Source organism: Flavobacterium psychrolimnae (assembly GCF_003312425.1).
Classification (GTDB): domain Bacteria; phylum Bacteroidota; class Bacteroidia; order Flavobacteriales; family Flavobacteriaceae; genus Flavobacterium; species Flavobacterium psychrolimnae.
Genome location: NZ_QNUX01000017.1, coordinates 1 through 57671 on the forward strand (window position 1 = coordinate 1; position 57671 = coordinate 57671).

Below are 57671 nucleotides of genomic sequence, written 5' to 3' on the forward strand. Positions count from 1 at the left end.
TTGTTTTTCTCTTCGTTTGAGCCACATAATGTCTCTCTGGAAGCGGGTGCAAAAGTACAACTTTCTTTTTAACTGGCAAGAAAAATTTGAAGTTTTTTTAAGATAAATTTTATCTCGTTTGCTTCTCTTTTCTTATCAATCTATCAAGGAACTTTGCGCGTTTTGCGGGGTGCAAATGTAACATCCGTTTTCTAATCTCACAAGCTTTTTGAAATCTTTTTTAGAAAATATTTTTTCTGTTTTGATTAACTTTACTTGCCAGTATTTGAAAGAACGTCTGCGTCATTGCGGGTGCAAAACTAGCACCTTTATTGCGTTATTCAAGCTTTTTTAAACCTTTTTTTTGATGTTTTCTTAACTTAAACTTTAAATCGCTGAAACAGTGAATTTTGAAAGTAAATTATTTTACTCTCCCCGACCCTCTCCGAAGGAAAAGATGAATTTGTGTGTAAAAATGGCAGTTTCTATAATCTTAAGCAGTTTAATAGCGACTTGATTTACCCATACAATCTTGTTCAATTTATAATTTGTTGCCTATTTCTTGGTTCGTCTCTTCGGATCTTCTCCTATAAAAAGCTTGCCTTGCCTATTTTCTATGGAGAAAAAACTGTTGAATCAATAAAATGACTTTATCCCGTCCTATATATAAGAACATAGCTTTTCTAATTTCTGCTATATATATCTGGTTACTGGATTTTTGTTGGTATCAGTTCTTATGCTCTTGATTAAACTGAATATTTTAATTATTCGAGGATCGCGTTAGGGATAGCAGTGAAAAGCCCGCAGCCCCGTTGAGTCTCAAACTCAACGGGACGAGGACTTGTAGCGGATAGCCCGACTTATTAATACAAAAAGGCGATTATCTTTTTTTGATAATCGCCTTTTTGTATTAATAAGGAACGCTCGAAAGATAAACTAATCGAAACGGATGGCTTTGACCGGTGAAATTTTGGTTATGATATAGGAAGGAATTAGTAATATCAAGAAACAAACGGTCACCGTGAGCATATTCAACAACAGTATATAGCCCCAATTTAGATAAACTGGCGCTTGATTGACGTAATAGTTCTCAGGAGGAAGTTGAATAATACCGAATTGTTGTTGGATTAACAATAACGAGATACCTATTAGATTCCCCCAAAACAGCCCTCTAACTATAAGATAAAAGGCGTTATAAAGAAATATTTTTCGCACTGACCAATTATTAGCTCCCAACGCTTTTAGAATCCCAATCATTTGTGTTCGCTCCAGGATAAGTACCAATAGCGCTACTACCATATTGATAGTGGCAACTAGAATCATTACTACTAATATAACAATGATATTGAAATCGAATAATTGCAACCACTCGAATATATAACTGTATTTTTCTATTATAGTTTTGGAATCTAATGTTGATGCTGTTTGCGCATAAACCTGTTCTCCTGTAGATTCTATAGTATTAAAATCATCTACAAATACTTCGAAAGCTCCGATTTGGTCTGGAGCCCATTTATTGATGCGCTGCATGTGGCGAATGTCTCCTATTATATAAGTAGCGTCAAATTCTTGAAAGCCTGAATTGAAAATTCCAACAACATCAAAATTCCTCAAGTTATACCCTTTCTCTTTCATGAAGAAAGTATTGAATGCATCACCCACTTTTAAATTCAGTCTGTTTGCAATAAACTGAGAAATCACAACTTCTTCGTTTAAATCTCCTTTGCCATTTGGAATTCTTCCTTGAACAATGTACTCCTTTATATTATCCCACTTATAATCATTTCCCACTCCTTTGAAAATAATTCCTTCAAAAGCGGTTTCGGTTCTAATAATTCCAGCTTTACTGGCGATTGCTTGTATATGTTCCACTCCGGGAACCGATGCAAACTTTGGATAAAAATCCTGTTTCTTAGAAATTGGAACCAACGTGACCTCGGATTGATTGTTGTCGTAATTGGAAATAATAATGTGTCCGTTGAAAGCCGAGACTTTTTCTCGAATTTTTTGCTGTAGTCCAATTCCTGTCGCCACTGAAACAATCATCATAATCATACCAATGGCAATTGCCGAGATTGCAATTTTTATAATTGGAGCAGATATGCTACTTTTATAATCTTTAGCAGTAATGAGTCGTTTGGCTATGAAATATTCTAAATTCAATTTGATTACTTTTCTAATTTGGATTTGCTTCGCCAGTTTGCGTTGCTAAAGCCAAAAATACAGCTAAAACACGAATTACACTAATTGGCCTTAATTTTATTTGAACCTATATATGAATCCAATTTTCAAAATAACGCTTCGTTTTATTTTTCTAACAATCATTTCGACTTCCTGCTCTGCCAGAAAAACAGATTCAGAAAGAAATACAACAAACGATTTAGAACAAATTACTAAAAATCCAAAAACAGAAATCATAACAGGAGCAGATAATTACGCCAATTATTTACATTTATTAAAGAATCAAAAAATTGGAATTGTGACCAATCAGACTGGAATTCTCTCCAATAAAACACATTTAGTAGATTTTCTAATAGAAAAAAATATTGATATCCAAAAAATATTTGCTCCCGAACATGGTTTTCGCGGAACTGCTGATGCGGGCGAACATGTTGTTGATGGAAAGGATTCCAAAACAGGACTGCGCATCATTTCACTTTATGGTGACAACAAAAAACCGAAACCGGAACAATTAGCTGGAATTGACATCATGGTATTTGATTTGCAAGATGTGGGTGCGAGATTTTACACTTATATTTCTTCGCTACATTATATAATGGAAGCCTGTGCCGAAAATAAGATTCCGCTTTTAATTCTTGACCGACCAAATCCGAACGGAAGTATTGTAGACGGTCCAATTCTTGAGCGAGAGTTTAGCAGTTTTGTAGGTATGCATCCAATTCCTTTGCTTCACGGAATGACAATTGGCGAATATGCACAAATGATAAATGGCGAGAAATGGCTAAAGAATAAAATTCAATGCAAATTGATCGTTATTCCCTGTGTAAATTACAATCGAAAAATGGATTATAGTTTACCTGCAAAGCCTTCACCGAATCTTCCGAATGATCAAGCCGTGAATCTTTATGCGAGTTTATGCCTTTTTGAAGGTACGAATGTAAGTGTGGGGCGAGGAACTGAGAAGCAATTTCAGATTTATGGCTCTCCTTATTTACCTAAAAGTGATTTTAGTTTTATTCCAAAACCAAATTTTGGTGCACAAAATCCTGTTTATAATGGAGTACTTTGTTATGGCGAAGATTTGTCAACACATTCAAGACTGAATCAACTCGAATTGAAATGGATAATTAAGGCTTATCAAACCACAATGGACAAATCAAAATTCTTCAATCCTTTTTTCACCAAACTTGCAGGAACCAAAAAATTACAACAGCAAATAGAAGCGGGAACTTCAGAAGATAAAATCAGAGAAAGTTGGAAGAAAGAATTAATTGAGTTCCAGGAAATGAGATCGCAATATTTGATATACTAAAAAAGAATAAAGAAACAAGAAGCAAAGCTTGCCATAAATTATTTATAAAGGTAACTTCTTCTTCATTTCCTCAACAATATTAAAAGCTGCAGGACAAATAGCAACATTTTTTAGCGTTAAGTCCGTAATTTGTTGAAACTTTTTTCTATCCGTATGTGGAAATTCTCTGCATGCTTTTGGACGAACATCATAAATCATACACGCATTTTCATTATCCAGAAATGTACACGGTACACTTTGCAAAACATAATCTCTGTCTTCATCAATGCGAAGATATTGTTCAATAAACTGTTGTGATTTTTGTCTAAGATATTTTGAAACACGTTCAATATCTGCATCCGTAAATAAAGGACCTGTTGTTTTACAACAATTAGCACATTTTAAACAATCTGTTTTCTTAAATTCAGCATCATGTAAATCTTGCATCACATAATCTAGATTCTTTGGTGTATTCTTTTTCAGCTTATTGAAATACTTTTTATTTTCGATATGCTTATCTTTGGCTTCTTTAGGAAGATTGTTTAAAATATGTTTCAAGTTTAAAATTTAAAGTTGGAACGACAAAAGTAGCAAACTTGAATCCTGAAACCTTAAACTTTAAACAAAAAAGATGAAAGACCTTTTTGGCAAAGCCATACTTGATTTTCAAACTAATAATTTACCAGAAGATTTAATCACGGAAACCTCGATTTCTGAAGAAGATGAAATGAGCGTTGAATATTTATTTCGTTCGTATGCCGAAATGCCAAAACTAGAGCAAAAAGCTTTACAACTTGCAAATGGAAAAGTTCTGGATGTAGGATGTGGCGCAGGAAGCCATAGTTTGTATTTACAAAACGAAAGAAATCTTGATGTTCATTCGATTGATATTTCTAAAAATGCAATTGAAACCTGTCATCTCCGAGGGTTAAAAAATGCTCAAGTTAAAAACATTCTTGAAATGGACTCTGACAATCCTGAAAATAGATTTGATACTATTTTAATATTAATGAATGGAACAGGTATTTTTGGAACTTTAAAAGACACCACTAAGTTTTTACAGAAACTAAGAAGCTTGCTAAATCCAAAAGGACAAATTCTTATTGATTCTTCGGATATCATTTATATGTTTGATAATGATGAAGATGGTGGAAAATGGATTCCAAGTAACGGATATTACGGTGAATTGACTTTTACAATACGTTATAAAAATGAAAAAGAAGACGAATTCCCTTGGCTGTATTTAGATTATAACACCTTACAAAATGCGGCTTTCGCCAATGGATTACAAAGCGAGTTAATTCTTGAAGGAGAACATTATGATTATTTGGCGAAGCTTTCAATTTAAAAGAATACATTTTAGCATGGAAAATACAGCATCAGAAAAATTACGTTATCCTATTGGAAAATTTATCGCCCCAGAAATCTATTCAAATGATTATCTCAATACTAAAATAACAGAAATCGCCAGTTTCTCAGAACGATTAAAAAAGGAAGTGGTTTCGCTAAACGAAGAACAACTCAACACGCCATACCGAGAAAACGGCTGGACTGTTCGCCAAGTTATTCATCATTGCGCCGATAGTCACATGAATTGTTTCATCAGAATCAAATGGGCACTGACTGAAGATAAACCAACAATAAAATTCTATCACGAAGAACTTTGGTCAGAATTACATGATAACTTAACAATGCCCATTCAACCTAGTCTTTCTTTCCTGGAAGGATTACACTTTCGTTTAGTATATTTAATGAATAGTTTATCTCAAGCAGACTTGGAAAAAACCTTTATTCATCCTGAAAATAACAAAGAATATAAAATTAAAGAGGTAATAGGAACTTATGCTTGGCATGGAAACCATCACTTAGCACATATCACAGAATTGAAAAAACTAAAAGGTTGGTAATTGAGCACTTAAACAATCTTTTCTAAATGTAGAAAATGCCAAATACAGTTCGTATTTGGCATTTTTTTTAAGGAATATTCAAATATTTATGGGTTTGTAAAGAAACACGCCATTTTGGATTGTTCATGACATAATCTACAATTAGCGGTGTCATTTCTTCTTTTTTACTCCATTCTGGCTGAAGGAATAAAATAGCATTTGGATTTACTTTTTCAGCCTGTTCTTCGGCAAAAATAAAATCATGCTTATTATAAATGATTACTTTCAACTCGTGCGCATTATCATAAACTGTTTCTGTTGGAAGTTTATTTTTCTTTGGAGACAGACAAATCCAATCCCAAATTCCCGTCAACGGATATGCTCCAGAAGTTTCAATATGAACTTTTCTATTATTCTGTTTTAGCTTTTGCGTCAGCAAAGTCATATCCCACATCAATGGCTCACCACCAGTAACAACAACTGTTTCTGAATATTGACTAGCATTAGAAACAATTTGTTCAACACTAGTTGGCGGGTGCAATTCTGCATTCCAACTTTCTTTAACATCGCACCAATGGCAACCTACATCACATCCACCAATTCTAATAAAATATGCGGCTGTCCCTGTATGAAAACCTTCGCCTTGGATGGTATAGAATTCCTCCATCAATGGTAGCATAGCGCCTTTATTAACTTCTAACTGTATTTCTTTTGATAGCATTCTTTAATTTTGAAGTGCAAAGATAGTTAATTTGAAAAGGAGTCAATTTGAAAACAGTTACTAATGTGATAAACTTTGAAATCGGAATAAAGACTCTTAAACTAATAAACAAATTCAAAATAAATTTATCTGCTTATAAGGTATAAAAAAACCGATAGCCTTTAGACTATCGGTTTTAAATACTAAGAAATTTAAAAATAAATTACTTTAAAATTTTTAACGACTCATTAGCATAGCTATTAGCTGGATCAAGTGCTAATGTTTTTTTGAAATACTCAATAGCTTTTGCCTTATCTGTATTTGCAAAACTTGCCGCCATATTGTTATACGATTCGATGAATTTAGTTTTAACTGCAGGTTTAGCTAATTCTTCAGCTCCTAACGCAGTAGTTTTTGAAACATAATCTTCATAGTTCTTAACCATTACATCATCTTTTTCAAGTAATCTATTAGTTCTTGCTTTGTATAAGTATGCCTCTAAATATGTAGGAGATGCAACTAATACTTTGTCAAACGCAGCATCAGCTTTTTGTAAAGCTACAGCGTCAACCTTTGCCCCTTTTTCTTTATTAATATTAGCATAATAATTTGCTAAACCATAATATACATTATCATCAAGAAAACTTGTAGAATCTGGTGTATTTGCACCAAATTCAAATATAGCAGCGGATTCGATGTATAATTTTTGAGTGAACAATTGTTTACCAACTTCACTTAATTCCTGAACTGCCAAAGGCTCCATCTCGATTGCCTTTTTTATATCAACAAGACCTGAACTGAAAGCTGTTGGATCAATCGACAAACCATCAGCACTTGTTCCTTTTTTAATTTTAGTTAGACCAAGATATAAATAATCTAATGCTATTGCTTTGTTTCCTGGAGAAGTAATAAAAGTTTCTAATGACTTAATAGCAACATCTACATTACCATTTTTGTAAGCAGCGTAACCTAAGTAACGGTAGATTCGAGGATTAACTTTATCCAATTCAATCATTTTATTAGCTTCTGCTTCTAGAGCAACATAATCCTCAATCAAAATAAGAAAATCAGCACGACGCATTCTTGAATTTATAGAATAATCCGTCAATGACATGTATTTATCATAGTGACCTAATGCAATTTTATAATTAGCTGCAGCTTGAGATGGCTTGTTACGTGCTATTTTATAGTAGGTTTCAGCTAATTCTCTATATACTGGACCATAATTAGGATTGATAGCAATTACTTCATTGTAAGCTTTTGAAGCTTCATCATACGATTTAGCACCTTTCAACAAAACACCTAGTTGCATTTTAGCTCTAAGTAAAGTACTATCTAATTGAAAAGCACTTCTGTAAGCGATATACGCCTCATTTTGTTTTCCATCACCATAATAAGCGTCTCCCAATGCAAGTTGTAATTGTGCATCCTGAGAATTATTAATTGCTGCTCGAGTTAGTATTGCAATAGCGCTTTTATAATCCGGCTTATTTGCATTCATATATGCTCTAGCGATGTAAACAAATTCTTGTACATCTTTCTTTTTCATGTCTTTTGATGCCAATGCAAACTTAGCTTGAGCGCCAGTAATATCATTTTTATCTAAGTCCATTTGGCCTAAACCAATATAATTTAGTTTTGCTCCATCAGAAGCGTTTAATCCTTCTTGGAAATAAATCTTAGCAGAATCTTCTACACTTTGAGTAAGATAAACATTTCCTAGAGTAAAATAAGCAGTACCATTTGAAGGTTTTGCTTTTATAATTGATTTTAAAATTGTTTTTGCACTTTCAAATTGTTCTGCATCAATTGCTTTTTTTGCTTGATTTATATCTTGTGCTTGTGTCGTAAAAGCTGAAGCCAATAAGGCTACACTAAAAGTTGTAAATTTATTCATTTTCATTGTAGTTAATTTATTTTTCATCATTTTTTGCCCCGGTAATAATAAATTTCCTTCCAGGAATACGTACGGGTAAAAGTCCCGATTTTAATATTATTCTTTGTCCAATATCTCCAGCAACAAATGAAGCAAACCCCATTCCTAATCCAGAGTATCCTTGACAATTTATTATATACAAATCGCGTGCCAAAGGGTATTTCTTTTCAGCAATATCATTTTGAGAAGGGAGATAATAAGAATCGTCCTTTAGTCCTTTGACATGCAAAACATTTAGCTCTTTAACATATTTTTGCATATTTGGTGAAGCCTGAGATAGCCAATTAACCCCTACAACGCCTATCAGCCCATCATTTTGAGAAATATGTTTTATAACTTCCTCATTTGTTTTAAACGAAAAAATACCTTTATTGCGAACTTCTTTAATGTCTGCCAAATCATTCAAATAACGTAATGTACTGGAATTTAAATTGTCAAAAACAAGACCTTTTATTGGTGGAACATCCTTGCCTTGCATGAAATCAACAACATCTTTCAAAGCTATCAACGTATCATTGTTTCTTTTATTAGATACAAAAGCTATAGCGTCAATTGCGAAAGGAGTTATCTTAGGTGTAATCTTTCTTTGCTTAAAAACATTAAGTTCTTCTTCGGTCAAATTTCTAGATAATATGGCTACTCCTCCTTTATCATTAAACAATGAATTAATAGTCTCCGACTCTGATTTTGATATCAGCGTAATTTTTGCATCATATTTACTTTCAAAAACCGCCACTTGGTCATCAATGATTGGTTTTAAAGTTTCATCTACATAAATAGAAATTGCTCCTTTTAAAATAGTTTCTTCTTCTTTATCACTGTTCTTTTCATTACATGAAAAAACTAGTAGTGCTGAAATTAATAGTAGCAAAGCTGGTAGTTTAGAGGTAATTTTCATAATTTAATAGTAGTTATCATTAATAATTCTAAAGAATCGAAAGGATGCATATAAAATCAAAATGATCCCAAAAACTACTCTATAGACCTGTCCCATTTCTAAAGGGAAATTCTTCATAAATATTATAAAAAGACCTAGAACAAAATATAGTAAAAAAAAGAAAATTCCTAAAACAAGAAGAAATCGCTCTCTAAGCGATTTCTTCTTAATATTGTTAAGTAATTTCTTCAACATTATTCAGCTGATTGAATAGTAATTGGTAAAGAATAAAGAACCCTTACCGGTTTACCATTTTGAATACCTGGAGACCATTTAGGTGATTTTTTCAAAACTCGTATCGCTTCTTTTCCAGTTCCATATCCAATATCTCTAATAACTTTGATATCAGTTAATGAACCATCTTTTTCAACAACAAAAGTAACATAAACTTTACCTTTTAATCCATCTTCTTCTGGAGTTTGATAATTATCTCCAACAAATTTATAAAACTTATTGATACCACCCGGAAAATCAGGTTTAACCTCAATACCAGCGGTGTTGTAGATTTGGTTATCAGGAGCTTCTTCGACTACTGCTGCCTTTCCAGTACCTACAGGTTCTACAGTCAAAATAGCATCCGGATCACCTTTTATAGTTTCAGCTCCAACCTTCTTGTCTTTAATTTCGACAATTTTTGGTGGCTCCTCAGTAACTTCCTCCGCTTTGGCTACAACCGGTTTCACAAACTTCACTTGATCTACTTTAGGTGGCGGCGGTGGCGGTGGTGGAACGTTCAATTTAGGCTTTTCTTCTTTTGGGGGCAATTTAATAGCAGTGATTTTAATATCTCTATCAATTTCCTGCTCTTCACCTTCAGGCAATAAGTTTATGATAAGCGGAGCGGCCACAGCAATACTAAAAAATATTGCACCAATTATAAGTGCTTTAATAGTAGTTTTTCTGTTTGACTGTCTTAATTGATAAGCTCCATAAACCTTATTACGCCCTTCGAATACGATATCAAGCCATTGGTTTTTTAATATGTCTAATTTCATTTTTCTTAATTATTAGGTTATTAGGAAACAAGATTATTACTGCTTTCCTTCTAACAATTTTTGTTCTTCAGGAGAATATTCAGGAACTATGGCGTAATTACCAAAATCTCCTACCCCAACAATTGCCATTTCATCAAGTATGTCAACTAAATTCTTGTAATTAGATTTTTTACTAGGCTTGATGATTACAATTAACCCATTCTTAGGTTTTCCTAATGCTGCAGAATAAGCTAAAACTGATCTTTGTCTAGACAAAAGTTCTTTACGTATACCATCTTTTCCAAAAGCAATATCTTTCGGACCTGCAATTGGCGCATTTAACAATCCGACATAATAAACCAACTTATCATCTTTACCTAACAAAATTGTCATAGTACGATTCTCGTCAACTTTCATGTCAACATTGTCCTTGTTTGGATCTTTATCTGGCAACGCCAAACTCATCGATTGAGGTTTAGACAAAGTGGTAGTCAACATAAAAAATGTAATCAATAAAAAAGCTAAATCAACCATAGCAGTTAAATCTACCTTAGCATTTGATTTTTTACTTCTTACTTTCCCACCTTTTTTGCCTCCACCGTCACCGGTATTTAATTCAGCCATTTTAGTGTATTTTTTTTATTAAAAATCTTTTCCTCTCAAACCAGTAACCAAACTAAAGCTATTGATTTTTTGCTCTTGTAAAATATCCATAACTTTTCTAATAGCTGGATACTCTTCTTTTGCATCTCCTTTAATAGCGACTTGCAATTCCTTGTCATTTATTTCTATATTCGCTATACGCGCATTATAGATCCACTCTTTTAATTGATTGTCAAGCGAATCAATTGGAATACCAGGCTGACCTGCTTTACTCCTATCGGCTGCTTTCATATCAATAATTTGTTTCAAATTAAGAAGTGGCACACCAAAATCATCCATCATTGAAAAAGTTGCCTTATCACTATCTGAAAAATTCACATTGTATTTCTCACCCATTAACTCTAACGTTCTCATACGAACTTCTCTGCCTTTCAAATCAAAAAACACTTTTCCTTTACCTACAGTTAAAGTAGCTAAATCCGTTTCAGGCAATTTAGTCTGAACTGTTGATGTAGGTGTATCTACAGGAAGTGCTTCTGGTATCTTGGCTGTTGAAGTCATTACAAAGAAAGTAAGCAAAAGGAATGCGACATCACACATAGCGGTCATATCTGTAGAGCCCGGATTTTTATTTATTTTTATTTTAGCCATTCTTTTTGTTTTTTATTTGATATAACATCAACAAGATTATTGCTTTAAACTCCCTCTAAATCTTCTGTAAGAGTTCACAATTGAAACCGCAGCCTCATCGATTGAGTAAGTCAAATCATCTATTTTAGAAGTAAAGAAATTATAAGAGATAATTGCTACAGCTGAAGTTCCAATACCAGTTGCAGTATTAATCAATGCTTCAGAAATACCAGCTGCAAGTGCCGCTTGATCAGGAGTACCAGCCGCTGCTAATGCACCAAACGCTTTAATCATACCCGCTACTGTTCCTAACAATCCAACAAGAGTTCCTAAAGAAACTAATGAAGAGATAATAGTCATATTTTTTTGCAACATTGGCATTTCAAGTGAAGTTGCCTCTTCAATTTCTTTGTGAATAGTCTCTGCTGCTTCCTCACTATTAAATCCTTCTTTTTTCACTGCTTGATATTTTACCAATGCAGATTTAATTGCGTTAGCAACAGATCCTTGCTGTTTGTCACACGAAACTATAGCTTCATCAATCTCTCCTGCTTTAATACTCGCTTGTATTTTTGCCATAAAAACATCTAATTTAGTCTTACCAGCTGCTTTTGAAATCACAAAAAATCTTTCTATAGAAAAAACAAGAACCATTAATAACATTCCAAGTAACACTGGAACTACTGCACCTCCATGATAAACCTGCCCTAAAGTATTCAATGGAGTCCCTGTTTCTATGTTACCTCCCTCAAAGTTCGCAGGATTCCCCATCACGAATTTCCAAATCACCACACCAACACCAATACAGGCAGCAATAATCAATCCTGAAACCATTCCTCCTCCGTTTGCTGTTTTTTCTTTTTTAACGTTTGCCATTTTTTTTTTAATTTTAATAGTTTTAAATAAATTATCTTAGTTATATTAAACTTGTAGTGGAGCAAATTTATATTTTTAGTTCAAATAAAAAAACTTTTTTTTATTTTATTATAATTAAATTTATTTCAAAAACATATTTACCGTTTGTTAGTTTCCATTTATATCAATAAACGCAAACAAATAGGTTATATTATACAAAATACCATATTTTTTTAAGAAAAATTAACACAATATTTCAAAAACAAGCTATTTAGCAGGAAAACTATTATTTTGTGATATTAACAATAAAAAAGCAGGAAAACTGCGGTATGCACTAAAATTGTTGATTTTATAAAAATATAATATCTTGCATGTGATTTAAATCTAAAATTATTATGAGCAAAAAAGAAGATTTTACTAAGCATATCTCTGAAGGATACAGTTCTAAAGGAGAAAGCATTATTCTGGGTGGCGCAATATTAGACGGCGAGGCTTTGCCAGATGCATTTATAAAAGTGCCTTTGAAAACCTTAAACCGACATGGCTTGATAGCTGGAGCTACCGGAACTGGAAAAACAAAAACCATTCAAGTCCTTTCTGAACAGTTATCAAGTTTTGGTATTCCAGTTTTAATGATGGATATCAAAGGTGATTTTAGCGGTATCGCAAAAGAAGGCGAAGAAAAACCATTTATAACGGAACGTCACGCTAAAATCAACATTCCTTACTCCACAGCCAGTTTTCCGGTTGAAATCTTAACTTTGTCTGAACAAAACGGAGTCCGTCTTCGTGCAACAATATCAGAGTTTGGACCTGTATTATTTTCCAGAATTCTAAATTTGAACGATACTCAATCCGGTGTAGTTTCTGTTATTTTTAAATATTGTGATGACAATAAAATGCCTTTATTGGATTTAAAGGACATCAAAAAAGTAATCAATTACATTACTGAAGAAGGGAAAGGCGAAATTGAAGAACATTATGGGAAAATTTCAACTTCTACTACTGGAACTATTCTCAGAAAAATAATTGAACTCGAACAACAAGGAGCTGATTTGTTTTTTGGAGAAATGTCCTTTGACGTTGAGGATTTAATGCGAATTGATGAAAATGGAAAAGGCTATATCAACATTCTTCGACTGACTGACATTCAAGACAAACCTAAGTTATTCTCGACTTTTATGTTGAGTTTATTGGCTGAAATCTACCAGCAAATGCCTGAAAAAGGAGATTCAGATCAACCAGAATTAGTGATTTTTATTGATGAAGCGCATTTGATATTCAACGAAGCCAGCAAAACTTTATTAGAACAAATAGAAACTATCGTAAAGTTGATTCGCTCTAAAGGGATTGGAATTTACTTTATCACACAAAACCCGATGGACATCCCAAGTGGCGTATTGGCCCAATTAGGTTTAAAAATCCAACATGCTTTAAGAGCTTTTACAGCCAATGACCGAAAAGCCATTAAGCAAACTGCTGACAATTACCCTACATCTGATTATTACAAAACCGATGAAATCCTGACCAGCCTTGGAATTGGAGAAGCTCTCGTTACTGCATTAAACGAAAAAGGAATTCCTACGCCACTTGCAGCAACAATGATGCGTGCCCCAATGAGCCGAATGGATATATTGACCGAAAGCGAAATTCAGGAAATCAACAACAAATCTAAATTAGTAAAAAAATACAGCGAACTGATTGATCGCGAAAGTGCCTATGAGATGTTAAATAAAAAAATTGCCGTTGTCGAAGAGAAAATAAACGAACAAGAGCAAAAACAGGAACCTCAAAAGCAACAAAACCAAGGACCAAGTACTGCGAGTGTAGTAGGGAAATCTGTTTTGAAAGTGCTGACAAGCGCCACTTTTATAAGAGGTGCTTTTGGTGTATTAACTAAAATGTTTAAAAAATAAAATCAGTTATGAAAAAATATTTTGTTCAAACCACTCCTTTCGTTGTTCCCACTACCGATGGAAAACTAATCGAGGAACACCACGGTATGGCGTCTACAAATAATGCAGAAATTTCCATAGCACACATGATAGCTCCTCCTGAATGGAGTGAACCATTTCAAACTCCTGAATTTGATGAGTACACCTATATTATTAAAGGTAAAAAACAATTTATAATTGACGATGAAATTATCGTACTGGAAGCGGGGCAATCCATACAAATCGAGAAGAATACACGGGTTCAATATTCCAATCCTTTTGACGAACCTTGTGAATATATTGCGATTTGCAAACCAGCTTTCGATTTTACTAAAGTACATCGCGAGGAATAAGCAATAATACACGGAAAACGTTATTGATCTATAAAACTAGCAACTTCTGAATATTTATCCCAAAAGCTCTAGGATTTTATTTTCAACAGCTTCTGAATCCCATATTTCAGTAATGTTTTCCATTTTCAAGACTTCTTCCATAATTGCATTTTGATAATCTCCTATCGCTAAAGCTTCTGCATACGGACGGTCACTAAAAGTAACGCGACTGTATAATGGAATCCATTTTTCAGGATGCTTATCTGAAAATGACTTTTCAATTTTCTTTTGCAAAAGGAAATTTTCATCAGCTGTCTTGGAACTCATTTCTAAAAAATTACGATACGAAAGTTCCGCAATCGCATCCGCATTTGGTTTGCGTGATTTTTGATATTCCGAGAAAATCGATTTCCAGTTGTCACCGTATTTCTCCATCATTTCATAAAGCACTGAAATATCTTCAAAACCCGCATTCATTCCCTGACCATAAAAAGGTACAATTGCGTGGCTGGCATCGCCAATAAGCGCGATTTTATCTTCATAAGTCCATGGATAACATTTCATTGTTACTAATGTACTTGTAGGATTCTTAAAGAAATCTTCCGCAAGTTTTGGAATTACATCAATAGTATCTGGTAAGTTTTTTTCGAAAAAAGCCTCCACTAATTTTATATCATTTAATGATGCAAAAGAATTTTCTCCTTCAAACGGCATAAACAAAGTACAAGTAAAACTTCCATCTAAATTGGGTAACGCAATCAACATATATTCGCCACGAGGCCAAATGTGAAATGAATTTTTATCTAATTTATGTGTTCCGTCAGCATTTGCAGGAATATTTAATTCCTTGTAACCAATAGGCAAGAATTCCTGCGAATAATCAAACATACTTTGGCGTTGCATGCGGTGACGAATTCTCGAAAAAGCACCGTCAGCGCCAAAAACCATATCGTATTTTTTATCTTCCCAAGCACCACGTTCTGTTTCACCAATATGAAGGGTTGCGTCATCAAGTGAAACATCCCATATTTTTTGTTCAAAAAAGAATTCTGCTCCGGCAGCTTCCGCCAAATCAATCATTTTCCTATTCAAAATTCCTCTTGAAATAGAATAAATCGATTCCCCTTCCTGACCGTAATTTTGAAAATTGAGTTTATCAACCAAATGGATCGCTCGTTTTTCCATAGGAATAGCAATTTTACGAACCTCGTTTCCTATTCCTACTCCATCCAAAGCTTTCCATCCGCGATTGGACATCGCTAAATTAATAGAACGACCAGAAAATTGTATTTTTCGGATATCAGGACTTCTATCGTAAACATGAACCGTATGACCCGCTTTACGAAGATAAATAGCCAATAAAGATCCAACTAATCCTGAACCTACAACCGCTATTTTTATGGGAGTTTGCATTATTTTTTTATAAAAAGTTAAGCAAAATTACTGATTTATTATTTTAGGCTCTTTAAAAAGAATCATTTTTTACGGGGAATAAAAACCAATTTTGTTGAAGTTCTAACAATTTCCTCTTTATTGAGCATCATTCGCCTGAATTTACCGGCATTATACAACTCTGCCTGATCGCTATAATGTGCACTCAACGGATTCCCGGATTGTCCCGTTGGCAATATACTCCAGCTGTTTTCTATATCTGAAAAATCAATAATTCTTCTTGTGGACGGACCTCCTTTTACGATATAATTACCATCATCAGTAAAATCAAAAAACAGATTATTAATTACTTCGGTAGAACCAGAAACTTCAAAAGGACCAACATTAAAAATACTTCTTAAAGCTGCCACTTTCCCCAACGGATGCTCGTGTTCTACCGTATGCACCTTATTCCAAGTCCAATCCGAAACGGTATTTCCTAATTGTTTTTCTAAAGCTACAATCGATTCTTTAAATGATTTTGAGACGATCTGGCTTCTTGTTTCTTTTTCCTTTTTGGTATTGATGTTATCCCACCAAAGCGATTTTTCATTCGTGATTTGTCTTGCAATAATTTGCTTCATGATGTGCGTTCCTAAAAACATCTTGAAATTTTCAGCACCAAGTTCATCTTCAAATGTGTTTTTTAAGTAATTAAAAATCCATTTGTTATAAATTGTTGGAGCCACATCGCTCAGATTATTAGTTCCTTTCCAATTTTTTAAAACACTAAGAGCTTGTTTTTCGTTTTCAGTAAGGGATTCCTGATCTACATTTGAGATTAAATCTTTCACAACTTTTGGAGCCACAGAAGAAGTATTATCAAAAATCATCTTCCCAACCGCAACCATATCCCAATCTGATTTTGGATTCAATAATTGCGTGATTCTTTTGGCACGATCTTCTGGAAGATAATACCCCGGATACAAAAATCCATCAATTGCTTCTGGCTGATTATTAGCGGAATATACATAATTCCATCTAGGATTCACCGCCGAAGGATTTTTGGAGAAATCCAGATATTGGTCAATATCATCCTTTCCACTGGCACCATCGAGAATAAAATTAGGATTAACTCCTTCCTTATGCTTGTATAATTTTCCAGTTGCCCACCAAGCGACATTTCCTTTGGCATCACCATACATTACATTCAATCCTGGCGCTGCAATTAGTGAAACTCCTTTCTGAAAATCTGATTTATTTTTAGCGTGTGAAAGCGCATATACCGCATCAAGAATTTGAATGGGTTGTTGCGTATAAATCCAAGACATCGCAACAGGTTTGTCTTGCTGTAAACCATCTATCAAATCGTTCATAACAGGTCCATGTCGAGTAGTTTTCACTTTCAAAACCACGTTAGATGAATCTTTTACTTTAATTATTTTCTCCCGAATTTCATACGCACTAAAACCAGTTGGGGTCTTATATTCATTGGCATTAGCCGGATTATTCTGCTCTTGGTACAAATCAATATCATCATTTTCAAACATGGTCAAACCATACGCATAATCTCTGTTGTGTCCCAATAACGGATACGGAGTCCCTGCTAAATAACACCCGTACAATTCGAAATCCGGAGTAACAATATGCGCTTCGTACCAAGTTCCCGGTTGCGAAAACCCAATATGTGGATCATTTGCAAAAATAACTTTTCCGTTTTTCGTTTTCTTTGGAGCAATAACCCAACTGTTACTTCCGATAAAAGGCGATACTGGCGACTGATCTAAAAGCGACGCTACTGATTTTGAAATAGCAGCATATTCCTGTGGCCTGTCTTTGGCATTTTTAATTTTCGTAGTATTGAAGGAACCATCAATTCCAAAATCCTTCAAATATTCCATTCCATATTTGTTTCGAACATCGGTCAACAACGGATCTGATTTTTGAGCCATTGCAAAACTAAAAGACATGTATCCAAAAATATTATAAACATCTTTAACGGTAAACTTCTCTTTTTTGACGCCGACTAAACTGAACTCTATTGGTCTAGTTCCTTCATCCATGTATTGATTGATTCCATCCAAGTAAGCCATAGTCAATTGATAACTTGGACTGTTTTTATCTAAACTTGCAATCGCTTTAGCGGAAGCTTCTTCGATTCCCAATCCAGCAAAGAATTTATCATTTTTCAATGCCACTGAACCAAAAATTTCCGATAATCTACCTGGAGCAATACGACGCATCAATTCCATTTGCCACAATCTGTCTTGTGCATGCACATAACCCAAGGCTACCATGGCATCTTTTGAAGTAGTCGCATAAATATGAGGAACACCAAATTCATCGAAATAAACTGTAGTTTCTTTTTGAATGTTTTTCAAGCGCAACTTGCCTTCGTATTTTGGTTTTAAGTAATAACCATAAACAAGCATTGCTACCGCTAAAACGATTACTAACGAAAGTAAAACGAGAAGGACTTTTCTAAATATTTTCATCATTGGATAAATTGAAAAACAAATATATAGGATTTGTAAGTTATTTAAAAACTATTTGTTCCAATGTGTTTATTTCAAACTAAATAGAATAAATCATTGCTTAATTTAAAATATTTTGTTTAATTAATTTTATATTTAATTAAACAAAAGTATATTTGTTTCAAATATGACTAAATATGAAACACATTTCAAGAGACGATATTTCTCAAATGGAAAAAATCGAAAGATTAAATTTAATCAATTCCTGCACTGGTTATAAATCAGCTAATTTGCTTGCTACAAAATCCTTGAAAGGAAAATCTAATGTTGCTATTTTTAGCAGCGTAACGCATCTTGGAAGCAATCCTGCCATGATTGGATTCATAATGCGTCCTACAACTGTTCCAAGAGATACATATAAAAACATCAAAGACACCGGATATTTTACAGTAAATCACATTACGGTTGACATGATTGAAGATGCGCACCACACCTCTGCAAATTATGAACTGGGGATTTCCGAATTTGATAAAACTAATCTGGAAGAAGAATATAAAAATGACATAGAAATTCCATTTGTAAAAGGAAGTCCGGTACAGTTGTATTGCAAATACGTAAACGAATATTACATCAAGGAAAATGATACGATTCATGTAATTGCGTCAATCGAAAATTTATTTTTTGAGGAAGAATTAGAACATAAAGATGGCTGGTTACAAATTGACCGAGGCAATGTTGTGGCATTAAATGGTCTTGATGGGTATTGTTTACCCAAATTAGTGGATCGTTTTCAATATGCCCGAAAGGAAATTCCAACCACTTCCTTTTTTAAAAAATAATAAATGAAAAAACTGCGCTTAATCCTTGGCGATCAATTGAATTCAGAACATTCTTGGTTTCGTGAATGTGATAAAGATACTATTTATCTTCTGGCAGAAATGCGTCAGGAAACGGATTATGTAAAGCACCACATCCAAAAAGTAGTGGCATTTTTCATCTCAATCCGGAATTTTTACACAGCAATAAAAGAAAATGGACATCAAGCAGTCTATTTTCAAATTACCAATGTTGAGAATCCACAAGATTTAGAAAAAATCATTTCCATTTGTATCGAAAAATATAACATAGAAAAATTTGAATATCAATTACCCGACGAATACCGACTGGACCAACAACTAAAAATGATTTGTTCCAATTTAAAAATTGCATCTGAAGCTTTTGACTCCGAACATTTTTACACCAAACGTCACGAACTTTCTGATTTTTTTGAAGGAAAGAAGTTATTGCTGATGGAGAATTTTTACAGGAACATGCGAAAAAAACATCATGTTTTGATGGATGGAAGCACTCCGTTGGGCAACCAATGGAATTTTGATGCTGATAATCGCAAAAAATATAAAGGTGAAGTTCCGGTTCCGTCAGAAAAGAATTTTCATACCAATGTTTCAGAAGTTGTTGCACAAATAGTAGAAGCAGGAATCGTGACTTTTGGGAACATCGATCCAGATAATTTCAGTTGGCCTACTTCGCGTGAACAATCGTTGGAGGTTTTAGATTATTTCTGTAAAAATCTGTTGAAACATTTTGGTGATTATGAAGATGCGATGCACACCGATGAAAAATTCCTTTTTCATTCTCGTTTGTCATTTGCCATGAATAGTAAAATGCTTTCGCCAAAAGAAGTAATCGAGACCGTTATTTCTTTTTATCATGCCAATGAAATGGATATAACTATCTCACAAGTCGAAGGATTCGTAAGACAAATTTTAGGTTGGCGCGAATACATTCGGGGAATATATTGGAAAGAGATGCCCAATTATGCCCAAATGAATGTCTTGGAAAATACAAATAAATTACCAGATTTTTTTTGGACTGGTAAAACCAAAATGAATTGCATGAGCCACGCTATCAATCAAAGTTTAGACGAAGCTTATGCGCATCATATTCAGCGACTGATGGTAATTGGAAATTTTACATTACTAACGCAGATTCATCCTGACGAAGTAGACGCATGGTATTTAGGGGTATATATTGATGCCATTGAATGGGTCGAAATGCCCAACACCCGCGGAATGTCACAATATGCAGATGGCGGAATAATTGCCACCAAACCGTATGTTTCCTCCGGAAGTTATATCAATAAAATGAGTAATAATTGTGCCAAATGCCATTATAAAGTGAAAGAAAAATTTGGTGATAACGCCTGTCCCTTTAATACTTTATATTGGAATTTCCTGGATGAGAAAAAAGAATATTTCAAAGGAAACCAACGAATGGGAATGATGCTGAATTTATTAAAGAAAATAAATCCAGAAGAATTATATCAAATCAAAGTTAAGGCAAATGAAATCATCACCAATATGGATTCGTATTAAACCCAAAATTTTCCATAAAAAAAGAGTGTTTAAATTCTATTATGAACTTAAACACTCTTGTTTATTTACTGGTAAATCTAATTCTTTTTGCTTCCGTCTATAATTGCTCCGGTCCCGGCTCCAATTCCTGCACCTGCAACACCACCAATAATAGCACCTTGTACTTTTTTCTTACTGATAATTGCTCCTGTTGCAGCACCTACACCAGCTCCAATGACAGCACCTTTTGCAGTACTACTCCAGCCTTTTCTTTGCGTGGTAGTATTTGTTGTAGTCGTTGTAGTCGAAGGTGATTGCTTGTTTACAACAACAACTTCTTTTTGCGTTTCAATTCTAGCAGCTTCAATTTTGACCATTTCTTGTTTCATAGAGTCAATTACTCTTTGCTTTTCCATTTCAACTTTCATGGAATCTACCGTTGCTACTTTAGCGTTTTCAATTTCCATTTTTCCTTGGTTCTGACAAGAAACAATAAGTATAGCTACTAATATAAAATATAATGCTTTCATAATTTGAATGTTTTCAATTTCTAATACTACAAAGAAACGCTTAAACTTGTAAATTGCACTTATGTAATTCAATTAATAATTTATATAATTTAAAGATTCGCTTTGTCCAAAATTCCTGCTTTCAGAATCTGACCAAACTCGTACATATCCTCATACGATGTGTATAAAGGAACTGGTGCTAAACGGATAACATTGGGTTCACGCCAATCCGTTATAACGCCATTTTTCATCAAATAATCAAACAAACTGCGTCCTTCCCCATGGAGTAAGACTGATAATTGAGACGCTCTTTCCGATGGATTTGACGGTGTAATAATTTCGAAACTACTAGCGACTTCTTTGTCTATTTCGTGCAGAATAAATTCTAAATACGAGGTGATAGTATCTCTTTTTTGGAGTAATGCATCCATCCCTATTTCGTCAAACATGTCTACTGATGCTAAATATGGCGCCAGAGAAAGTACGGGCAGATTACTGATTTGCCAACCATCGGCTCCATGAATAGGATCAAAAGTTGGTTCCATCTTGAAACGACGTTCTTTATTGTGTCCCCACCAACCCGCGAATCTAGGCAACTCCGCATTGTTGTGGTGTTTTTCATGAATAAAACATCCCGAAGCATTTCCCGGACCTGAATTCATGTATTTATAACTGCACCATGCTGCAAAATCCACATTCCAATCGTGCAATTCCAACTTCACATTTCCAGCAGCATGCGCTAAATCCCAACCTACATAAGCTCCCGCTTTATGACCTGCGGCGGTTATGGTTTTCATATCAAATACTTGTCCGGTGTAATAATTGACACCACCAATTAAAACTAAAGCCAACTCGTTACCGACTTCTTCAATTTTTGCCAAAACATCTTCTAAGCGAATGTTGTGTTCGCCTTCGCGACGTTTGATTTCGACAATCGCATCTTCTGGTTTTATCCCGATGCTTCGGGAATGAAAATGAACCTGACTTTGAAACATATATTGATCCGAAGGAAAAGCTTTTTCTTCACAAATAATTTTATATCTGGTCTTTGTTGGTCGGTAAAAAGACACCATCAACAAATGAAGATTCACTGTCAAGGTATTCATTACCGTGACTTCACTTGGAAGTGCACCAACAATTTTACTCAACGGATTTGCAAATCGTTCGTGATAATCCCACCAAGGTTTTTCACTGTAAAAATGTCCTTCAACGGCGAGATTTGCCCAATCATTCATCACCTCATCTACATATGCTTTAGTTCGTTTGGGTTGTAATCCCAATGAATTTCCAGTAAAATAAATCACCTTTTTTCCATTTACCTGCGGAAAGATAAATTCGTCTTGGTATTTATGTAATTGATCTTGTGAATCCAATTTTTTTGCAAATTCAAGGGTATTTTCGAAAGTCATAATATGTATTTTGTTTTGTAAAAGTAGTAAAAAAGGAGCGATAGATAAAAGAGTTTTCACTGATTGGCAACCCATAAAAGAGTTAAATTTTAGAATGCGAAAAAATAGTTCCCAATTCCTGTACGGAATTAAGAAACTACTCGTTATTTACTTATATTTGATTGAATTTAAAATTCTTAGCTATGCTTAAAAACAGTTTAAACGTTATTATTATTGCCATCGCTGTGGTAATTTCCTCGTATTTATTTTCGAATGCTTTTCAGAATCGAAATAAAAGTAACGATACCATAAGTGTGACCGGTTCCGGAAAGAAGGATTTTGTATCGGATTTGATTGTTTGGAGCGGTTCGTTTTCTAAAAAAAGCATGACTTTGAAAGATGCTTATGCCGCATTAGATGCTGATAGAGAAAAAATAAAAAGCTATTTATCCGGCAAAGGAATTGCGCCGAATGAAATGGTTTTCTCAGCGGTGAATTTCAATAAAGATTTTGAAACTACCTTCAATGAAAACGGAACTACAAGGCAGCAAATTTTTACTGGATTTACTTTAACCCAAAGTGTAAGTATCCAATCTAAGGAAGTAAATAAAATTGAGGAATTATCCAGACAATCCAGTGAATTGATCAACTCAGGCGTAGAATTTTATTCGTCTCCACCGGAATACTATTACACCAAACTAGCTGAGTTAAAAATAAAAATGATTGCCGAAGCCACAAAAGACGCGAGTATCAGAGCGAAAAGTATTGCTGAAAATGCTGATGCGAGTTTAGGGAATTTAAAGAAATCAGATATGGGCGTTTTTCAAATTACAGGTCAAAACTCATCGGAAGATTTTTCTTATGGCGGTTCCTTTAATACGCAATCCAAAAACAAAACGGCTAATATCACGGTACGATTGGTGTATCAAGTGAATTAGGAATACAAACCACTTTTATACATACAACGTCGTGTGAGGGATGGAAGCGGCATCCTTTATTTTCTTTCTTTAAGAAAATAAAGATACAGCGTAGAGCCCGACCCGCTTTTTCAGCGGGACACACACTATTATAAAACAAAAAATCTCGCCATTACTGACGAGATTTTTTTATTTAGAATCTAATTTTAGATTAGATAATCATCATTGCATCACCGTAAGAATAGAATTTATATTCTTTTTCGATAGCTTCTGCGTATGCTTTTTTCATTAAATCATGACCACAAAATGCAGATACCATCATTAATAAAGTTGATTTTGGCGTATGAAAATTAGTAATCATACACGTTGGAATCGTGAAATCATGAGGAGGAAAAACAAATTTGTTTGTCCATCCGTCAAACGGATTCAAGGTATTTTGCGAAGAAACTGAGCTTTCAACGGCACGCATAGAAGTAGTTCCTACGGTACAAATACGTTTCTTTTTAGCTTTGGCTTCATTCACAATATCACATGCTTCCTGAGTAATTTTTAATTCCTCAGAATCCATTTTGTGTTTTGATAAATCTTCAACCTCAACTGGATTGAAAGTCCCCAAACCTACGTGAAGCGTAACTTCGGCAAATTTAATTCCTTTGATTTCCAGTTTTTTCAATAAATGTTTCGAGAAGTGCAATCCTGCAGTTGGCGCTGCAACAGCTCCTTCTTCTTTAGCATAAATAGTTTGGTAACGTTCCGCATCTTCCGGAGTTACATCTCTAGAAATATATTTTGGGATTGGAGTTTCTCCAAGTTCTGTCAATTTATTTCTGAATTCTTCATACGAACCATCGTAAAGGAAACGCAATGTTCTTCCGCGAGAAGTTGTATTGTCGATAACCTCAGCCACTAATGAATCGTCATCTCCAAAATATAGTTTGTTACCAATTCTAATTTTACGTGCCGGATCAACTAAAACATCCCAAAGTCTTTGCTCAGAGTTTAATTCTCTAAGTAAAAAAACTTCGATTCTAGCTCCCGTTTTTTCTTTATTTCCGTACAAACGAGCTGGAAAAACTTTCGTGTTATTCAGAATTAAAACATCACCTTCGTCAAAATAATCGATAACATCTTTGAACATTTTGTGCTCTATAGTTCCTTTCTTGCGATCAATAACCATTAGACGAGATTCGTCTCTGTTTTCAGCTGGATATTCGGCAAGAAGTTCTTTTGGCAAATCGAATTGAAAATGTGATAATTTCATTTGATAAATTTATGAGTTATGAATTATAAGTTACGAGTTAAGCCTCAATAAATTATAATAGTTTGCAAATATACGATTGTGAGATAGGCGTTGTCAAGTGTTTTGCTGTTTATTTTCAAAAGTCCACTGCCACAAAGGCGCGAAGGCACTACATAAAATTTAATTTATAAAATTTCAGACACGTTAAATCCTAACTTCTTCATGTCTTCCCAAAAATCAGGGTATGATTTTGAAACGACTTCCGCGTTTTCGATGATAATTGGCACTTTTATAGCTAATGGTGCAAATGCCATCGCCATACGGTGATCATTATAAGTACCGATTTTAATATCAGGATTGATTTGGTTTGAAGCCAGAAGCGTCAAACTATCATTGGTCACCGATATATTCGCTCCCAATTTTGTTAACTCAATTCTAAGTGCTTCGAGTCGGTCCGTTTCTTTAATTTTCAAGGTATGCAAACCTGTCAGATGGCAACCAATTCCTAATCCAAGACAAGTAACAACTATGGTTTGGGCGATATCTGGTGTATTATTCAATTCTAAGGTTAAATTTTCAGGTTTAAAATCAGACTGTTTTACCAGAGTCATTTTGTTTCCTTCAAAATGCGTTTCAACACCCATTTGTTTGTAGATTTCAACCAAAGCTGAATCACCTTGCAAACTAGTTTTTTTATAACTGTTTAATGAAATCGTAGCATTTTCAGCCAAGGCAGCCAGACTAAAAAAGTACGATGCAGAACTCCAATCGGATTCAACGGTCATTACTTTCGACGCTACTTCTTGTTTTGGATATACCGTAATTACATTTCCTTCGAAACTGGTTTTGATGTCTAAATCATTCAACAAAGCCAATGTCATTTTGATGTAAGGAACAGAAGTGATTTCACCGACTAAAGTGATTTCGATTCCGTTTTCCAGTTTTGGCGCCACTAATAACAACGCCGATATGTATTGACTGCTTACATTGGCAGGAATATTCACTTTAGAAGCAGTAATTTTTTGTCCTTTGATTCGAATTGGCGGATATCCTGCTTCTTTCTCGTAGGAGATTTTAGCACCCAATTGTTCCAAGGCTTCCACCAAAACTTTTATGGGACGCTCCGTCATTCTTTGAGAGCCGGTCAACACAACTTCGCGACCTTCGTTTACAGCAAAATAAGCCGTTAAAAAACGCATTGCCGTTCCCGCATGATGAATATCAACTATTTCCTCGTTTCCTTTCAACGCTTTTTGCATGACTTCGCTGTCATCAGAATTGGAAGTATTAGCCAAAGTAATATTTGGAAATAAGGCTTGTAACAGTAATAATCGGTTAGTCTCACTTTTTGAACCAGTAATATTTAATTTTGAATTATCAATTGTGAATTGTGAATTCGTACTTAATTTTAAATTCATGTAGCTAATTATGAGTTATGAATTATGAATTATGAGTGGTATAATTCAAGTTCGCAATTTACCACTCCGCATTTATAATTCATAATTTATACTTCACAAATTATTTGAGTTTTTCGTTGTTTTTGTGACGGTCTTTGTCTCTAACGGATTTCAAATCCATCTTTTTATCAAAAGCGGCTTGTAAATCGATTCCGGTTTGGTTTGCCAAACACAATACCACAAAAACCACATCGGCTAATTCTTCGCCAAGGTCTTTATTTTTATCGCTTTCTTTTTCGGATTGCTCTCCATAACGGCGGGCAATGATTCGGGCTACTTCGCCTACTTCTTCGGTAAGTTGTGCCATATTAGTTAGTTCGTTAAAGTAACGAACGCCGTGTTCTTTGATCCAAGTATCTACGTCGAGTTGGGAATTTTTTAGGTTCATCTTATTCTTTATTTTTACTGTCAATTACTATTGTTACAGGACCATCATTTAATAAAAGCACTTTCATATCAGCACCAAATATGCCGGTTTGTACTTTTTTACCCAATTCTTTTTCTAACTGAAGTACAAAATTTTCGTACAACGGAATGGCTACTTCTGGTTTTGAAGCTTTTATATAGGAAGGACGATTTCCTTTTTTGGTAGCGGCGTGCAGTGTAAATTGACTTACCACAATGATATCGCCATCTATATCTTTGACGGATAAATTCATTATATCATTTTCATCCCCAAAAATGCGGATGTTAGTAATCTTATTAACCAGCCAATCTATATCTTCCTGGTTATCTGCATCTTCAATACCAACTAAAACCAATAATCCTTTCTGAATATCGGCTACGATTTCAGCATCTATTGTTACGGAGGCTGAGGAAACTCTTTGAATTACAACTTTCATTATTAAAATTGAAATTGATATTATTATTCCCTTGTTTTATCACTGATTATTCTATCCTCGTTATGAATATCAGTACGGTAATTTTCATCATCTCCTTCCAGAATTTTAAGGTAACTTCTATAACGGGACCAAGCGATTTCGTCTTTTTCTAAAGCAACTTTAATAGCACAATGCGGCTCGTCTTTATGCAAGCAATTATTGAATTTACATTGCTCTTTCAATTTGAAAAATTCAGGGAAATACCCACTAATTTCTTCTTTTTCCATGTCGACAATTCCAAAACCTTTGATACCTGGCGTGTCAATAATTTTAGCATCAAAAGACAAATCGTACATCTCAGCAAATGTTGTGGTATGTTGTCCTTGCTTACTTGCTTCAGAAATTGTTTTTGTTTTTAAATGCAAAGAAGGCTCCATTGCATTTACCAATGTTGATTTTCCAACACCAGAATGTCCGGAGAACATACTCACTTTGCCAATCATCATTGCTTTCAACTCCTCGATTCCTTTCATTTCAGTCGAAGAAACGCGAAGACATTTGTACCCTATTTCTTGATACACATGCTGCATATACAATTGCTCATCAAGTGAGGCGTCATCAAAAGTGTCTATTTTATTAAAAACTAATATCGTTTCAATTCCATATGCTTCTGCTGTAACCAAAAAACGATCAATAAAATTAAAAGTCGTTGGCGGATTATTAATCGTAACTAACAAGAAAACTCGATCAATATTAGACGCAATAATATGCACCTGATGCGATAAATTGACAGATTTCCGAACAATATAATTCTTTCTGTCGTGAATTTTATGAATGGTCCCCGTAACGGTATCAGATGATTCTTCTAGTTCATAATCCACAACATCGCCTACAGCAATAGGATTGGTACTTTTGATTCCCTTAATTCGGAATTTCCCTTTCATACGGCATTCAATAAAATCACCTTGTTCGGATTTTACGGTGTACCAACTTCCTGTAGATTTGTATACGAGTCCTGTCATTGAGGATTTTTGATTGAAGATTAACGATTTTAGATTTCTAATTTAAAATCTAAGACTTTGCAAAGATAATTCTTTGTTTGAGGTTTAAAGTTTAAAGTTTAAAGTTTTTATCAATCTGTAAAAACAAAAAATCCCGACGACTTAAAAAAGCTGTAGGGATTTCTTGTTGAAAAAAATACGGACTAAGAATTCAATACTTTTTCTTGGTGACCAATACTTTCCTGGTGAATCGCTTTGAACATTTTTAGTACAAATTCTTCAGTCAATCCTTTTTTCTCACCATCCAAAATCATTTTTCCAAGGATTTCATTCCAACGATTATTTTGCAATACAGCAACGTTCGCGTCTTTTTTTACTTGACCTATTTCATCCGCTACTTTCATTCTTTTACCCAAAAGCTCTAACAACGTAGCATCCAAAACATCAATATTAGCTCTTAATTTAGCCATTTTTTGAGTAAATGCATCCGATACATCGTTTACTTTTCTTACTTTCAAATCAATAAAAATTTGTTTTAAAGCATCTGGCGTAACTTGTTGTGCAGCATCACTCCATGCATTGTCTGGATCGTAATGTGTTTCGATAATCATCCCATCATAATTCAAATCCAAAGCTTGTTGAGTCACTTCAAGAATCATTTTGCGGTCTCCTGTAATATGAGACGGGTCAATGATTAAAGGCAAATCAGGGAATTTATTTTGCAATTCGATAGCAATCTGCCATTCTGGAATATTTCTGTATTTTGTTTTTTCATAAGTTGAAAAACCTCTGTGAATCACCCCTAATTTCTCAATTCCAGCATTGTACAAGCGCTCAACACCACCCAACCATAAAGACAAATCTGGATTTACCGGATTCTTAACCAATACGATTTTTTTAGTTCCTGCTAAAGCATCTGCAATTTCTTGCATTGCAAATGGATTTACGGTAGTTCTGGCACCAATCCACAATACATCAATATCATATTCCAAAGCCAATTTTACGTGAGCCGCATTTGCCACTTCCGTTCCCATTAGCAATCCGGTTTGTTCTTTAGCTTTTTTTAACCATTTCAATCCAATTTCACCAACACCTTCAAATCCTCCCGGACGTGTTCTTGGTTTCCAAATTCCTGCTCTAAAAACGCTTACATCTGAATCTTTCAATTCATGTGCAATTTTCAATACTTGTTCTTCTGTTTCAGCACTACAAGGTCCTGCGATCACAAATGGATGAGTCAAATTGAATTCATTCAACCAATTTCTCATTTCTTTCTTGTTTTCCATCTTTTCTAATTTTATTTTAATATTTTATTGTGTGTTGTTCTTTTTGACTGTAACCTGCTCCCGAAGCTTCGGGATGAATGCTGATTACTTTTTAACATTCATTCCGTTTAATATTTCTTTTATTTTATTGACGCTTTGCATTTCATTGTAAATCGCATCGTAATCTTCCTTTTCTAATAATTCTTTAAATTTCGATAAATTCGAAATGTATTCCTCCAATGTTTTCACAACCTGTTTCCTGTTTTGTTTAAAAATTGGCGTCCACATTGCTGGGGAACTTTTGGCCAAACGAACCGTACTTTCAAAACCGGAACCTGCCATATCAAAAATATCCTGTTCGTCTTTCTCTTTATTAATTACCGTTTTTCCCAGCATAAAGGCACTTATATGTGATAAATGAGACACATAAGCAATATGTTTATCATGTGATTTTGGATCCATATAACGGATTCTCATTCCCATTGCTTTAAACAAATCCAGCGCTTTCTCCTGTAATTTGAAAGTCGTTTTCTCTACCTCACAAATGATATTTGTCTTCCCTTGAAACAATCCCTTTATCGCCGCCGAAGGTCCCGAAAACTCCGTTCCTGCAATAGGATGTGTGGCTATAAAATTCCTTCTTTTAGGATGATTGGCTACTGCTTCGCAAATAGGCATTTTAGTAGAACCCACTTCAAAAACAATCGTATTATCCCCAATAACATCCAAAACTTTCGGCAAAACTATCAATGCAACATCAACAGGAACTGAAACAATTACAAAGTCTGCATCCACTAAATCATCAAATGTTGCAGCTGCATCCACAACTCCTAAAGCTATGGCTTCCGCCAAATGACTTTCGTTGTTATCAATTCCATAAATTTTGGCTTCCGGATGCAACGTTTTAATGTCCAATGCCATTGAACCACCGATTAATCCTATTCCTATTACGTATATTTTCATGGTTTTATTTATATACCTACAAGGTTTTGAAAGTCTTGTAGGAAAATCTGAAATCGTTAATCAACAATCTAGAATCTATTTATCGCTTCCTGTACTTTTTTTTCTTTTACACAAAGTGCAAATCGGATGTAACCTTCGCCATTAGAACCAAAAATTGTTCCCGGTGTAATGAAAATAGATTTGTCATATAAAATTTCATCAATGAATTTCTCTGCCGATGTAATTCCGTCCGGCAATTTTGCCCAAACAAATAATCCAACTCCTTCCTTATACACTTTGCACCCTAATTTCTCCGCCAGTTGTTCCGTAAGAATTCTGCGTTTTTTATAAATCGCATTCATCGATTCAAACCAAGTTTTGTCACTTTTCAAAGCTTCAATTGCTCCCTTTTGAATCCCGTAAAACATTCCGCTATCCATGTTACTTTTTACTTTTAAAACTGCATCGATACAAGCTGCATTTCCTAGAAGCATTCCAACTCTCCAGCCCGCCATGTTGAAAGTCTTGCTCAAAGAATTCAATTCTAAAACCACGTCTTTTGCTCCTTCCACTTGCAATAAACTCATCGGATTGTCATTTAAAACAAAACTGTACGGATTGTCATTAACTAACAAAATATTATGTTTTTTGGCGAAAGCCACCAACTTTTCAAACAATTCCAAACTTCCTCTTGCTCCTGTTGGCATGTGCGGGTAACCAATCCACATGATTTTCACTTTCGATAAATCTAATTTCTCTAAAGCTTCAAAATCCGGTTCCCAGTTATTATTTTCTTTTAAGTCATAATAAACTGGAACTGCTCCAACTAAATTCGTCACCGAAGTGTATGTTGGATATCCTGGATTTGGAATCAACACCTGATCGCCTTCATTCAAAAAAGCCAGTGAAATATGCATAATTCCCTCTTTGGAACCCATCAAAGGCAAGATTTCGTTAGCCGGATTCAACGCAACTCTGTAATTATTTTTGTAAAAATCAGCCATGCCTTGACGCAATTCCGGTAATCCTTGATAACTTTGGTATTGATGCGCATTTTCATCTTGCATTGCCAGAACTACTGCGTCAATTACCGCTTGTGACGGCTGCAAATCCGGACTTCCAATTCCCATATTGATAATAGGTTTCCCTTCAGAAGCCAGTTGTCTTACTTCTCTCAATTTTGACGAGAAATAGTATTCTTCAATTATATCGAGACGTTTCGCTGTAGTAATCATGTGTAAGTTTTAATATTTTTTGACTTTGTAACTTTCGATTAATTATAATTTTGTGTTTTTATATTCGCCTAACACTTTGAAATACTCCGCCATGATGATCAATAATGACTTTGCTTTAGCATAATCTTCGTATTTTTCGAAAGTAACATCCACAAAAAACGAATATTTCCAAGGTGTTTCTATTTTTGGTAACGACTGAATTTTGGTTAAATTCAATTTGCAATCGCTCATTACATTCAAAACTGCCGCCAAACTGCCACGTTTGTGGTCCAATTCAAATTTGATGGACGCTCTGTTGATTTTGTTTTCCGGAACAAATGAATTGTCCTTTTTGATAATCACAAAACGTGTCATATTATTTTTAATCGTTTGGATTTCCGGAGCCAAAATTTCTAAATCATACATTTCAGAAGCGATTTTACTGGCAATTGCGGCAATTCCTTTCAACTGTTTTTCCTGAATTCTACGCGCCGTTTCAGCAGTATCTTTGTCTTCAACTAATTTTATGTTTGGATATTTTTTCAGGAATTCCATACATTGTAAAATAGCCATTGGATGCGAATGCACTTCCTGAATATCTTCCATTTTTTGACCTTTTAACGCCATTAAATTTTGATGAATTCTCAAATAATGTTCTCCTATTATGTGCAAATTATTTTTGTCAATCAATGCGTAATTTGGAATAATTGGACCCGCAATAGAATTTTCTATCGCCATAACTGCCTGATCTGATTTGCCTGAAAGCAGGTTATCTACTAATTCTTCAAAGGACAAACATTCATCAACAATAACTGCCTGATTGAAATATTCCTGTGCCACCTGATGGTGAAAAGAACCCGTTATCCCTTGTATTCCAATTATTTCATTCATTTTACACATTTTTAAGCAAAAAAAAATCCCGATTTTCATCGGGATTGTATATTTATAGTATCAATTTAATTTTATAATCAAATAACCATACAACAATCCCTTTCTACTTTCCAGAAGAAATAATAAGAATTGCTAAAATAAAATCGGTTACTCAACATGTTGTTGCTTTTTTGTATTAATTACTGTGCGAATGTATACATAATTTCCAGCTAACCAAAAAAAAAAGCTGATTTTGTTGAACAAAAAAAGGATTCGCTAAAAAACTGGTTATTAATTATATAATGTTTAAAAAAAAGACTTTTAAAATCCTTTTTAGTTATTACACATTTAAGATTTCAGTCAACTAAAATATTCTCACCCTCCATTCCACCTTTGAAACATTCAGAAATCAAGTCACTAATTTTTCCGAAATCCATTTTTTACCTTCCGAAATTCGAGTTACCATCATAGCCGAAACCAAATCGCCATTGGCATTCAGCAATGTCGCCATTGGATCTACCAAAGTTCCCACAATCATTGCTGCCGGAAGCGCTTGTTCCATTGGAAATCCATAAACGGTAATCGCCAATATTTCTCCTATGTAACCTCCGTTTGGAATTCCGCCTTCAACTACTGAAACAATTACTGTAATTCCCAATGCCATTAGTAACGTATTCGGATCCGTTAAATCTTTTCCAAACATGGCGAAAATTACTGCAATTTTTATAATCGACGACATACTAGAACCATCTTTGTGCAAAGGTGCTCCCAGTGGAATAACTACATTCCTGATGTGAGCCGGAATATTCATTTTTTCGGCACCTTCCAGATTAGCAGGAATTGTCGCAATGCTGCTGCAGGTTCCCAATGCTGTTAAGGAAGGCGTAATATTATTTTTCCAAAACACTTTAAATCCTAATTTTCCTCCGGCGATAAATGCGTACAAACTAAAAAATACGACAAAGTAAAAAGCGCAAACTGCATAATAAAGTCCCAAAGGTTTTGCATAAGCGCCAAATAATTGCGGTCCAAATATCCCAACTTGATACGCAAAATAAGCACCCAACCCTATTGGAGCAGTTTTCATAATCATGTGTAACAATTGTTTCATCACTTCATTGCCTGAATTCAAGAACCTACTGAAATCTTTCCCTTTTTCACCCGATTGCAAACTGGCAAATCCTATTAAAAACGAAAATATGATGAGCGCTAACATGCTTTTTCGAGAAAGTAGCTCATAAAAATCCCCCGCTGTGAGCAATTGAGTAATTTGTGAACCTGTATTTGCACTTTGTACACTTTCCAAAGGTATTTTTGAAAGAATAATATCTTGCTGAATGGGAAATAACAAAACAGCAACGAGCATCAAAATAGCCGAAATCAATACTGTACTTAAAAATACGCCAATGACAATTACAAACAATTTACCGAGTTTCTCTGATTTTTCTAAATTAGCAATCGAAGAAGCGATCGTAAAAAAAATCAACGGGATAATTGCTGTAAACAATAAATTCAGAAATATATCGCCCAAAGGCTTAATCACCTCTACGCCTTTTCCAAAAACTAAACCCAAAATGCTACCTGCCAGAATTCCGCCAAGTAGCAATAAAATACTTTTGTAATTTTTCAAGAAACTGCCCGACTGTGTATTTTTCAAATTCATATTTATATAGTTTAGGGTAAATATATAAATCTAAAATAGAATATCATCCCGCTTTGTAAAACTTTGACTTAGGTCTTTTTAGCTATTGAGCTACAAAAAACAATAAATCAATGTTTTTTCTGTTTACTTTTGCAACAAATAAAATTCCATGTCAATAGAAGTAAATAACATATCAAAAAGTTACGGTGCCCAAAAAGCATTGGATAACATTTCATTTTCTATAAAAAAAGGAGAAATCGTTGGTTTTTTAGGTCCAAATGGAGCCGGAAAATCAACTTTAATGAAAATATTGACAACCTACATCAATGCCGATGAAGGCACTGCAATCGTAAATGGAAATGATGTAAACACTCAACAGAAAGCAGTGCAACTTTCTATTGGTTACCTTCCGGAACACAATCCGTTGTATTTGGATTTGTATGTGAGAGAATATTTGGCTTTTAATGCTGATGTTTATAAAGTAGCCAAATCCAGAATCGAAGAAGTAATTCAATTGACTGGTTTAAGTACTGAAAGTCATAAAAAAATTGGACAATTATCTAAAGGATATCGCCAGCGTGTAGGTCTTGCCAATGCTTTATTGCACAATCCTGATGTTTTGATTTTGGACGAACCAACTACCGGTTTAGACCCGAATCAATTAATGGAAATTCGTAATGTGATTAAAAACGTGGGGAAAGACAAAACGGTTTTCCTTTCCACACACATTATGCAGGAAGTCGAGGCCATTTGTGACCGCGTGATTATCATCAATAACGGTAAAATTGTTACCGATAAAAAACTGGACAATTTAATTTCTGAAGACAAGGAACAAGTTATCGAAGTAGAATTTGATTATAAAATAGAGGAACAATTAATTGCTAAAATTGAAAATCTTGTTTCTTATAAAAATACGCATGATATGATTTGGGAATTAACTTTCAAAGCGGATAAAGACATGCGTCCTGCTGTTTTTGATTTTGCGAATGCCAATGGTTTGAAAACCTTGCAGCTGAATCAGAAAAATAAAAATCTAGAAGCTGTATTTAGAGAGATTACGAAATAGTTGGCAATGTTCAGACTTATTTTGAGTAGTTAGCGTGGATTTACAATCCATGAATTAATTATTTCATTATAGATCATGTCGTATGAATTTAATCCTACAGAATTTGAAGCTTTTAAATAGAGATTTAACTTAATTTGTTCTGGATTATGATTTAATACTTTACTATCAAAACTCTTGTCACTTGTCAAGTAAAAGTCATCATCCACTGTAATAGTTTCTCCAGCTTTCCATTCTTGGCCACAACAATAAAGTGTTTTCCTGAATAATAAATAAGATTTCTCACCATACTTAAAATTCACATTCAGTTCAGGCGTTAATTCTGCATCCTCTATATTATCACCTGTTATATTTCTAATTTTAGCCTTAATATGAATATAAGGAACATTATAACTAATTTTACGCGGTTTATTATTGATAGCAGCAATGATACTACCACTCTCAACTCGATCAATTATCCCAAAAGACGTATTCAAATCAGTTATTTCAAATTTTTCATTCTTTTGCTCACCAAACACAGTTTTTAATTCTTCTTTAAACCAATAAACTTTCGCTGTATAAAATAAAGCGATTAATACTATAATAATTATTCCAAATTGCAGTCCCCCTTTTTTTGTTGACATATTATTTATTTTATAAAAAATTTACTTTCATAATCATTAGACTTTCTATCAATTGCAATATAACCAAATCAAAAATTCACATTAACTGTTAACCCTAAAACGCCTAATAATATTTTGAAATTAGAGAATAAATCTACTATTTCTTGAAAAGAAATCTACCACTCTGTTGTACTCATCATTTTAATACCATCTCTAAATCCTTTATTAGTTTCCGTGATCTTTGTTATTCCAATCATAATACCATTAAGCTTCATTGGATGAATATGTTTTGTACATATTAAACTAGAAATTTGAGAATCATCCTCAAATGCTATACTATTCAAACTATCTAAAACACATTTTGCAAGATTATCAACATCAACTTCCTTATACCTTTTTTCAGTGATTGATATAGAAATTATAACTTCAACTTCATGAGGTTTTTTTATTATTTTACCTTCTCTAAATTTTTCTTTAGCAGTATCTTTTATAAGATTATTAAATTTAAGAACAGAATCCGTAATCGGTTTTTTTACATAAAAATTGTCTAAAACTTTTTCTTCTTCGTTTTTTTGAATCTCATAAATTTTTATAGGCTTAAATTTATCCTGCTTTGTTGGTATTGCTTGTCCTCCAAAAAGCATGAGTATATAATCAATTTTTGGATTTTTGTAAAACATAACTCCTTCACTCATAAATTTTTAATTGTTAATATTTTATAAATAAAAACTACTAAATCCCCTATTGCCAAAATACAAAATATTCCCTACAAACCACCAAAAGCAAAAGGATATTTTTAGAAGTGGTATTAACACTAGATAGAAAATGACCTCAAAGGTTTTAAAAACCTCTGAGATCAAACATAATATTATTAATTTAATAGGATTGCTTCGTTCCTCGCAATGACTTTAAAAAACCTTACTCGCTATTTGTCGAATATTTTCTGATTTCCCCATGGAATAATAATGTAACACGGGAACTCCGGCAGCTTTCAATTCTAAAGATTGTTGAATCGCCCATTCGATTCCTACTTGTCTGATGTCAGCATTGTTTTTACATTGATCAACTGCATGAATTAAATCTTCTGGCAAATCAATTCGAAAAATTTGTGGTAAAACCTGTAAGTGTCTTTGTACTGCGATTGGTTTAATTCCTGGAATAATAGGAACTGTAATTCCCATTTCTCTGGCTTTAGCAACAAATTCAAAGTATTTAGCATTATCAAAAAACATTTGTGTCACCACATAATCAGCTCCTGCATCTACTTTTTCTTTCAATCTTTTTAAATCAGAAATTAAAGACGGTGATTCTAAATGTTTCTCCGGATATCCCGCAACTCCAATACAGAAATTAGCTTTGTTATCAACATCCATCACGTCATGCAAATATTTTCCGCAATTCAATTGGTTAATTTGCTTGACCAAATCGACTGCGAAATCATTCCCTCCTTTTTTAGGAACAAAAGACTGCTCGTCCTTCATCGCATCGCCACGCAAAGCCATCACATTATCAATTCCCAGATAATGACAATCGACTAATAAATATTCGGTTTCTTCTTTGGTAAAACCACCGCAAAGCACATGAGGAACTGTATCTACATTGTACTTATGCTTGATTGAAGCACAAATTCCAAGCGTTCCAGGACGCATTCTGGTTAGTTTTTTTTCCAATAATCCATTTCCCTTATCGACATAAATAAACTCTTCGCGAGAAGTGGTTACATCTATAAATGGCGGTTTGAACTCCATCAACGGATCAATATTATCGTATAATTCCTGAATGCTTTTCCCTTTTTGAGGCGGAATAATTTCGAAGGAGAACAACGTTTCTCCTTTTGAGTCTTCTATATGTTGTGTTACTTTCATTTTAAGTCTTAAAGTTTGAATGTCAAAAGTCGAAAGTCACGTCCTTTGGACTTTATGACTTTTGACTTTACGACTATGTTTTAATCCGCAATATTTGGGTTCAGCCATTTCATAGCTACTTCAGTCGAAACGCTTCTACGTTTGGCGTAATCAATAACTTGGTCTTCTTTTATTTTTCCAAGTCCAAAATACTTACTTTCCGGATTCCCAAAATAGTATCCTGAAACCGAAGAAGCTGGCCACATCGCCATACTTTCGGTTAAAGTCACTCCAATTTCTTGTTCTACATTTAGTAATTTCCAAATTGTTGGTTTTTCTAAATGGTCAGGACAAGCCGGATAACCCGGTGCAGGACGAATACCTTTATAAACCTCTTCAATCATAGCTTCTGTTGTTAAATTTTCATCAGAAGCGTATCCCCAAATTTCTTTACGGATTTTTTCATGTAAATATTCTGCAAAAGCTTCTGCAAAACGATCTGCCAATGCTTTCACCATAATCGAATTGTAATCGTCTAAATCTCTTTCGAATTCTGCTGCCCATTCATCAACCCCAAAACCGGTCGTGACACAAAACGCACCCATATAATCGGTTTTACCACTGTCTTTCGGAGCAATAAAATCCGACAATGCAATATTTGGAGCACCTTTCGTTTTTTGTGATTGCTGACGCAACGTCAAGAATTTCTCCAAGACTTTTCCACTTTCATCGCTTAATTCAATATCGTCATCATTCACTTGATTCGCAGGAAAGATTCCGTAAATTCCTTTGGCAGTCAATTTCTTTTCTTTCAAAATAACGTCCAACATTTCTTTGGCATCCGCAAAAACAGAAGTAGCTTGTTCGCCAACAACATTATCCGTTAAAATAGCCGGATATTTCCCGAACAATTCCCAGGTTCTAAAAAACGGTGTCCAATCAATGTACGGAACCAAAACATCCAAATCGACTTCGATTGTTTTTGTTCCAATAAAATTAGGTTTCATTGGATTGTAGTTTTCCCAATCTAATTTAAGTTTATTAACACGAGCTTGCTCAATTGTCAAGAAATTTTTGTCGCGTGAACGATTTAAAAAAGTTTCTCTAAAAGCATCATATTCTGCTCTGATGTCACTTGCAAAAATTTTCTTTTCACTATTCAATAAATTTCCAGCAACCGTTACGGCTCTTGAAGCATCATTTACGTGAATAACAGTTGATTTATATTGTGGCGCAATTTTCACGGCAGTGTGCGCTCGTGAAGTCGTTGCTCCGCCAATCATCACAGGGATCTTTATGTTTCTTTTGTCTAACTCTTTAGCGAGATAAACCATTTCATCAAGTGACGGTGTTATCAATCCGCTTAAACCAATAATATCAACGTTGTGTTCTATTGCGGCAGCGATGATTTTCTCAGGTGCAACCATAACCCCTAAATCAATGATTTCATAATTGTTACAAGCCAAAACAACTGAAACAATATTTTTTCCAATATCGTGTACGTCGCCTTTTACCGTCGCCATTAAGATACGACCTGCAAAACTCGAAACACCATCTTTTTCGGCTTCAATAAATGGCAATAAATAAGCTACCGCTTTCTTCATTACACGAGCTGATTTTACCACTTGTGGCAAAAACATTTTACCCGAACCAAATAAATCCCCAACAACATTCATTCCCGCCATTAGGTTGATTTCGATTACTTCGATAGGTTTTGTTGCTGCAAGTCTAGCTTCTTCAACATCGATTTCTATAAATTCATCGACTCCTTTTACTAACGAGTGCGTCAATCGTTCCTGAATAGTTCCCGAACGCCATTCCTGAACTGCTTTTTCATTACTCTTTACGTCTCCCTTTACATTTTCTGCAAAGTCCAACAAACGTTCCGTTGCATCATCGCGTCTGTTTAGAATTACATCCTCAACACGTTCTAATAAATCTTTTGGAATTTCGTCGTAGATAGAAAGCATTTCTGGATTCACGATTCCCATAGTCATACCATGCTGAATCGCATGGTACAAAAACACTGAGTGCATCGCTTCCCGAACCGTGTCATTTCCTCTAAACGAAAACGAAACATTACTCACACCACCGCTAATGTGCGCATGAGGAAGATTTTCTCTAACCCATTTGGTTCCTCTGAAGAAATCCAATGCGTTCAATCGGTGTTCTTCCATTCCTGTTGCAACAGGAAAAATATTCAAATCGAAAATAATATCCTGTGGAGGAAAACCAACTTTGTTTACCAAAATATCATACGAACGTTGGCAAATTTCTATTCGGCGTTCATAATTATCCGCTTGTCCAGTTTCATCAAAAGCCATTATAATAGCTGCAGCTCCATAACGCTTAATCAATTTAGCATGATGAATAAATTGTTCTTCCCCTTCTTTCAAAGAGATCGAATTTACTACACTCTTTCCTTGAACTACTTTTAATCCCGCTTCAATGATGTCCCATTTCGAACTGTCAATCATGATTGGCACTCGGGAAATATCAGGTTCTGCAGCGATTAGATTTAGGAATTTTGTCATAGCGTATTCGCCATCCAGCATTCCTTCATCCATATTAATATCGATGATTTGCGCGCCACCTTCCACTTGCTCTTTGGCAATACTGAGTGCTTCTTCGTATTTTTCTTCCTTGATTAATCGAAGGAATTTTCTAGAACCTGTTACATTCGTACGTTCACCAATATTCACAAATACGCTTTCCGGCGTAATGATTAAAGGCTCTAATCCCGATAAAACAAGGTTTCTTCTAGTTTCTGCTTGTGCCATTTTTATTTTGTTTGATCCTTCACGATTTCAGCAAACGTTCAGGTTTCGTATATCTTATTATTATTTTGGGCGTGACCCAAAAAGGGTCGGGCTATTCGTTGCAAGTCCTCGTCTCATCCGAAAAGACGAGACTGTGGGCTTTTCACTGCTATCCCTCACGCGGGCATTCTTAGTTACATCACCGCCGTCGAAACTCTCGGCTTATAGTCCTTTGCTATATCAGCAATCAACTTGATATGTTCTGGCGTTGTTCCACAACAACCGCCTATGATATTGACTAAATTATCGTCTAAATATTCTTTGATTAAAGCTTGCATTTCTTGCGGTGTTTCATCATACTCTCCAAATGCGTTTGGCAATCCTGCATTAGGATGCGCCGACACATTGAATGAAGTATTTTGCGACAAAGTTTGCAAATAAGGCTTCAACAAATCAGCTCCCAAAGCGCAATTGAAACCTACGCTCAACAACGGAATATGTGAAACCGAAACCAAAAAAGCTTCTACGGTTTGACCAGAAAGTGTTCTTCCTGATGCATCCGTAATCGTTCCGGAAACCATGATTGGAATATCGATATTGCGTTCGTCTTTGACTTCTTCAATGGCAAAAAGTGCTGCTTTGGCATTTAAAGTGTCAAAAATAGTTTCTACTAACAATAAATCACTTCCTCCGTCAATCAAAGCCTCAACTTGTTGTTTGTAAGCAATGCGCAAATCATCGAAAGTTACGGCTCTGTAACCCGGATCGTTTACATCTGGTGACATGCTGGCCGTTCTGTTTGTTGGTCCTATTGAACCCGCAACAAAACGAGGTTTGTCTGGATTTTTGGCTGTGAATTCATCGGCTACTTCACGGGCAATTCGTGCTGATTCATAGTTGAGTTCATATACCAAATCTTCGAGATGGTAATCGGCCATTCCGATGGTGGTTCCTGAGAACGTATTGGTTTCAACGATATCCGCTCCAGCTTCAAAATAAGCTGCGTGAACTGCTCGTATTGCTTGTGGTTGCGTGATTGATAATAAATCGTTATTCCCTTTTAAGGAATGTGGAAAATCTTTGAAACGTTCGCCTCGAAAATCTTCTTCGGAAAAATTGTATCGTTGCAACATGGTTCCCATAGCTCCATCGAGTACGAGTATGTTTTTTTTAATGGCTTCTTGAATGCTTGACATACCTTTTTATTTCTTGTGAATCTCGATAGGTATCAGGATTCACACTTTTGATTAATAATTACAAAAGTTCACTATTTTAGCTCTTTAGCCCCGATTGCAGTGAAAATCCTTTCTCGTCCTGAACTTGTTTCAGGATCCTGAAACAAGTTCAGGACGAGAAAGATTGCAACGGAAAGCGGGAACGGTATTGGCAAAAAAACGCCAATTGTTCGCTCCTGATACTGAAATTAATTCAGCAGGCTAAAAATATATGTTGTCAAGAAAAGGTTTGAGAAATACTAAGTGAGTATTCGTGTGTTATCTATCTTAGATACTGAAACTGTTCAGTACAAAGTAGAATGTAGCACCTTCTTTAAAGATAAAGGGTTGCTAAGGTTTCATTGGGTCTTTCCCTCCGCCTTTCGTGATAACTTTCAATAAATATAGGAACAGTGCAAAGTAAAGACAAAGCGCTAATACTTGCAAGTATTAGCGCTTAATTTTTTAACTAGTTTGGGCTAAGTTGTTAAACTATTGCTTTAACCACGGCTTTTGGAGCTTCTTTACGCGTTCCGTCAAATCCGTCAACACCGGAAACTGTAGTGTATTTCAATACATATCTCTTACCCGGATTGATGATTTGGTAAGCTGCCTGACACATTAATGTTGCTTCGTGGAAACCACAAAGAATCAATTTTAATTTTCCAGGATAGGTATTAACGTCACCAATAGCAAAAATTCCAGGAATGTTCGTTTGGTAATCCAAAGCATTATTTACTTTGATAGCATTTTTTTCAATGTCTAATCCCCAGTCTCCGATAGGACCTAACTTTGGAGTTAATCCAAAAAGTGGAATAAAATAATCCGTTTCAATGGTGCGGTGTGCGCCATTTTCCTCGACTACAACTCCTTCTAAATGTTCAGCACCTTTCAAGCCAACAACTTCTCCAGGGGTAATCATTTTTATTTTACCGGAATTTTTCAATTCCTGTACTTTTTCTACAGAATCTAAAGCACCCCTGAATTCGTTTCTACGGTGAATCAAAGTCACTTCAGAAGCTACATTCGACAAGAAAATACTCCAGTCTAAAGCTGAATCTCCTCCTCCAGCGATTACTACTTTTTTGTCTCTGAATTTCTCTGGATTTTTGATAAAGTATTTAATTCCTTTATCTTCATAAAATTCGATATCTTCAATCAATGGTTTTCTTGGTTCAAAACTTCCCAATCCACCAGCAATTGCTACTACAGGAGCATGGAATTTTTTTCCTTTATTTGAAGTTACAATAAAAGTTCCGTCTTCTTGTTTTTCGATTGTTTCAGCACGTTCACCAAGGGTAAATCCCGGTTCGAACTGCTTGATTTGTTCCATTAGATTATCTACTAAATCTCCCGCTAATACTTCAGGAAATCCTGGAATATCATAAATAGGTTTTTTAGGATATAATTCAGATAATTGTCCGCCCGCTTGTGGCAAAGCATCCAGAATATGACATTTTAATTTTAACAATCCTGCTTCAAAAACTGCAAATAAACCCGTAGGCCCGGCTCCTATTATAAGTATGTCTGTTTTAATCATTTTTTTATTCTTTATGTAATGTAATTGTGCTAAACTATTTAATTGCAAATGAACGATTGATTTATATTACTTTAAATGATAAATATCAGTCGGATTCTTTGTTCTTTATGCTATTCTCTTGGTTCTTTATTCTTCAACGACTCGGTGATTTCATTCATCTTCTGCACTTTTTCTTCGAAATTCCCTTTTAGCGTTTTGCGATATTCATTTAAATTTTCGACCATTTTATTAATATCGTCCGGAATGATTTCTTCAAAAAACTCCCGTAATCTTTTGGCAGTTGTTGGTGATTTTCCATTGGTTGAAATGGCGATTTTTACATTTCCTTTGGTCACAATTCCGCCCAAATAATAATCACATAATGGCGGTGTATCCGCAATATTGCAAATCAAATATCTTTTTCTGGATAAATCATAAATCCTTTTATTCACTTTCAAATCATCCGTACAAGCAATAACCATGTGGCGTTTGCGAAGCATCCATCGATTGAATTTTCTATACGTCAATTGTACCGAAGGATGTTTTGCAGCGAGGCTTTCCAGCTCTGGTAAAAACTTTGGCGCCACCACCTCAACATTGGCGTTTGGACTTGATTTCAACATAAAAGATAACTTTTCTAAACCCACATTTCCGCCACCCACAATAAGTACGTTGAGGTTGTGTAATTTTAAAAATATTGGATATAATTCGTTCCGTTCCAATGCTACTTTATTTCTTTTGATATGAATTCTTCGTAAAATCCTTTCAATTTATTACTTTCTTTTACTACTTCTCCAATGACAATTATGGCAGGCGAACTTAATTTATTCTCAGTGACAACTTGTTGAATTGTATTGATTGTTCCAACACCAATTTTCTCTTGATCAGTAGTTCCATTTTGAATAATTGCAACTGGAGTTTCGCCTTTAGATTCTTTTTGGAACAAATCGATAATCTGAGACAGTTTGCTCATTCCCATTAAAATCACAACTGTTGCCGATGATTGTGCAGCTAAAGCAACATCATTTGATAATTTTCTATCAGACGTTGTACCTGTAATTACCCAAAAACTTTCCGAAACACCTCTTTTGGTCAACGAAATCCCTTGATAAGCAGGAACAGCAATCGACGATGAGATTCCAGGCACTACAAATGTAGGTATCCCAAAACTTTCTACAAAGTCTATTTCCTCACCCCCACGACCAAAAATAAATGGATCACCACCCTTTAACCGAACCACATGTCCGTAGGTAAGCGCGTTATCTACAATCAATTGGTTGATTTGGTCTTGCGTATATTCATGACAGCCTTTTCTTTTTCCAACGAATATTTTAATTGCTTTTTTAGGAGCATAACTTAAAATTTCTTCGTTTGCCAAAGCGTCATACAAAACGACATTGGCCTCAGCCAGTGCCTTTGCCCCTTTGATTGTCAGTAAATCCGGATCACCTGGACCCGCACCCACTAGCGTTACTATTGGTTGTATCTTTTTAAGCATCGGCTAAGTCTTTTTCTCTGTATGATTCAATTGCTTCAAAAAAGACAATTGCATCTTGAATGTAATTTTGTGCAAATTCAGCAGAAGGTTCATTCTGATTGATTTGGTATACTAAATCTCTTAATGTTGACTTCAATTGAATGATATTTGTTGCTACAAAAACCGTATCAAACAAATCGATAATTCCAGCTTGGTGATTTGTTTTTTGGTTTTCAGCCAATAATAATGCTTTGGCTCCATTTACAAATCCTGCGTATGCCAAATAAATTGCATCAGCCCATTTTGCATCATCAAAAGCTTCTTGTGCGAAAGTTAATTTATCTTTGGCTTCCAATAATAAGGTAGCCACTAAATCAATAACAACACCAGCGCATTCTCCTACTCCAACTGCTTTTACGTAATTATCAGCATTTCCCCAATCTACAAAATCAGCTTCGGTAAGATTAGTCAAATCGGCTAATGGTTTCAAAAATTCGTAGAAATATTTTTCGCCTTTGGCATCATAATAATTCAGGAACGATTGTCCGTTTCCGTTTGCTTCAAAATCATTTAAGATGAAACGCAATGCATCAGGTCCTCTTCTGCTTGGAATTTTGATTACTTTATCCGAAAACCTTCCGTTTCCGTTTCCTAAATTTCCTCCGCCTAATAACACTTGTAATGCTGGCGCCACTAATTTTCCTGAATTAATTGACATTCCTTGGAAACCAATTTCGGCCATATTGTGTTGTCCACAAGCATTCATACAACCACTGATTTTAATCGTGATTTCCTTATTGTTGCTATATTGTGGATATTCTGTTTCTAAAACTCTTTCTAATTCTACTGCGATTCCGGTGCTGCTTGCAATTCCTAAATTACAAGTATCTGTTCCCGGACAAGCCGTAATATCTGAAATGGTATTGTAACCCAAAGCCACAAAATCTAATTTGGCTAATTCTTGGTAGAAAAAAGGTAAATTTTCTTCTTTTACATGACGAATTAATATGTCTTGTCTCAAAGAAAAACGCAATTCATTCGCCGCATAATTTTTAATCAAATCCGCTAATAATCTCGCTTTATCTGTATAAAAATCACCCAATAAAACTTTGATTCCAATCGCTACATAACCCGCTTGTTTTTGCGCAATTACATTTGATTTTTTCCAAGCGTCGAAAGCTGGTGTATCTTCGATTACTACTTTTGGAGCTCCTAATAAAGGTGCTGGAATTTCAGCATCAAAAGCTGTTGTATCTATTTCAACTGTTTCGTGAGACAACGCTTTTTTCTCTTCATCAACCAATTTTAAAAATTCATCTCTACCAATATCTTTGATTAAGAATTTCATACGCGCTTTCAAACGTTTCGCTCTTTCGCCATAGCGATCAAAAATTCTCAAAACGCCTTCGGTTGTTGGTATAATTTGGTTTACCGGAATAAACTCCGATAATAATTCGGCGTGATGTGGCTGAGAACCTAATCCTCCACCTAACATTACTTTAAATCCTCTTTCGCCATTTACAATTCTTGGAATAAATCCTAAATCATGTAAATAACTCAATGCCGTATCTTTATCCGAAGAAGAAAATGAAATTTTGAATTTACGTCCCATTTCCTGACAAACCGGATTTCTTAAGAAAAACTGAAACATAGCATGCGCGTAAGGCGACACATCAAAAGGTTCTTCTGAATCAATTCCAGCTGTTTCACTAGCCGTAATATTTCTTACGGTGTTTCCGCAAGCTTCACGAAGTGTAACATCATCTTTTTCCAGTTCAGCCCAAAGTTGTGGTGTTCTGTCCAAACTCACATAGTGAATCTGGATATCCTGGCGTGTTGTAATGTGCAAACGTCCGGTAGAATATTCATCTGAAACTTTGGTAATACGAGTCAGTTGTTCGCTAGTCACTTTACCAAAAGGCAATTTGATACGAATCATTTGAACGCCTTCCTGACGCTGACCATAAACTCCTCTCGCCAAACGAAGGCTGCGGAAACGCTCATCATCAATTTTCCCGTCACGGAATAAAGCAATTTTTCTTTCTAAATCGATAATGTCTTTTTGGACAATCGGGTTTTCTATTTCGGTTCTAAAACTTTCCATCTGTGTGTTGTTTATCCTCCCCCCAGCCCCCTCCGAAGGAGGGGGAGTCGAAACTGGGAATATTATTGTATTTTTATTTTACTCTTTTATAAAGGCTTCAGATATTAACTCCTGGAAAACTTACTATCCAGTATTGCACCCTTCCCTTCGGGGAGGGCCGGGGAGGGGACTAATTTATAAATCCAACTCCAGCAGTTGTGTTGGTTGCAGCATCAATTAATATAAAAGCACCGTTTGATTTGTTGTCATTATAGGCATCAAAATACAAAGCTTTGCTTAATTTAATATTTACTTCGCCTATTTCATTTATAGCCAATTGAGTCGCTGGTGTAACTCCAGAATAATCTGTAGCGATTACGTTTTTCACGCTTTCAATTTTTGCCAAAACTCTGTTAGTATTGTGTTGTACCAAATATTTTGTGCCAGCAACTAACTTTTTGCTGTCCATCCAACAAATCGTTGTATTGATATCTTTTTCGATTTTAGGCAACTCATTCGATTTTACAATCATGTCACCTCTTGTCACATTGATATCATTTTCCAGTTCCAAAGTAATCGAAGAACCTGCTGTCGCTTCATCAAATTGCTGATCAAAAAAGTGAATATTAGTCACTTTAGATTCTGTCAAAGAAGGAAGAACCGTTACCGCATCACCCACTTTGATATTGTTCCCGTATAATTTTCCGGCATATCCTCTGAAGTCATGATATTCTTCCGTTTTTGGTCGGATAACTGTTTGAACCGGGAAACGTGCTTTTCCTGTTTCAAAAACATCTTCCGGCTCTAAAGCTTCTAAATGTTCCAAAACCGTTTGTCCAGTGTACCAAGGCATATTCTCTGATTTATCAGCAACATTACCTCCATTGATAGCACTCAAAGGAATATAACTTACGTTTTGCTCTTTGAATGAACTTTTGCTGTTCAGCGCTTGAAAATCAGCTTTGATTTTGTTGTAAACTTCTTCAGAATAATCAACCAAATCCATTTTGTTTACCGCAACTATCACTTCTTTTACTCTTAATAAATTATTGATAAAAAAGTGTCTGTACGTTTGCTCAATAACTCCTTTACGAGCATCAATCAAAATGATAGAAACTTGTGAAGTCGAAGCTCCCGTAACCATGTTACGTGTGTATTCTACATGACCCGGAGTATCGGCTATGATGTAACTTTTCTTCGCTGTCGAAAAATAAATATGCGCCACATCAATCGTAATTCCTTGTTCTCTCTCAGCAACCAAACCATCAGTAGCTAATGAAAAATCTAAATAATCGTATCCTTTTTGCTTGCTGCTTTTTTCTATTGCTTCAATCTTATCTGTAGTCAATGATTTTGTATCGTATAATAATCTCCCGATTAAGGTACTCTTTCCGTCATCTACACTTCCTGCTGTTGCTATTTTTAAAACTTCCATATTACCGTTATATTTTCCCCTCCCCGACCCTCCCCGAAGGGAAGGGAGACGAGTGTGGTATATTTTTATTATTACTTCTCTTTGTTTTTTAATTTCTTTTCCCATAACTATAAACCAACATTAATCCAGTTTGGGCTCCCTTCCCTTCGGGGAGGGCTGGGGTGGGGATTCTAAAAGTACCCTTGTTGTTTTCTTTTTTCCATCGCAGCTTCAGAACGTTTATCATCAATTCTGGCTCCTCTTTCTGAAATAGTCGAAGATCTGATTTCTCCTACTACTTCTTGAATTGTTGCTGCGTAAGAATCAACAGCTGCAGTACAACTCATATCTCCAACAGTTCTAAAACGAACAATTCTTTCTTCGATTTCTTCATCTTCTTCTTGGTACACAAATGGAGAATGAGACCAAATCATACCGTCTCTCAAGAATACTTTACGTTTGTGTGAAAAGTAAATCGATGGAATTTCGATTTGTTCTTGCTCAATATAACTCCAAACATCAAGCTCTGTCCAGTTCGAAATTGGAAAAACACGAACGTTTTGACCATTTTCAATTTTTCCGTTCAAAATATCAAACAATTCAGGACGTTGGTTTTTCTCATCCCATTGACCAAAATCATCACGAACAGAAAAAATACGTTCTTTTGCTCTTGCTTTTTCTTCATCTCTACGCGCACCACCAATACAAGCATCAAATTTAAATTCTTCGATTGCATCCAAAAGTGTAGTTGTTTGCAAACTGTTTCTGCTGGAATATTTCCCAGATTCTTCAACCACTTTACCTTCGTCAATAGCATCCTGAACATTACGAACGATTAACTCTAATCCTAATTCAGCCACCAATTTATCTCTGAAAGCAATAGTTTCCGGAAAGTTATGTCCCGTGTCTACATGCAACAATGGAAAAGGAATTTTTGCAGGAAAAAAAGCTTTTTGCGCTAAACGCACCAATGTAATCGAATCTTTTCCACCAGAGAAAAGTAAAACCGGTTTGTCAAATTGAGAAATTACTTCTCTAAAAATGTATATCGCCTCGCTTTCTAATGCGTTTGTTTTTAATATGGTACTCATTATTATTAGTTTAAAAGTTTAAAGTTTAAAGTTTAAGGTTGTTGAAACCTCATCTAAAATCTCTTAACTATTATTATTTTTTCTTTTCTCTTTATTCTAACCTCTGTTTTCTATTTCTGGTGTAAACCACATTCCTTGTGACTAGATTCCCACCACCATCTGCCTGCTCGGATATCTTCTCCAGGGACAATTGCTCTGGTACAAGGTGCGCAACCTATACTGACGAAACCTTGTTTGTGTAAGGCATTTTGTGGCACATTGTTATCGTCTAAATATTTCTGAACCTCTTCTAATGTCCATTTTAATAACGGATTGAATTTTATAATATCGAATTTTTCATCGTATTCAAAAAGGTCTAAATCATTTCTATTTTCTGATTGTTCGGCTCTCAAACCGGTAATCCAAATTGAATTTCCTTTTAAAGCTTTAGTCAAAGGCGCTACTTTTCGAATGAAACAACATTCTTTTCTATTCTCCACTGATTCATAAAAGCTATTTGGGCCTTTTTGATTTAATAACTCTTCAACCGCACTTGTTTCCGGAAAATAAGTTTTAATATCTATTTGATACTTTTTTAAAGTCTTATGAAAAACATCATAAGTCTCTTGAAATAACCTTCCGGTATCTAAAGTAAAAATGGTAATAGGTAAATTATTTTTTCCAATTAAAGCCGTAATCACTTGGTCTTCCTGTCCAAAAGAAGTAGAAAAAACTACTTTGCCTTTAAATTCATCAGCCAAAAAAGTAAGCGTTTCCTCGATAGATAAGCTTCTTGTTTTTTCTAATAAAGTATTTGTTATCGCTATGCTCATAATTTCGTTTCTCTTTTATAATAATTTAGACAGTGTTTTTAAACTCAAAACAATAATTAAAACCCCTACCAAAATCATCATAGGCTTTCTCTTTATTCTATTGACTAAAATAGCGGCAATTGGAGCAGCAATCACACCACCCAAAATCAACCCTATAATCACTTGCCATCCTTGTATTCCTCCAAAAAGCATGAAAGTTACACCACTTGCAAAAGCTACCGCAAACTCCGCTGCATTGACAGAACCAATAGTATATCTTGGATTTCTACCGCGCCCTAATAAGGTCGAAGTCACAATTGGCCCCCAGCCACCGCCGCCAACAGCATCCATAAAACCTCCAAAAGAAGCTAAAATATTCAGTCGCTTGGTTTTCTTTTTAATGATGTTTTTCTGCATTGCTTTTCTGATGATTATAATTGCCAACCCTATCATGTATACCGCAATAAAAGGCTTTATCGCATCCCCATCAATTACATCCGACAATAAATAAGCACCTGCAATAGAACCTAAAACACCCGGAATCAATAGATGTCTCACTAGTTTTTTATTGATGTTCCCAAAGCGATGATGAGAAATAGCCGAAGCTCCTGTTGTAAACATTTCAGCAACATGAACTCCTGTACTGCTTATCGCTGGTGGAATTCCATAAGCCAATAAAAAAGAAGTAGAAGTTGCTCCATACCCCATTCCTAAAGTTCCGTCTACTAATTGTGCGAAAACACCAATACAGAAAAAGATTAAAAATTCCTGATTAAAGCCTGCTATTAGACCATTCCAAGAAAATTCAGCATGATGATTGTAAACCAATGTAGAAATTAATCCTACTAGTAAGACAACGGGAATAATAACCCACAAGCGTTCTTTAAAACTAGTTTCCGATTTTTCATTTATCGCAATGGTTTTCAATTCTTTACTCATACTTTTTTAATTCAATTTTTTTAAGCCTAAATCTATTGCCCTATCGGAATAGTAGATTATTATGCAAAAGTAAATAATTTAAGTTAACTACAAAATTTATTTTGTGATATATTCTTTAAAAGGCAATGTCAGCCAAGGTGTTACTTTCTAAGATTTTAAGTGTATTATCGCGCACCTCAATCATCAGTTTCCGAACCGCACAAGTAGCTTCATCTGAACAGTCTACACAAGGCTCATAAAAATTATGGCTGGCACAAGGAAGTAATGCAATTGGACCTTCAAGAATGCGATACAAATGAGCCATATTGATGTCTTTGGGATCTTTTATCAAATAATATCCTCCACCTTTTCCTTTTTTGGCACCCAAAAAACCAGAATGGCGCAGTAATAATAAAATACTTTCTAAAAACTTGATCGAAATAGTCTCGCTCTTGGCTATCTCTGCTATTTGAACAGGAGAATTGTCTTTTTGGCGCGCCAAAAAAGTAAGAGCTTTTATTCCGTATTTTGTTTTTTTAGACAGCATAATTGATTTTTGAATTTCTTTTTACTGATATCAAATCTACAATCTAAAATCGTTAATCCCAAATCAAAAATCATTAAGACAAAGCCTGCTCTAAATCAGCAATTACATCTTTTACGGTTTCTAAACCTACAGAAACACGCACCAAACCATCGGTAATACTGACTGCCAAACGTTCATCAACAGATAATTTACTGTGTGTAGTTGAAGCTGGATGTGTAACAATAGTTCTGGTATCTCCTAAATTTGGTGACAAGGAACATAATCTTATTTTATCCAAAAAATTTCTTCCGGCTTCAATACCTCCTTTGATTTCAAAAGCTACAATGTTTCCTCCCAACTTCATTTGCTTTTGTGCAATTTCATATTGCGGATGCGATTTCAAGAATGGATATTTCACTTTATTCACCTGCGGATGATTTTCTAAAAATTCCGCTACTTTCAAGGCATTTTCACAATGTCTGTCTAAACGAATCGCCAACGTTTCTAAACTTTTTGATAATACCCACGCATTAAATGGGGATAACGAAGGTCCTGTAAGTCGGGAAAATAAATAGATTTTCTGAATCAATTCAGCATCACCAACTGTTATTCCGCCTAAAACTCTCCCTTGACCATCCATTAATTTTGTCGCAGAATGTACTACTAAATGTGCACCCCATTTTATAGGTTGTTGCAAGTATGGCGTTGCAAAGCAGTTGTCAATAATCAAAATTAAATTGTGTTTTTTGGCAATTGTTCCTAAAAGTTCCAAATCGATAATATCAACTGCCGGATTGGTAGGTGATTCTGCAAAAAGAATCTTAGTATCGGGCGTAATCAAACCTTCAATAGTTTCAGGCTTGTTAATATCAAAATAGGAAGTTTCAATATTCCATTTTGGAAAATAATTAATGAACAACGAATGTGTGGCTCCAAAAACACTACTGGAAGAAACGATATGATCTCCAGATTTCAATAAAGCCGCCAAGGTTGAATACACCGCAGCCATTCCGGATGCAAAGGCAAAACCAGCTGCAGCACCTTCCATAGCACAAACTTTATCAACAAATTCGTTGGTGTTTGGGTTGCTATAACGGCTGTAAATATTCCTGTCTTTTTCTTCGGCAAAAGAAGCACGCATGTCTTCGGCATCTTCAAATACAAAACTTGACGTTAAGTACAAAGGCACTGAGTGCTCTAAATATTGTGTTCTTTCTAATTGGTTGCGTATGGCTTGGGTTTCAAAACCAAATTCTTGATCGTTCATTTTATTTTTTCGTTTAAAGTTTAAGGCTTAAAGTTTTTGGAACATTAAATCCAAACACTTTGCTTAAACTACAATGGTTTATTATTCAAAACTACTTTGTAATGTATAGTTGCTGTTGGCTCTAATGTTTTAGAAACCGAACAGTACTTTTCGAAAGAAAGTTGTGCGGCTCTGGCTGCTTTTTCTTCGTTTATTGGCCCTTCCAAATAAAACACAATGTGAATATCCTTGAATGGTTTCGCTTCTCCAACTTGTACACGTTCTCCTTCTACCTCAGCTTTGAAAGAGGTAATTTCCTGACGTTGTTTTTTCAAAATTGAAATCATATCAATGGCGCTGCAACCCGCAACACCCATCAATACCAATTCCATTGGACTTGCACCCATATCATTTCCTCCAAATTCTGGTCGGCTATCAACGTTAACTATATGTCCTCTTTCATTTTTTAATTCGAAATGGAAATTGTCGTTTACTCTGTTTAATGTTATTTTCATATTATTCCCCTCCCCAACCCTCCCCGAAGGGAAGGGAGCCAAGACTGGAGGTTAGTCTGTTTTAAATATTAATTTTTATTACTAATCTCCTCCCCTTCGGGGAGGTCGGGAGGGGATTTACCCTTTATCCGATAATCTCAAAATATCGCCAAAAACACCTCTTGCCGTTACTGCTGATCCTGCGCCTGCGCCTTGAATTACGATTGGTCGGTCTCCATACGATTCTGTGTAAATTTCGAAGAAAGAATCAGAACCTTTCAATCCGCCCAGCGCCGTATCAGATGGTACAGAAACTAATTTCACTTCCAGATTTCCTTTATCATTTTGCAAATCACCTGACAATTCGCCTATGTACCTTAAAACGTGATTTGGTTTTTGCTCTGCTTTTATTTTAGCATAAATTGGATCAAACTCTGTCAATTTATTAAAAAAATCAGAAACATCACCTTCACGCAAATGTTCTGGAATTAAATTTTGAATATCAATTTCTTCAAATTCATTTTGCAAGTCCAATTCCCTGGCCAAAATCAATAATTTTCTACCTACATCATTCCCGCACAAGTCCTCTCTTGGATCGGGCTCCGTATATCCGTTATCAATTGCTTCTTTCAATATTTCGCTGAACGGAGCGTCTTTTGCAGAAAAATTATTGAACAAATAACTCAATGTTCCTGAGAAAACACCTTTAATCTTCGTAATATTTTCACCTGAAAGGTGCAATAATTTAATTGTATCAATCAACGGTAATCCCGCTCCCACATTCGTTTCATAAAGATAACTCTTTTGATTATCTGCCAATACTTTTCGTAATTTTTTATAAAAACTATAACTCAACGTATTGGCTACTTTATTGGATGAAATCAAATCAAAGCTACTTTCTGCTAAAGGAATATAATTTTCAACAAATGTGGCACTTGCCGTGTTATCAATCGCAATCAAATTCTCTAAGTGATGCTCATTTGCGTACGCAATTACATCATCAATAGTATAAGAGAATCCATTATTTTGAATTTCATTTTTCCAATTTGGAGTAACCCCATTTTTATTTAAAAGTACATTACTAGAATTGGCAATAGCAAAAACATTTAGTTTAATGTCTTTTCTTTTTTCGATGGTTGCAGCTGATTCCAATATTTGGTTAATCAACGTTCCGCCCACTAAACCATGCCCGAAAATAGCAATATTAATTTTCTTTGAAACTCCAAAAATCTCTCCGTGAATCACATTTAAGGCTTTGTTCAGTTGCGATTTTTTAACCACCAAACTCACGTTTTTACCTGTAACCGTATTATTGAAAAGAATCGGGACAATTTTATTTTTTATCAACGCCGTATAAGGCTTGTGAAACGTACTCAAATCCTGCCCAATGATAGAAATCACAGAAACTTCATCCGTTACCGTGATTTTATTCACATCTTTCGAATAGAAATCATTCTCGAATTCTTTCTCTAGTTCAATCATGGCTTTAGTCGCTTTATCCGCTGCTACGACCAAACCAATTCCTCTTTCTGAAGAACCTTGAGAAATAATACTCACACTAATATCATTGTCGCCCATCACTCTGAAAATACGGGCATCAACACCCGTTTTACCAAGCAATCCTCTTCCTTCCAGATTCACTAAAGACACATTTTCAAGTACAGAAAGTGTTTTAATGCCTTCCTTATTAGAATTTGATGTAATTAATGTTCCTTTATTTTCGTGGTTGAAAGTATTCAAAATACGAAGCGGAATATTTTTTTCCAATAAAGGAATAATCGTTTTGGCATGGAGAATCGTCGCACCAAAATTCGCTATTTCATTGGCTTCGTTAAATGACAAATGGTCAATTTTTTTTGCATCAAGCACTAAGTCTGGATTAGCGGTATAAATTCCGTCTACGTGTGTGTAATTCTGTAATTCGTCCGCATTTAAGTAATTCGCTATCAACGAAGCGGTATAATTACTACCATTTCTTCCTAAAGTAGTGGTGTCATTATTGTTATTAGAACCTATGAAACCCGTAACAATGTTTACTGTTGTTCCGTTATTCTCCTTAAAATAATTGATGACATTTTTCTTTGAAATTTGTTCCAAAGGTTGTGCATCACCAAATTTCGAATCGGTTTTAATCAATTCTCTGGTATCTGCAAAACGGGCATTTATTCCATTTTCAACGAGAATAGCTGTCAGTAATTTGGCAGAAAGCAATTCCCCTTTGGATAAAATCTGGTCTTTAATTTTGTTGCTGTAATCACCAATTAAACTAACGCCTTCAAATAATTTCTCCAGAACATTGAATTCCTCAGACAAATCCACGTTCTCATATTCATCTTGTTGGTATTTTTTAAAATCCTCAAAAAGCAGTTTATAATCCTTATTAGTAGCCGCAACCTTTAAAATTTCTTCCAGTTCATCCGTGGCATTTCCTCTTGCTGAAACCACAATTGCAATTTCCTCTCCTTGATTTACTTTATCAGTAATAATTGCAACCACTTTATTTATTCCGTCGCCATTCGATAAAGATTTACCTCCAAATTTTAATATTTTCATTGTGTTGTGTTTTTTGGCTTAGAATATATCCTGAAGCAAATTGTGTAATTGTTTGTATTCTATCAAAAAAGCGTCGTGTCCGTGAATGGAAACAATTTCTTGATAACTGACCTTGTTTTTATATTTTTTTAATTCCTCGTAAGTAGCTTTATTTTCATTTGCAGTAAAAAACAAGTCTGAATTGATTCCAATAATATGAATCTCAGCTTCAATTTTTGACGTTATTTCTTCGAATGAATCACTATTTCTGGTAATATCTATCGTCTTCAACAGTTGATTCATCATTTTATAAGAGGAGATTTGAAAACGTTTCTGTAATTTTTCGCCATGATGCAGCAACCAACTTTCCACATTAAAAATGGCTAATTCTTCATTGGTGGTTCGCTGAAATTTTGCAGCAAAAGACTCTGGTGTTCGATAGCAAAGCATAGCATGAGTTCGTGCATCTTCAATAGGTTTCGAAGAATTTTTCAAAATTTGTTCCTGCAAAAAACAGTTTGCAATTAACCAGTCTGTCGATTTCCAATCGGTTGCAATAGGAATTAAATGTTGTGTGATTTTTGGTTCCAATGCGACCATTTCCCAAGCGATTCCTCCACCTACAGAACCACCAATAACGGTGTATAGTTTTTTAATTTCAAGAAGCTGAATTCCTTCAATAAAAATTTTAGCGATGTCTCTGCTATTAAAGTCCGAATAATTTTCAATGATAAAACCATCAAATCCATTTCCAGGAACATTAAAAGCAAGTATCGTATATTTTGTAGTATCAATAGTTTTGTTAGTACCAATTAAATCATTCCACCAACCATTTTCTCCAACAACTTGTGAATTTCCAGTTAAAGCATGATTGACCAAAACGATTGGAGCAGTATGCAATTCAGGTCCAAAAACTTGAAAACTTAAGTTTAAGGCAGCATAAAAAGCGCCACTTTCGGTGGTGAAATTTTGTAATGTAATGGATGTAGGTTTATTTTCCAATTGCAAATCTTTTATGATTTTTGACTTGTGTTTGGAAATATTAGAAAGAAAGCTAGGAGTTATCTAGACAATTTCTTAGTGTTATCTTTCCACGTTTGGCGTGGTAGAATGCAGCACCTTCTTCGATAAATCGAAGGGTTGCTAAGGCTTCATCGGGTCTAATCCCTCTGCCTTTCTTTATAACATTTCAATACGTTTGTGAACTTATGATTGCAAATTAAGCACTATTTTCTTTAACAACCAAATTTTTATACGCAATCGATTTTTTTTGTTTGGTTCAAATAAAAACCTGAAAACAATAAACATACGGTTGTTATTTTGACGAAGTATTATAAACCAGTTACAGTTTTTACCTCGTCAAAACAACAATTTTAAATATCCTTTTGAAAATCTCAAAACCGAAAATAAATTCGGATTTCTTAAATAAAAAGCGCTTCATTCTCTTGCGAATACATTAAAAAAAGTAATGAATTTGGTACTATTTTTTGTGCCAAAGCATCGTTTTTTGAAATTTCAAATCTTGGATGAATCAATTCGTTTTTTGAATCATTCTCCTTTTGTTTTTTATTCCTGTTATTAATCCTTTCTAATAATTGGAATGTTTTTGGGAAATACTTAGTTGTGCTCATAATTTTAAGGTGTTAGGTTTTTAATTCGTTGTTGGTTTTATTCGCATTATGTTTTTTAAAATTAAAATATAGTCTTAAAACAAAAAACCCTTTTAGATGCATATCCAAAAGGGTTTTAAGTTGTTTGTAAACTTATACTTTTGGAATCAACAGACGTAAATACACATAATGGCCTTGGCAGCGATCATCTTATTGACAGTTGAATTATTTGTAAACTGGAGTTTTAGGTTATTCATTTATATTTTTTATTTATGTGCTATTATCTCTGTTGTATTCAAAAAAAAAGCTTCCCGTTATCTGGGAAGCTTTTGCTATATAATTTAATTTAAAAATTATGCAATAAGCGACCCTCAGGAGTTATCCTGCGCGACTTTAAACATATTACAAATATTAAATTTCATTTTTTACTTTTTAAGAAAATCAAATTTGCAAATTATTTTTTAAATATCCAAATAAGTTTCAAAAATAATAGTAAAAATAGTTTCACACCTAATTTTTAAATTGATTAAACTCACAAAAAGATTTATCAGCAAAAAAAAGTTAAGATTAATTTGCAATTCAAAATGGTTTCATACATTTGCACCCGAATACAAGAGGAAAAATTTGAACTGATTGCAACCTCTTCATAATGAAACAAATTCATTATGGATGCTGAAAATTTTTCAGTAGAAAAAATGCTAAAGCAGGAACCCTCCTTTAGTCCTTTTCAGCAATTATTTTTTCTCGCTTAATTTAAAAATAATAACTATTATGGCCTATTTATT

52 protein-coding genes and 2 riboswitches (1 of these 54 running past the window's edge) are annotated in these 57671 nt (G+C 34.8%); of the genes, 10 read left to right on the forward strand and 42 right to left on the reverse strand.

Annotated features, from left to right (window positions below):
• Positions 1–915 precede the first annotated feature (915 nt).
• A complete protein-coding gene (locus tag DR980_RS14995) occupies positions 916–2142 on the reverse strand; it encodes an ABC transporter permease (protein ID WP_113637660.1) in 1227 nt (408 codons plus the stop codon).
• Positions 2143–2254: 112 nt separating this feature from the next.
• Between DR980_RS14995 and DR980_RS15000 the strand changes: the two genes are divergently transcribed.
• A complete protein-coding gene (locus DR980_RS15000; RefSeq protein WP_113637662.1) occupies positions 2255–3472 on the forward strand; it encodes an exo-beta-N-acetylmuramidase NamZ family protein in 1218 nt (405 codons plus the stop codon).
• 42 nt (positions 3473–3514) lie between these two features.
• On the opposite strand, the gene DR980_RS15005 is transcribed toward DR980_RS15000, so the two are convergent.
• Positions 3515–4009 carry a YkgJ family cysteine cluster protein gene (locus DR980_RS15005; protein WP_113637664.1) on the reverse strand — a complete coding sequence of 165 codons (495 nt, stop codon included), beginning with the start codon at positions 4007–4009 and terminating at the stop codon, positions 3515–3517.
• Between the two features lie 73 nt (positions 4010–4082).
• Between DR980_RS15005 and DR980_RS15010 the strand changes: the two genes are divergently transcribed.
• Both DR980_RS15010 and DR980_RS15015 read left to right on the forward strand, forming a co-directional pair.
• On the forward strand, positions 4083–4799 hold the full coding sequence (locus DR980_RS15010) for a class I SAM-dependent methyltransferase (RefSeq protein WP_113637666.1): 717 nt from the start codon (positions 4083–4085) through the stop codon (positions 4797–4799).
• Between the two features lie 16 nt (positions 4800–4815).
• Positions 4816–5358, forward strand: a complete 543-nt coding sequence (locus DR980_RS15015; RefSeq protein WP_113637669.1) for a YfiT family bacillithiol transferase — start codon at positions 4816–4818, stop codon at positions 5356–5358.
• Between the two features lie 67 nt (positions 5359–5425).
• On the opposite strand, the gene DR980_RS15020 is transcribed toward DR980_RS15015, so the two are convergent.
• The 7 genes from DR980_RS15020 to DR980_RS15055 form a co-directional block, all read right to left on the reverse strand.
• Positions 5426–6058, reverse strand: a complete 633-nt coding sequence (locus DR980_RS15020) for a 7-carboxy-7-deazaguanine synthase QueE (protein WP_113637671.1) — start codon at positions 6056–6058, stop codon at positions 5426–5428.
• 202 nt (positions 6059–6260) lie between these two features.
• Positions 6261–7940: a tetratricopeptide repeat protein gene (locus DR980_RS15025; protein ID WP_317047948.1), complete on the reverse strand. Its 1680-nt coding sequence runs from the start codon at positions 7938–7940 to the stop codon at positions 6261–6263.
• Positions 7941–7950: 10 nt separating this feature from the next.
• Positions 7951–8871 (reverse strand): PstS family phosphate ABC transporter substrate-binding protein, encoded by a 921-nt coding sequence (locus DR980_RS15030; RefSeq protein WP_113637673.1) that lies wholly within the window; start codon positions 8869–8871, stop codon positions 7951–7953.
• Between the two features lie 233 nt (positions 8872–9104).
• The gene (locus DR980_RS15040; protein WP_113637677.1) at positions 9105–9905 is read right to left on the reverse strand and encodes an energy transducer TonB; all 801 of its coding nucleotides are present in this window, start codon (positions 9903–9905) and stop codon (positions 9105–9107) included.
• 36 nt (positions 9906–9941) lie between these two features.
• A complete protein-coding gene (locus DR980_RS15045) occupies positions 9942–10508 on the reverse strand; it encodes an ExbD/TolR family protein (RefSeq protein WP_113637680.1) in 567 nt (188 codons plus the stop codon).
• A gap of 18 nt (positions 10509–10526) precedes the next feature.
• Positions 10527–11138, reverse strand: a complete 612-nt coding sequence (locus tag DR980_RS15050) for an ExbD/TolR family protein (RefSeq protein WP_113637682.1) — start codon at positions 11136–11138, stop codon at positions 10527–10529.
• A 36-nt stretch (positions 11139–11174) separates the two neighbouring features.
• Positions 11175–11993 (reverse strand): MotA/TolQ/ExbB proton channel family protein, encoded by an 819-nt coding sequence (locus tag DR980_RS15055; RefSeq protein WP_113637684.1) that lies wholly within the window; start codon positions 11991–11993, stop codon positions 11175–11177.
• Positions 11994–12367: 374 nt separating this feature from the next.
• Here DR980_RS15055 and DR980_RS15060 point away from each other — a divergent pair, with 374 nt between their 5' ends.
• On the forward strand, positions 12368–13888 hold the full coding sequence (locus tag DR980_RS15060; protein ID WP_113637685.1) for a helicase HerA-like domain-containing protein: 1521 nt from the start codon (positions 12368–12370) through the stop codon (positions 13886–13888).
• Positions 13889–13896: 8 nt separating this feature from the next.
• Positions 13897–14259 carry a cupin domain-containing protein gene (locus tag DR980_RS15065; RefSeq protein WP_113637687.1) on the forward strand — a complete coding sequence of 121 codons (363 nt, stop codon included), beginning with the start codon at positions 13897–13899 and terminating at the stop codon, positions 14257–14259.
• Between the two features lie 54 nt (positions 14260–14313).
• On the opposite strand, the gene DR980_RS15070 is transcribed toward DR980_RS15065, so the two are convergent.
• Both DR980_RS15070 and DR980_RS15075 read right to left on the reverse strand, forming a co-directional pair.
• Complete coding sequence (locus tag DR980_RS15070; protein ID WP_113637689.1) at positions 14314–15651, reverse strand: FAD-dependent oxidoreductase; 1338 nt, start codon at positions 15649–15651, stop codon at positions 14314–14316.
• 62 nt (positions 15652–15713) lie between these two features.
• The gene (locus tag DR980_RS15075; protein WP_113637691.1) at positions 15714–18104 is read right to left on the reverse strand and encodes a penicillin acylase family protein; all 2391 of its coding nucleotides are present in this window, start codon (positions 18102–18104) and stop codon (positions 15714–15716) included.
• Between the two features lie 176 nt (positions 18105–18280).
• Here DR980_RS15075 and DR980_RS15080 point away from each other — a divergent pair, with 176 nt between their 5' ends.
• Positions 18281–18922: a flavin reductase family protein gene (locus DR980_RS15080; protein WP_113637693.1), complete on the forward strand. Its 642-nt coding sequence runs from the start codon at positions 18281–18283 to the stop codon at positions 18920–18922.
• A 3-nt stretch (positions 18923–18925) separates the two neighbouring features.
• Positions 18926–20458: a cryptochrome/photolyase family protein gene (locus DR980_RS15085; RefSeq protein ID WP_113637695.1), complete on the forward strand. Its 1533-nt coding sequence runs from the start codon at positions 18926–18928 to the stop codon at positions 20456–20458.
• Between the two features lie 77 nt (positions 20459–20535).
• Here the strand turns inward: DR980_RS15085 and DR980_RS15090 are convergent, their stop codons facing one another.
• Positions 20536–20967 (reverse strand): YMGG-like glycine zipper-containing protein, encoded by a 432-nt coding sequence (locus DR980_RS15090; RefSeq protein WP_113637754.1) that lies wholly within the window; start codon positions 20965–20967, stop codon positions 20536–20538.
• A gap of 89 nt (positions 20968–21056) precedes the next feature.
• Positions 21057–22355, reverse strand: a complete 1299-nt coding sequence (gene kynU, locus DR980_RS15095; protein ID WP_113637697.1) for a kynureninase — start codon at positions 22353–22355, stop codon at positions 21057–21059.
• A 182-nt stretch (positions 22356–22537) separates the two neighbouring features.
• On the opposite strand from kynU, the gene DR980_RS15105 reads away from it, so the two are divergent.
• Positions 22538–23272, forward strand: a complete 735-nt coding sequence (locus DR980_RS15105) for an SIMPL domain-containing protein (protein ID WP_091173323.1) — start codon at positions 22538–22540, stop codon at positions 23270–23272.
• A gap of 190 nt (positions 23273–23462) precedes the next feature.
• On the opposite strand, the gene queA is transcribed toward DR980_RS15105, so the two are convergent.
• The 10 genes from queA to DR980_RS15155 form a co-directional block, all read right to left on the reverse strand.
• Positions 23463–24512 (reverse strand): tRNA preQ1(34) S-adenosylmethionine ribosyltransferase-isomerase QueA, encoded by a 1050-nt coding sequence (gene queA, locus DR980_RS15110; protein WP_091173319.1) that lies wholly within the window; start codon positions 24510–24512, stop codon positions 23463–23465.
• 164 nt (positions 24513–24676) lie between these two features.
• Positions 24677–25909, reverse strand: a complete 1233-nt coding sequence (gene aroA, locus DR980_RS15115) for a 3-phosphoshikimate 1-carboxyvinyltransferase (protein ID WP_113637701.1) — start codon at positions 25907–25909, stop codon at positions 24677–24679.
• A 100-nt stretch (positions 25910–26009) separates the two neighbouring features.
• Positions 26010–26336 (reverse strand): nucleotide pyrophosphohydrolase, encoded by a 327-nt coding sequence (locus tag DR980_RS15120; RefSeq protein WP_039110839.1) that lies wholly within the window; start codon positions 26334–26336, stop codon positions 26010–26012.
• 1 nt (position 26337) lies between these two features.
• A complete protein-coding gene (gene dtd, locus DR980_RS15125; RefSeq protein ID WP_113637703.1) occupies positions 26338–26790 on the reverse strand; it encodes a D-aminoacyl-tRNA deacylase in 453 nt (150 codons plus the stop codon).
• A gap of 23 nt (positions 26791–26813) precedes the next feature.
• Positions 26814–27791 (reverse strand): ribosome small subunit-dependent GTPase A, encoded by a 978-nt coding sequence (gene rsgA, locus DR980_RS15130; RefSeq protein ID WP_113637705.1) that lies wholly within the window; start codon positions 27789–27791, stop codon positions 26814–26816.
• 182 nt (positions 27792–27973) lie between these two features.
• Complete coding sequence (locus tag DR980_RS15135; RefSeq protein WP_113637707.1) at positions 27974–29056, reverse strand: bifunctional 3-deoxy-7-phosphoheptulonate synthase/chorismate mutase type II; 1083 nt, start codon at positions 29054–29056, stop codon at positions 27974–27976.
• A gap of 84 nt (positions 29057–29140) precedes the next feature.
• On the reverse strand, positions 29141–29998 hold the full coding sequence (locus DR980_RS15140) for a prephenate dehydrogenase (RefSeq protein ID WP_113637709.1): 858 nt from the start codon (positions 29996–29998) through the stop codon (positions 29141–29143).
• Between the two features lie 68 nt (positions 29999–30066).
• On the reverse strand, positions 30067–31212 hold the full coding sequence (locus DR980_RS15145) for a pyridoxal phosphate-dependent aminotransferase (RefSeq protein ID WP_113637711.1): 1146 nt from the start codon (positions 31210–31212) through the stop codon (positions 30067–30069).
• A 42-nt stretch (positions 31213–31254) separates the two neighbouring features.
• Entirely contained in the window at positions 31255–32082 is an 828-nt protein-coding gene (locus DR980_RS15150) for a prephenate dehydratase (RefSeq protein ID WP_113637713.1), read from the reverse strand.
• Positions 32083–32470: 388 nt separating this feature from the next.
• Positions 32471–33724, reverse strand: a complete 1254-nt coding sequence (locus DR980_RS15155; RefSeq protein WP_113637715.1) for a dicarboxylate/amino acid:cation symporter — start codon at positions 33722–33724, stop codon at positions 32471–32473.
• A gap of 148 nt (positions 33725–33872) precedes the next feature.
• Here DR980_RS15155 and gldA point away from each other — a divergent pair, with 148 nt between their 5' ends.
• Positions 33873–34769, forward strand: coding sequence for a gliding motility-associated ABC transporter ATP-binding subunit GldA (gene gldA / locus DR980_RS15160; RefSeq protein WP_113637717.1), 897 nt, complete (start codon positions 33873–33875; stop codon positions 34767–34769).
• 29 nt (positions 34770–34798) lie between these two features.
• Here the strand turns inward: gldA and DR980_RS15165 are convergent, their stop codons facing one another.
• From DR980_RS15165 to DR980_RS15255, 19 genes are all read right to left on the reverse strand, one after another.
• Positions 34799–35389 (reverse strand): hypothetical protein, encoded by a 591-nt coding sequence (locus DR980_RS15165; RefSeq protein ID WP_113637719.1) that lies wholly within the window; start codon positions 35387–35389, stop codon positions 34799–34801.
• Positions 35390–35544: 155 nt separating this feature from the next.
• Positions 35545–36063, reverse strand: a complete 519-nt coding sequence (locus DR980_RS15170; protein WP_208630819.1) for a RusA family crossover junction endodeoxyribonuclease — start codon at positions 36061–36063, stop codon at positions 35545–35547.
• A 213-nt stretch (positions 36064–36276) separates the two neighbouring features.
• Positions 36277–37233, reverse strand: a complete 957-nt coding sequence (metF, locus tag DR980_RS15180; RefSeq protein WP_113637723.1) for a methylenetetrahydrofolate reductase [NAD(P)H] — start codon at positions 37231–37233, stop codon at positions 36277–36279.
• Between the two features lie 80 nt (positions 37234–37313).
• Positions 37314–39992 carry a methionine synthase gene (gene metH / locus DR980_RS15185; protein ID WP_113637725.1) on the reverse strand — a complete coding sequence of 893 codons (2679 nt, stop codon included), beginning with the start codon at positions 39990–39992 and terminating at the stop codon, positions 37314–37316.
• A 173-nt stretch (positions 39993–40165) separates the two neighbouring features.
• Entirely contained in the window at positions 40166–41167 is a 1002-nt protein-coding gene (locus DR980_RS15190; protein WP_113637727.1) for a homocysteine S-methyltransferase family protein, read from the reverse strand.
• Positions 41168–41461: 294 nt separating this feature from the next.
• A riboswitch (SAM riboswitch) is annotated at positions 41462–41580 on the reverse strand.
• Positions 41581–41672: 92 nt separating this feature from the next.
• Complete coding sequence (locus DR980_RS15195) at positions 41673–42725, reverse strand: NAD(P)/FAD-dependent oxidoreductase (RefSeq protein ID WP_113637758.1); 1053 nt, start codon at positions 42723–42725, stop codon at positions 41673–41675.
• A 110-nt stretch (positions 42726–42835) separates the two neighbouring features.
• A complete protein-coding gene (locus DR980_RS15200) occupies positions 42836–43426 on the reverse strand; it encodes a precorrin-2 dehydrogenase/sirohydrochlorin ferrochelatase family protein (protein WP_113637729.1) in 591 nt (196 codons plus the stop codon).
• A gap of 2 nt (positions 43427–43428) precedes the next feature.
• Entirely contained in the window at positions 43429–44202 is a 774-nt protein-coding gene (gene cobA / locus DR980_RS15205) for a uroporphyrinogen-III C-methyltransferase (protein ID WP_113637731.1), read from the reverse strand.
• Positions 44195–46285, reverse strand: a complete 2091-nt coding sequence (locus DR980_RS15210) for a nitrite/sulfite reductase (protein ID WP_113637733.1) — start codon at positions 46283–46285, stop codon at positions 44195–44197. Before DR980_RS15210 ends, cobA begins: the two co-directional genes overlap by 8 nt.
• A 169-nt stretch (positions 46286–46454) precedes the next feature.
• Positions 46455–47699 (reverse strand): sulfate adenylyltransferase subunit 1, encoded by a 1245-nt coding sequence (locus tag DR980_RS15215; protein ID WP_113637760.1) that lies wholly within the window; start codon positions 47697–47699, stop codon positions 46455–46457.
• Positions 47700–47869: 170 nt separating this feature from the next.
• Positions 47870–48769, reverse strand: coding sequence for a sulfate adenylyltransferase subunit CysD (gene cysD / locus DR980_RS15220; protein ID WP_113637736.1), 900 nt, complete (start codon positions 48767–48769; stop codon positions 47870–47872).
• A gap of 110 nt (positions 48770–48879) precedes the next feature.
• Positions 48880–49581, reverse strand: a complete 702-nt coding sequence (locus DR980_RS15225) for a phosphoadenylyl-sulfate reductase (RefSeq protein WP_113637738.1) — start codon at positions 49579–49581, stop codon at positions 48880–48882.
• 15 nt (positions 49582–49596) lie between these two features.
• The gene (locus DR980_RS15230; protein WP_113637740.1) at positions 49597–50499 is read right to left on the reverse strand and encodes a sulfite exporter TauE/SafE family protein; all 903 of its coding nucleotides are present in this window, start codon (positions 50497–50499) and stop codon (positions 49597–49599) included.
• Positions 50500–50614: 115 nt separating this feature from the next.
• Entirely contained in the window at positions 50615–51025 is a 411-nt protein-coding gene (locus DR980_RS15235; protein ID WP_113637742.1) for an RrF2 family transcriptional regulator, read from the reverse strand.
• Positions 51026–51098: 73 nt separating this feature from the next.
• Positions 51099–52271, reverse strand: a complete 1173-nt coding sequence (locus DR980_RS15240; protein ID WP_113637744.1) for a trans-sulfuration enzyme family protein — start codon at positions 52269–52271, stop codon at positions 51099–51101.
• Positions 52272–52339: 68 nt separating this feature from the next.
• Complete coding sequence (locus tag DR980_RS15245) at positions 52340–52765, reverse strand: OsmC family protein (protein WP_091173227.1); 426 nt, start codon at positions 52763–52765, stop codon at positions 52340–52342.
• A gap of 117 nt (positions 52766–52882) precedes the next feature.
• Positions 52883–55297 carry a bifunctional aspartate kinase/homoserine dehydrogenase I gene (gene thrA, locus DR980_RS15250; protein ID WP_244199320.1) on the reverse strand — a complete coding sequence of 805 codons (2415 nt, stop codon included), beginning with the start codon at positions 55295–55297 and terminating at the stop codon, positions 52883–52885.
• An 18-nt stretch (positions 55298–55315) separates the two neighbouring features.
• Positions 55316–56278 carry an alpha/beta fold hydrolase gene (locus tag DR980_RS16565; RefSeq protein WP_317047950.1) on the reverse strand — a complete coding sequence of 321 codons (963 nt, stop codon included), beginning with the start codon at positions 56276–56278 and terminating at the stop codon, positions 55316–55318.
• Positions 56279–56356: 78 nt separating this feature from the next.
• Positions 56357–56464: riboswitch (SAM riboswitch) on the reverse strand.
• A gap of 233 nt (positions 56465–56697) precedes the next feature.
• Positions 56698–56907: a hypothetical protein gene (locus DR980_RS15255; RefSeq protein ID WP_113637747.1), complete on the reverse strand. Its 210-nt coding sequence runs from the start codon at positions 56905–56907 to the stop codon at positions 56698–56700.
• A gap of 750 nt (positions 56908–57657) precedes the next feature.
• Here DR980_RS15255 and metK point away from each other — a divergent pair.
• Positions 57658–57671 carry the start of a methionine adenosyltransferase gene (gene metK / locus DR980_RS15260; protein WP_113637749.1) on the forward strand. The gene runs 1237 nt beyond the window's last position, so the window shows 14 of its 1251 coding nt (coding positions 1–14); the start codon lies at positions 57658–57660; the stop codon falls past the right edge of the window.

Coding starts and splice junctions, on each gene's coding strand:
- DR980_RS15000 (WP_113637662.1), top strand. CDS start 2,255: ATGAATCCAATTTTCAAAATAACGCTTCGTTTTATTTTTCTAACAATC.
- DR980_RS15010 (WP_113637666.1), top strand. CDS start 4,083: ATGAAAGACCTTTTTGGCAAAGCCATACTTGATTTTCAAACTAATAAT.
- DR980_RS15015 (WP_113637669.1), top strand. CDS start 4,816: ATGGAAAATACAGCATCAGAAAAATTACGTTATCCTATTGGAAAATTT.
- DR980_RS15020 (WP_113637671.1), bottom strand. CDS start 6,058: ATGCTATCAAAAGAAATACAGTTAGAAGTTAATAAAGGCGCTATGCTA.
- DR980_RS15025 (WP_317047948.1), bottom strand. CDS start 7,940: ATGAAAATGAATAAATTTACAACTTTTAGTGTAGCCTTATTGGCTTCA.
- DR980_RS15030 (WP_113637673.1), bottom strand. CDS start 8,871: ATGAAAATTACCTCTAAACTACCAGCTTTGCTACTATTAATTTCAGCA.
- DR980_RS15040 (WP_113637677.1), bottom strand. CDS start 9,905: ATGAAATTAGACATATTAAAAAACCAATGGCTTGATATCGTATTCGAA.
- DR980_RS15045 (WP_113637680.1), bottom strand. CDS start 10,508: ATGGCTGAATTAAATACCGGTGACGGTGGAGGCAAAAAAGGTGGGAAA.
- DR980_RS15050 (WP_113637682.1), bottom strand. CDS start 11,138: ATGGCTAAAATAAAAATAAATAAAAATCCGGGCTCTACAGATATGACC.
- DR980_RS15055 (WP_113637684.1), bottom strand. CDS start 11,993: ATGGCAAACGTTAAAAAAGAAAAAACAGCAAACGGAGGAGGAATGGTT.
- DR980_RS15060 (WP_113637685.1), top strand. CDS start 12,368: ATGAGCAAAAAAGAAGATTTTACTAAGCATATCTCTGAAGGATACAGT.
- DR980_RS15065 (WP_113637687.1), top strand. CDS start 13,897: ATGAAAAAATATTTTGTTCAAACCACTCCTTTCGTTGTTCCCACTACC.
- DR980_RS15070 (WP_113637689.1), bottom strand. CDS start 15,651: ATGCAAACTCCCATAAAAATAGCGGTTGTAGGTTCAGGATTAGTTGGA.
- DR980_RS15075 (WP_113637691.1), bottom strand. CDS start 18,104: ATGAAAATATTTAGAAAAGTCCTTCTCGTTTTACTTTCGTTAGTAATC.
- DR980_RS15080 (WP_113637693.1), top strand. CDS start 18,281: ATGAAACACATTTCAAGAGACGATATTTCTCAAATGGAAAAAATCGAA.
- DR980_RS15085 (WP_113637695.1), top strand. CDS start 18,926: ATGAAAAAACTGCGCTTAATCCTTGGCGATCAATTGAATTCAGAACAT.
- DR980_RS15090 (WP_113637754.1), bottom strand. CDS start 20,967: ATGAAAGCATTATATTTTATATTAGTAGCTATACTTATTGTTTCTTGT.
- kynU (WP_113637697.1), bottom strand. CDS start 22,355: ATGACTTTCGAAAATACCCTTGAATTTGCAAAAAAATTGGATTCACAA.
- DR980_RS15105 (WP_091173323.1), top strand. CDS start 22,538: ATGCTTAAAAACAGTTTAAACGTTATTATTATTGCCATCGCTGTGGTA.
- queA (WP_091173319.1), bottom strand. CDS start 24,512: ATGAAATTATCACATTTTCAATTCGATTTGCCAAAAGAACTTCTTGCC.
- aroA (WP_113637701.1), bottom strand. CDS start 25,909: ATGAATTTAAAATTAAGTACGAATTCACAATTCACAATTGATAATTCA.
- DR980_RS15120 (WP_039110839.1), bottom strand. CDS start 26,336: ATGAACCTAAAAAATTCCCAACTCGACGTAGATACTTGGATCAAAGAA.
- dtd (WP_113637703.1), bottom strand. CDS start 26,790: ATGAAAGTTGTAATTCAAAGAGTTTCCTCAGCCTCCGTAACAATAGAT.
- rsgA (WP_113637705.1), bottom strand. CDS start 27,791: ATGACAGGACTCGTATACAAATCTACAGGAAGTTGGTACACCGTAAAA.
- DR980_RS15135 (WP_113637707.1), bottom strand. CDS start 29,056: ATGGAAAACAAGAAAGAAATGAGAAATTGGTTGAATGAATTCAATTTG.
- DR980_RS15140 (WP_113637709.1), bottom strand. CDS start 29,998: ATGAAAATATACGTAATAGGAATAGGATTAATCGGTGGTTCAATGGCA.
- DR980_RS15145 (WP_113637711.1), bottom strand. CDS start 31,212: ATGATTACTACAGCGAAACGTCTCGATATAATTGAAGAATACTATTTC.
- DR980_RS15150 (WP_113637713.1), bottom strand. CDS start 32,082: ATGAATGAAATAATTGGAATACAAGGGATAACGGGTTCTTTTCACCAT.
- DR980_RS15155 (WP_113637715.1), bottom strand. CDS start 33,724: ATGAATTTGAAAAATACACAGTCGGGCAGTTTCTTGAAAAATTACAAA.
- gldA (WP_113637717.1), top strand. CDS start 33,873: ATGTCAATAGAAGTAAATAACATATCAAAAAGTTACGGTGCCCAAAAA.
- DR980_RS15165 (WP_113637719.1), bottom strand. CDS start 35,389: ATGTCAACAAAAAAAGGGGGACTGCAATTTGGAATAATTATTATAGTA.
- DR980_RS15170 (WP_208630819.1), bottom strand. CDS start 36,063: ATGAGTGAAGGAGTTATGTTTTACAAAAATCCAAAAATTGATTATATA.
- metF (WP_113637723.1), bottom strand. CDS start 37,233: ATGAAAGTAACACAACATATAGAAGACTCAAAAGGAGAAACGTTGTTC.
- metH (WP_113637725.1), bottom strand. CDS start 39,992: ATGGCACAAGCAGAAACTAGAAGAAACCTTGTTTTATCGGGATTAGAG.
- DR980_RS15190 (WP_113637727.1), bottom strand. CDS start 41,167: ATGTCAAGCATTCAAGAAGCCATTAAAAAAAACATACTCGTACTCGAT.
- DR980_RS15195 (WP_113637758.1), bottom strand. CDS start 42,725: ATGATTAAAACAGACATACTTATAATAGGAGCCGGGCCTACGGGTTTA.
- cobA (WP_113637731.1), bottom strand. CDS start 44,202: ATGCTTAAAAAGATACAACCAATAGTAACGCTAGTGGGTGCGGGTCCA.
- DR980_RS15210 (WP_113637733.1), bottom strand. CDS start 46,285: ATGGAAAGTTTTAGAACCGAAATAGAAAACCCGATTGTCCAAAAAGAC.
- DR980_RS15215 (WP_113637760.1), bottom strand. CDS start 47,699: ATGGAAGTTTTAAAAATAGCAACAGCAGGAAGTGTAGATGACGGAAAG.
- cysD (WP_113637736.1), bottom strand. CDS start 48,769: ATGAGTACCATATTAAAAACAAACGCATTAGAAAGCGAGGCGATATAC.
- DR980_RS15225 (WP_113637738.1), bottom strand. CDS start 49,581: ATGAGCATAGCGATAACAAATACTTTATTAGAAAAAACAAGAAGCTTA.
- DR980_RS15230 (WP_113637740.1), bottom strand. CDS start 50,499: ATGAGTAAAGAATTGAAAACCATTGCGATAAATGAAAAATCGGAAACT.
- DR980_RS15235 (WP_113637742.1), bottom strand. CDS start 51,025: ATGCTGTCTAAAAAAACAAAATACGGAATAAAAGCTCTTACTTTTTTG.
- DR980_RS15240 (WP_113637744.1), bottom strand. CDS start 52,271: ATGAACGATCAAGAATTTGGTTTTGAAACCCAAGCCATACGCAACCAA.
- DR980_RS15245 (WP_091173227.1), bottom strand. CDS start 52,765: ATGAAAATAACATTAAACAGAGTAAACGACAATTTCCATTTCGAATTA.
- thrA (WP_244199320.1), bottom strand. CDS start 55,297: ATGAAAATATTAAAATTTGGAGGTAAATCTTTATCGAATGGCGACGGA.
- DR980_RS15255 (WP_113637747.1), bottom strand. CDS start 56,907: ATGAGCACAACTAAGTATTTCCCAAAAACATTCCAATTATTAGAAAGG.